Below are 57671 nucleotides of genomic sequence, written 5' to 3' on the forward strand. Positions count from 1 at the left end.
CTTTGATGATTAACGGTTTACGTGACCGCGTGGTTGTGCAAGCTGACGGGCAACTAAAAACCGGTCGTGACGTGATGATTGCTGCTCTATTGGGTGCAGAAGAGTTCGGTTTTGCAACAGCTCCACTCGTGGTGGAGGGCTGCATTATGATGCGTAAATGCCATTTGGATACCTGCCCAGTGGGGGTTGCGACACAGAACCCGACGCTTCGCGAACGGTACACCGGTAAAGCTGAGCATGTTATGAACTTCTTTAAATTTATTGCTGAAGAAGTTCGTGAATATTTAGCGCAGCTGGGGTTGAGAAGCCTTGACGAGGCTATTGGGCGTGCAGAACTTTTGGATACTTCTGCTGCTATCGAACATTGGAAAGCTGACGGTTTAGACTTATCGCCTATTCTGCGTTCAACGTTTGAAGAGTACGCGGGTCGGGGAGTGCGCCATAGCCGTGAACAAGACCATGAACTGGATGCTCATATCGATCACCATTTTATTCGTGCGGCTTCTGCCACTTTTGAGCACCGTCAGAAGACTCAAATCACTCGTGATGTGGTGAATACTGATCGTTCTATCGGCACAATGCTAGGACATTATGTGACGAAAACGTTTGGTACTGACTTATTAGAACCAGATACGATTGACCTTCATCTGAAAGGACATGCTGGTCAGTCTTTGGGTGCGTTTATTCCTCAAGGAATGACTATTCGACTAGTTGGTGACACCAACGATTACGCCGGTAAAGGCCTATCTGGTGGACGAATTATTATCCGCCCAGATGAGAACGCTCCTCTTATCGCTCATGAAAATGTTGTGGCAGGGAACGTTATCGGTTATGGAGCTACCAGCGGTGAACTGTTTATCCGCGGTGTTGTAGGTGAACGTTTCTTAGTGCGTAATTCTGGTGCTACTGCTGTTGTTGAAGGAATCGGCGACCACGGTTGTGAATATATGACAGGTGGCAGAACCCTGATTTTGGGTGAGACAGGACGTAACTTTGGTGCTGGTATGAGTGGTGGTTATGCATATGTACTAGATCTCAACATGAAGAATGTGAATAAAGATTCTCGTGAGCAGGGCGAACTATTGTTTTCCGCTTTATCTGAAACAGATTGTTCAGAGGTTCGCCAACTTTTAGAAGAGCACGTACAACACACTGGGTCATATTTGGGCCAACAGCTTTTAGCAGATGAAGAAGCCACTATGGGGCGTATCACGAAGGTTGTGCCGCGTGATTATGCGGCAGTTTTGAGTGTTCGTCAGGACGCTCAAGCTCAAGGTGAAGACCCTAACTCGATGGCTGTGTGGAAGAAGATTTTGGAGGTAACCCGTGGCTAATCCTCGTGGTTTTCTAGAAGTAACAACTCGTCAAGACCGACCTAAACGTCCTGTGCCTGTACGTATTATGGATTACCGTGAGGTGCAGGTTCGCCCAAACGAGGCTGTTATCCGTCAACAGACATCGCGTTGCATGGATTGTGGTGTGCCGTTTTGTCACGCTGGGTGTCCTTTGGGGAATCTTATTCCTGAGTGGAATGATTTGGTGTGGCGTGGTCGTACCCGTGAAGCGGTGGAGCGTATGCACGCAACAAACAATTTTCCGGAATTTACCGGACGCGTGTGCCCAGCTCCGTGTGAGTCTTCTTGTGTGCTAGGTATTAATCAGCCGGCGGTCACTATTAAACAAGCTGAGTATTCTATTGGTGAAGCTGGGTTTGCTGAGAACTTGATTGAGCCTATTCTTCCTGCACGTATGTTAGATAAGACGGTTGCTGTGGTGGGCTCTGGGCCAGCTGGGTTAGCGGCTGCTCAACAATTAACACAGGCTGGTTTTACGGTTGCTGTTTTTGAACGTGACTCTAAAATTGGTGGTTTGTTGCGCTATGGTATCCCTGATTTTAAATTAGAGAAATCTGTGGTGGAGCGTCGTCTTGCAGTGATGGAAGAAGAAGGCACTCGTTTCCGTCCCGGCATTAATATTGGTACTGATATTACGTGGGATGAGTTACGACGACGATATGACGCTGTTATTGTTGCGACAGGGGCAACAGCTCCTCGTTTACTGGATATTCCGGGCGCTGAGTTATCTGGTATTTATCCGGCAATGGATTATCTCAAGGACACGAATCGTTTTGTCTCAGGGGAGAGCTCTTCACTGAGCATTGACGTTACCGGTAAGAACGTGATTGTTTTGGGCGGTGGAGACACTGGATCTGACTGTATCGGTACGGCTGTACGCCAAGGAGCAGCATCTATTACGACTCTTGCGATTGGTGAACAGCCACCGCTTGAACGCTCTGATAGTGAACCATGGCCGATGTTTCCAAAAGTATTTGAGGTGTCTTCTTCTCATGAGGAGGGTGGAGAGCTTCGCTATTTAGCGTCAACCGTGGAGTTCGTTGGTGAGAATGGTGTTTTGACAGGTCTTAAAGTTGCTAAGACGCAGTACCTATCTGATGGTCGTCGTGTCCCTGAACCGGGTACCGAACATGTTATCCCTGCTGATGTCGTGTTTTTGGCGTTAGGTTTTACGGGGCAAGATTCTCGAACTTTAGAGGAACAAATTGGTGCGTGCTATGACAAGCGGTCAAATGTTGCACGAGATGAGAACTATATGACGAATGTTCCTGGCGTGTTTTCTTGTGGTGACGCTGGGCGCGGACAGTCTCTGGTGGTGTGGGCTATCGCTGAGGGGCGTGCAACAGCTGCCGCAGTTGAGCGGTATCTTACCGGTTCCACTTTCTTACCTGAACCGGTGTCTCCTCATGATCGCGGGTTTACGCTTCTTTAAGAGACGGTATAAATAAATCTATGTGGTGGGGTAAGAGATATCTCTTACCCCACCACATAGAGGAGAACAAATATTGTTATTGTTGAGTGGCTAATGTTTGTAGGACGTGCTCGACTAACGGTTTAACAGCTATTGGGTCAGAATAGTTTACTTTTCCCTGTTCAAAGCTTTTAAGCATTTGTTCTTGAGCCTGAGAGCGTTGAGGTTTTGCCGCTATTGCTGCACGTACCCCCATCATGAGCGTTTTATGTTTCATGCTGAGCTTGGTATGGTCTAGTCCTCCACGAAAATGGAAAATTTTAGCGTTCTCCGTTAACGTTTCGCCATAGTTCTTTATCACCATATTGTCTAACTTTTGGCGGCTACTACCTTCAAGCCCGTTAAAAGATACGGTAAAAAACACGCGTGGGAGTGGTCGCAATAGTTCAGCGTATTTTTGTGTTGTTTTTGCTCCTGTCAAAAATGTTCCATAGTCGCTAGCTCCGATAAGAACAATATCTGCTGATTGAATATTTTCTGCGCAGAGCTGTTCTGTAGCGCAAATCGTTACGTTGATAGTGTTGTTATGGTTAGTTAACGCTTCGGATATCCAGTGTGCATATTCTGTGGTGTATCCGTACTGGCTACCTGCTGAGATGAGAACACGTGCTCCCATGAGGATACGGGCCTTAGCTTTCTACGTTGGGGGAGAGATACCCTGCGACTGTTTCGACGAGGGGGAAGATGTCTTCACGGTTGGTGTAGTCTCCACCACCGTTGTCGAAAGATTCAATCATCTGTTTGTCGTATTCGTTCGCGTGAGGCTTGAGACGATATGCGGTGCGAACTCCTGCTAGAACAGTTTTGTGAGTTTTCGTCATTTGGGAGAGGTCTAGTCCTCCGCGGAAGTGGTAGGTGGGGCAGTTTCCTGCGACGTCTTCTTTGTAAGATTTCATGACGCGTTTGTCGAGGTATTCACGTGGGTATACGGCTAGACCGTTGAAACATACGGTGAAGAAGACACGGTGCGGAACTTTGAGCATTGCTTCACGGCGTTTGCGTAATGTTGGAGCACCGGTGAGGAACCCTCCAAGGTAACTTGCCCCGACGATGAGTACGTCAGCAGATTCGATGAGCTCGTCGGTGGCTTCTGCAATGGGGCTGAGGCTAATGTTGGGGGACTGGTCGAGAGCTTGGAGTTCTTCTGCAATCCAGCGGCAGTACCGTTCTGTAAATCCGTAGTTTGAGCCGAAGAGGATAACGACGTTTTGGGTGCTCATGAGTCTCACGTTTCTTTCATGCCGGTAAGGCGTGGTTTGCGGTGCTTTTATATCTCAAGAATAAAACAAGTTGAACGGCGATGGAACATTTAACGAATAAGATGTGTGTTTTTGTGGGAAATAGGCTGGTTTTATGAGTTATTTTTCTCATTTCTGGGACAAAAAGAAGGTTTATGCCCGTATAATGAGGTATGCACCCGGAGAGATGCTAAGAATATCTGTGAATGTGTGGGAATGTTATTTTTTGTGGCTCATTGAACGCACTATCGCAAGATGTTCTATCATCCCCCTTGTTGTCGCACCCCCAAACTTACTAAGGTTGTATACATGAGACGCGCAAAAATTGTTTGTACTATTGGTCCGGCAATCTCCTCTGAGGAGAAAATTAAGGCAGCTATTGAAGCTGGCATGAACGTCGCCCGCCTTAACATGAGCCACGGCGACCACGATGTTCACACAAATTCCTACAAGAACATTCGTAAACAGAGCAAAGCGCTCGGTAAAAACGTTGCCATTTTGGCAGACCTACAAGGCCCAAAGATTCGCCTTGAAACCTTCAAAAACGGTTCTGAAGTTCTAGAACCTGGTGATACTTTCAAAATTACGACCGAAGACGTTGAAGGTACCAAAGACATCTGTGGTACTACCTTCAAAGGACTCCCTGGAGACGTCGCTCCCGGAGACACCCTGCTCATCGATGACGGAAAAATTCGTCTTGAAGCCATTGAAGTAACTGACACGACGGTAACAACACGCGTTGTTGTTGGTGGGCCTATCTCCAACAATAAAGGTATTAACCTTCCCGGTGTTGCGGTATCTATCCCCGCATTGACCGAAAAAGATGAACGCGACCTTCGCTTCGCTTTGAAACTTGGTGTCGACATTATCGCTCTTTCTTTCGTGCGCTCTGGCGACGACATCGCTCGTGTTCACGAAATCATGGACGAAGAAGGATTCCGCATCCCCGTTATTGCGAAGGTTGAGAAGCCTCAGGCTGTTGACAATCTTCAAGACATCGTCGATAAGTTCGACGGTATCATGGTCGCTCGCGGTGACCTAGGCGTTGAATATCCTCTTGAAGAGGTCCCTCTCGTCCAGAAGCGAGCCATCGAACTTGCTCGCCGTTGGGCTAAGCCTGTTATCGTGGCAACGCAGGTTCTTGAATCAATGATTCATAACCCCACTCCAACTCGTGCAGAAGCATCTGACTGCGCTAACGCTATCCTTGATGGTGCAGACGCCGTCATGCTTTCTGGTGAAACGTCTGTGGGCGAGTACCCGATTATCACCATTCAGACCATGGCTCGTATCGTCAAATCCACTGAGGAACGTGGCTTGTATCGCGTGCCTGAACTAGGCACTTCTCCTAAGACTCGTGGTGGTGCGATTACTCGTGCGGCAGTGAACGTTGCTGATCAGCTCAATGTTGATTACATTACCGCGTTCACTCAGTCCGGTGATACGGCTCGCCGTCTTGCACGTTTGCGCCCGTCGAAGCCTGTGATTGCATTTACTCCTGATCCTAAGGTTCGCGCATTCCTTGCAATGCTTTGGGGTGTAGACGCGGTAGAAGCTGCGAGCGTTGCAAACACTGATGAGATGACAGGTCTGGTCGACCAGTACCTTTTGGCTCAAAAAATTGCTGAACCTAATCAACTCATCGTTATGGCGGCTGGTTCGCCTCCAAGCGTTGCCGGCTCAACCAATATGTTGAAAGTTCACCGTATTGGTGACTTGGATGACGCTGGTGCTCTTCTTCCTGAAGAGAAAGAGAAACTTGGCCCTTGGGGTGAAGATTCCTAGCATCGTCACTCTCTAAGGTTTTATCCTGATACGAGAAGAAGCCCTGTCCTATGTTCTGTTTATGAGCGAGGATGGGGCTTCTTTCTGTTGTGCTGTGAGGCATTAGATAAAGTATTTTATGATTTCGGCTCTTTCGATTTCACTTTTGCGTAGTGATGGTGTATCGTAGAGGAGTGCTCTTAGCGCAGATGCGCCCAAGTGGCGGAATTGGCAGACGCGCCGCACTCAAAATGCGGTTCTTAGGAGTGTGGGTTCGAGTCCCACCTTGGGCACAACAATAAACCCTCTTCTCTCTTGTAGAAGAGGGTTTTTTATTGGTATTAACCCCACCCGGTAAGGTGTTATTTTGTGTTAGGGGGAGAACGCTCTATTCTCGGAAAACCTGTAAAGGGTAATTTTGAAGCTTCACTTTCTCTCTATGAGATTCTCAATAGAAATATCTTTTGAGTCTACGAGAGATATTTCACCGAAGGTGTGATTCCTCTACGTTTAAACTCTGCTTGAACTTCTGGGCGAGCGTCGATTGCTTCTAATGCTTCAACTGCGCAGTGGTATCCGGCCCATGTGCTGCCGTAGACGATAGGTTGGTGTTCTCTCCAGTTAACGTATAGTTTGGGGTCTATGGAGATAGCGTATTGATATACGAGCTCAGCGACCCATAGGGCTGTTTCGCTGTCTCCTCCGCCTCCAGTGTCGCAGTCGTGTTTTAGATGTTTGGGGAGCTTTTTTCTAACGTGTTGATTGAAGTCGTATGCGACATTTTCGAGTTTATAAAGGTCCATACTCTTTTTTGTTCCGCAAGTTAATTGATGTGTTAAGTTTTTTTGAGTGATTTTATAAGTTTGAACTTAGCTAATAAGAATGGTATCAATTATCGCGATAATGGCAGCTCTTTCTGAATTTCTTTCTCAAAAGAAATACGAACATAAAAATATTTTTAAACATCTGTTCGTAATGCACCCACCAGCTGTTAAGACGACATCACAGCTACCGACCTTTGAGTTGCCTTTGCGTCAGTTTTGAGGTTGTTTTACGGTTGATGAGGTTACAGTGGTGAATATTACGGACTTTTTTCTTCACGTGCTGAACAGATAGCTAAGCAACGTGTCAAAATTATAAAGTAAAAGGGTCGGCAGAGAGCTAGGAGTTTGTATGTCAGAGAAGACATCTTCCACAGAGGAAACAACACATACCGTTATCGTCGCAGAAGATGAAGCGCTCATCCGTATGGACATCGTTGAGATTCTTCGAGGACAAGGATACGACGTCATCGCAGAAGCTGATAACGGAAAGACTGCTGTTGAACTCGCTGAGCGATACCGCCCTGACGTTGTCCTCATGGACGTAAAAATGCCCATTATGGATGGTATTACTGCTGCTGAAGAGATTACACAACGACAGATTGCTCCTGTTGTATTGTTAACCGCCTTTAGCCAAAAAGAGCTGGTAGACCGTGCCACAGAAGCTGGTGCAATGGCATACGTGGTTAAACCCTTTAGCCCAAATGAGCTCATCCCATCTATCGAAGTTGCGATGAGTCGTTATGAACAGATTAAGGCTCTTCAAGCTGAAGTTGAAAATATTAAAGAACAGTTTGAGACGCGGAAAGCTGTAGACCGTGCAAAGTCTTTGCTTATGACAAAGATGGGGGTAACAGAGCCAGAAGCGTTCCGCTGGATTCAAAAAACGTCAATGGATCGACGTATCTCTATGCGTGAAGTTGCTGAGACTATCGTTGAACAAATGTCTAAATCATAGGTTTTACTAGACATAAAAACATGGTGGGGTTAGCACTCCTAAAGGAGTGCTAACCCCACCATGATGTGTTGTGAGCAAAGATTATTTTTGTGAAGGCTTTGTTCCAATACCCCATAGTGTGACAGCACTACAGATTGCTAGACCAAGCCACCAATAGCTTCCACGTTGCATTGCCGTAACAGCAACAAGAATAGTGAGGATGAGAAAGACCATCCCAATTTTTTCTCGCATGCGTGTTATCCCTTCTGAGCAGAATGAACGATATTAGGAACAACCATATTGGTCATTCTTCCGCTACTAATTAGCTTTCCATTCTCATCGGTAATATCAATGTGGTGGACCAGCTGTGTTCTACCAAGTTTAACTGCGGTGCAGGTTCCTGTCACAAGACCACTGACGGCAGAGCGTAGGTGAGTAATATTCAGTTCAGTACCGACTGCCATGGTTTTCTCATCGACAGCCATATTTGATGCAAAAGATCCAAGAGTCTCTAAGAATGCTGCGGATGCACCACCGTGTAGCAGTCCTGCTGGTTGGGTGTTTCCTGATACTGGCATTGTTGCAACAGTTTTTTCTGCAGAGAGTTCAAGGAAGCGGATACCAAGTTTAGGGATAAGCTCTCCTAAACCTAGCGGACCGAAACGGTGTACTGAATCTTCCGGTATTCCATGCTCAATCAATGATGCGCGTACGTCGTGAGGTAATTCGTTCATAGTCTTCATTATGCTCTTTGTTTTTCTGAGGTGCTAGTGAACATAGGGGGAGTGAACGTGGTGTGAGAAAGAATAAGCGTCTAGGATAGAACTTGTGACTACACAAGAATCTGCTAAAAAAACTCAAAAACTTCTACTGATTGACGGTCATTCTTTAGCTTTTCGGTCTTTTTATGGGACTCCAGCTGATGTTTTCGTTAATGCTCAAGGACAGCACACAAATGCGGTTCATGGTTTCCTTTCAACGTTGTTGAGCCTTATTAAAAGTGAAGAACCATCGCATATTGTTGCTGCGTTTGATTTATCGGGTGGCACATTTAGAACACGTGAATATAGTGAGTATAAGGGTGGGCGTTCGGAGACTCCTCCCGAATTTTTTGGGCAGGTTGAGCTAATTCAGCGTCTTCTTGATTTGTTAAATATCCCTTGGCTAACCGTTCCTGAATATGAAGCAGACGACATTATTGCAACGTTGACAAAGACTGGTCGTGAGAGCGGATATCAAGTATCTATTGTCTCTGGTGATAGGGATTCTTTTCAGCTGATTTCTGATAACGTCACGGTACTTTATCCTGTGACGACGGGGCCGCAGAAAGGTATCCGTCCTATGGATGCGGCTGCTGTACAAGAGAAATATCTTGTACCTCCTCATTTGTACCCAGATCTTGCCGCGTTGACAGGTGAGAAAGCAGATAACCTGCCAGGTGTACCTGGTGTGGGGCCTGGTTTTGCCGCAAAATGGATTAATGAATACGGTGATTTAGAGAGTATTTTTGCCCATGCTGATGAGATTAAAGGCAAAAAGGGTGAGGCGCTTAGGGAACATATTGAGGATGTGCGTCGTAACCGTCGTTTGAATCGTCTGGTTGATGACCTCGAACTGCCGCTTGAGTTATCGGATATGAGTGAGTATGGTCCGGAAGACCATCAACGTCTTGACGATTTTTTTGATGAGTTAGCGTTTAATTCTATTCGCCGTCGTGTGGGTGAGGTTTTCCTCGCCGCAGCGGAGCAGGGTACGACTGTATCTGCACTGTCTTTTGATACGACAGTTGAGACGTGCTCTTCTGATGACGGAGATAAAGTTTTACGTCAATTCTTGGACACGGCGACTGATGTTATTGCTCAGGTGGAGCGTTCAGAATCTGTGCCGGAACGTTTGAGCTGTGCTGTGACGTTATATCCTGTTGTCGCTGAGTCTGCTCAGCAGACGGGCCTAGCTCATGAGCGTGATCTTTTAGGTGCTGTTTTAGTTGCTGGAGCTTCTAGCGTATGGCTTGACTTTACTGCGATGAGCCCAGAAGTAGAGAGTATTTTTGCTCGTTGGTTAGCAGATGAGTCTCAACCTAAAATTCTTTTCGACCTCAAACAGCACTATAAGACGTTGAACGCGCGAGGCTTTGACCTTGCTGGGGTCGTTGAAGACCCGATGCTGAGTTCTTATGTGTGCGGGTATATTCCTTCAGCTCATAAACGTGATTTTGCGACGATGATGGATGCCTTGTGCCAAGAATATTTGGGGGTTTCTCTTCCTCAGGAGCCAGTATCGGAGGAGCCTGCAGAGCTTTTTGTGTTAGAACCTTCTGTCCCCTTTGAGCATTGCGCTCTTGTTGCTCGCCATATTCAAGAGTTGGCGTACCGTTTGCATTATCGGATGGTTGATGATGAGCAGCTAACCCTTTATCAGGATATTGAGCTTCCTATGGCAGAGGTTTTAGCTCGTATGGAACAATCTGGTATCGCCGTTGACTCTGCAAAGATTTCTGAGCTTAAGGACTACTATGATTCTTTCGTACGTCAGGCAACTGACGAAGCGTATCGTTTGATTGGCCACGAAGTGAATCTGAGCTCTCCTAAACAGCTTCAAGGAGTTCTTTTTGAAGAATTAGGACTGCCCAAGACTCGCAAACTTAAGTCGGGGTATTCTACTGATGCTGAGTCTATTGCAGATTTGATGACTAAAGTGAATCCTGATACTGCCGGAGCGCAATTTTTGGCTGCGTTGCAGACCTATCGTGACTTTACCAAGCTCAAACAAACGGTTGAAGGTCTAGAAAAAGCGACGGCTGCTGATGGTCGGATTCATACGACTTTTCAGCAAAATGTTACAGCGACTGGGCGATTGTCTTCTACGGAACCAAACCTTCAGAACATTCCTATCCGGTCTGAGCAAGGACGTAAAATCCGTGGGGTCTTTATTGTTGATCCGCATTCTGTTGATGGAACATCATATGAGACTCTTCTGACTGCAGATTATTCGCAGATTGAAATGCGCATTATGGTGCATCTAGCTAAGGACGAGAAGCTAATTGAGGCTTATCAAAGTGGTGAGGATTTGCATCGCTTTGTTGGTTCAGAAGTATTTGATGTGGCTCCTGAAGAGGTGACATCACAGATGCGTGCCAAAGTTAAGGCAATGTCTTATGGGCTGGCGTATGGGTTGTCTCGTTTTGGTCTTTCAAAACAACTCGGTATTCCTGTTGATGAGGCTGGCGAGTTAACGGTGAACTATTTTAAACGTTTTGGCAATGTGGGGCGTTTCTTGCGTTCAACGGTTAAGCAGGCTCACCGTGATGGTTATACTGAGACGATGTTTGGACGCCGTCGTATTCTTCCCGACTTGGGCAGTTCAAATAAGCAACGTCGTGAGGCTGCTGAACGTGCAGCGTTGAATGCTCCTATTCAGGGTACTGCTGCGGATATTGTCAAAATTGCGATGCTTAATGTTTATCGTCGTCTTAATGATGAGAATCTTAAGAGTCGTATGCTTTTGCAGGTTCATGATGAATTGATTTTAGAAGTTGCCTCTGGTGAGCTTGAACAAGCTCGCCGTATTTTGAGTGAAGAGATGAGCAAGGCTGTGGAACTTTTGGTACCTCTTGATGTTCAGGTTGGTTCTGGTGTGTCTTGGCAAGAGGCTGGACATTAGGGGAAGCGTTCTTTGGTCATGACTTCTATAACAAATTCGATGCCTTCGCGTTCTCCTCGGGATGTTGAGGTCATTTATTTACAGATGTTTTCAGATCCGGGGGAGTTTTCGGGCTTTCCTGAAGGCGTGTATGCTCAGCGGGTGATGCATCCTCAGCCGGAGTTTATTCGTTGGCTTTATAGTGTTGTTGGTGGGCCTTATTACTGGTACGAGCGTTTAAGCTGGTCTCGAGAGCAGTGGGATGACGAACTGAGCGAAGTTGGCAGTGAACTATGGGTTCTTTATGTTGAGGGAACTCCTTGTGGCTATGCGCAGTTAGATACTCAGGTTATTCCTCGTTCTGATGATGAATTTGGCTCTGATGTGGAGCTGCTCTATTTTGGTTTGATGCAGTGGGTGCATGGTAGGGGGCTGGGTAAAGCCTTTTTGGAGTATGTTCTTACTGCTGCATGGAAGATGTCCTCTTATCACGCTATACCTGAAGTGCAACGTGTGTGGGTGCATACATGTACTTTAGACGGGCCATACGCTCTGAAGAACTATTGTCGTAGGGGGTTTGAAGAGTATCGTCGTGAGGTCTACCATGAGCTAGTTTTTGATACCCCGATGTCGTCGTGGGAGTCGATGTTTAGCCGTTGATAATGCAATGGGGAAGTAACATACCATATTTGTTGTGAAATAAACACCTGAAATAGTGTGGCTATGATTGACCATCTTGGGTGTAACCCCCTAGAATCAACGGTGTGGGCGTACTATGCGCTCACATAATTGTCCGAATAAACGCTTGGTACAGAGTGAACCACTCGTGGTGAATGCTACGTCGGAACCCGATGAGTGAGAGAATTTTTATCAGATACTCAGAAGATATGTTTTGTACGTAGCGGGCGCCTGGCTGTATCAACCTACCAAATCTATCCTATTGGAGCCCTTTACTATATGAGCACCAACACTCCTCAGGTTGCTATCAACGACATTGGAACTGAAGAAGACTTCCTCAAGGCCGTTGATGAGACCATTAAGTACTTCAACGATGGCGATCTAGTCTCCGGCGAAGTTGTTAAAGTTGACCGCGACGAGGTTCTTCTCGATATCGGTTACAAGACCGAAGGCGTTATTCCCTCACGCGAACTTTCCATCAAGCATGACGTCGATCCCGGCGAAGTTGTTTCCGTTGGTGACGAAGTTGAGGCTCTCGTCCTAACTAAGGAAGACAAAGAAGGCCGTCTCATCCTTTCTAAGAAGCGTGCACAGTACGAGCGCGCATGGGGCGACATCGAACAGGTTAAGGAAAACGACGGTGTCGTTACCGGTACTGTTATCGAGGTTGTCAAGGGTGGTCTTATCCTCGACATCGGTCTTCGTGGCTTCCTCCCTGCATCTTTGGTTGAGATGCGTCGCGTTCGTGACCTTGCACCTTATATCGGTCAGGAAATCGAAGCAAAAATTATTGAACTTGATAAGAACCGTAACAACGTTGTTCTTTCTCGCCGTGCATGGCTTGAGCAGACTCAGTCTGAGGTTCGCTCCACCTTCCTTAACCAGCTCGAAAAGGGCCAGGTTCGTAACGGTGTTGTATCCTCTATCGTCAACTTCGGTGCATTCGTTGACCTTGGTGGCGTAGACGGTCTTGTTCACGTTTCTGAGCTTTCTTGGAAGCACATCGATCATCCGTCTGAGGTCGTTGAGGTTGGCACCGAGGTTACCGTTGAGGTTCTCGAAGTTGATCTTGACCGCGAGCGTGTTTCACTCTCCCTCAAAGCAACTCAAGAAGATCCTTGGCAGGCATTTGCTCGTACCCACGCTTTGGGTCAGGTTGTTCCTGGTAAGGTCACCAAACTTGTACCATTCGGTGCATTCGTTCGTGTTGAAGATGGCATCGAAGGTCTCGTTCACATCTCCGAACTTGCTGTTCGCCACGTTGATTTGGCTGAGCAGGTTGTTTCTGTTGGTGACGAACTCTTCGTTAAGGTTATCGACATCGATCTTGACCGCCGTCGTATCTCCCTCTCCCTCAAGCAGGCTAACGAGGGCGTAGATCCTGAAGGTACTGAGTTTGATCCTGCACTTTACGGCATGGCAGCTGAGTACGACGAAGAGGGCAACTACAAGTACCCTGAGGGCTTCGACCCTGAGACCAACGAATGGCTTGAAGGCTTTGAAGCTCAGCGTGCAGCTTGGGAACAGCAGTATGCTGATGCTCAGGCTCGCTGGGAAGCTCACAAGGTACAGGTTGCAAAGGCTCTTGAAGCTGACGCAGAAGCTATTGCTAACGCACCTGCTGAGCCTGCTGCTGAGGTTGAAGCTGCTCCTTCTTCCTACTCCTCTGATAGCAAGTCAGAGTCCGGTACTCTTGCTTCTGATGAGGCTCTTGCAGAACTTCGCAAGAAGCTCACCGGCAACTAATTAAGTCTTTATGAGGGGTTTACCTCTCATAAGTCCTTGATCAAAGGTTGTTCTTCCTACCTTACTGGTAGGAAGAACAACCTTTTATTTTTTCTTGAAAAAGCTGGGAGTTCAGGAGTATAGTACACCTTGTTAGTGATGGGCGACATAAGTCGCCTCTTGCCAGCTAAATATACATAGCGAATAAATCTTTCATATCAAAGGATGATAAGTGATGGCAAAGAAACTCGAAAACAAGGTTGCTTTAATTACTGGAGCTGCTCAAGGAATGGGAGCTGCTCATGCACGTTTATTCCACGAAGAAGGCGCTCGTGTAGTAATCACTGATATTAACGCCGAAGAAGGTGAAAAATTAGCGGAGGAATTAGGTCAAAACGCTTTGTTCTTGTCCCATAACGTTACTTCTTCAGACGATTGGGAACGTGTCATTGCTGAGACCGAAAAACACTTTGGCACTTTAGATATTCTGGTCAATAACGCCGGTATTACGATGGCGAAGTCACTATTTGATGTGAGCGTTGATGAGTATACAAAGATTTTTAATATCAATCAGCTCAGCGTATTTCTTGGAGTAAAGTACGGTGCTTCATCGATGAAGAAAAATGGTGGCGGAAGCATTATCAATATTTCTTCTATCAACGGCTTAGTGGGTGGTGCAGTCGGATACACCGATACTAAATTTGCTGTGCGTGGTTTGACTAAAGCTGCTTCGTTGGAACTTGCCCATCACGGTATTCGTGTGAACTCCGTTCACCCCGGTGTTATTGCGACACCGATGATTATGCAAGAAGATACGATGGCTGCGGTTAAAGAGTTTGAGAAGACTATTCCTCTGGGGCGTATCGCTCAGCCAGAGGAAGTTTCTAAGACTGTTCTCTTTCTTGCAAGTGATGATTCTTCATACTCAACTGGCTCAGAATTTATCCTTGACGGTGGCTTAACTGCCCGATAAATCATATAGAGATAACGGATAAGGGTGCTCTTTGATGATAGCGGTCAAAGAGCACCCTTATCTCTACGCTGTCATGTTTTACGGGGTGTCTACCCATATTGAGCCGCCCCAGCTGAGGGACTCTTCGCCAGCACTGATATGGGCAATGCACTCTTTGAGATATTCTACTTTCTCTGCCGTCACACCAACGCTCATGTAGGCTTTTTCTGCGTCGTATTCGGTATCAATGATATGAAATCCTAGGTGTCGTATTTCATGATCGCGTTGTCCGACGAATGCATGTGAAACAGGAAGTTTTGCACACAGCAGTTTTTGACGCAGAAGAAATTCTGAGCTGTCAAGAACATGAGTGACAGCTTCAGAATAAGCTCGCGTAAGCCCACCGGCACCTAGTTTAATCCCGCCAAAATATCGTACGACAACAACACAAATATCTGAGATAGGGGCTTTTTGTGCCGTGTCTCGTGCAAGTATTGCTTGGAGCATCGGTATTCCTGCTGTACCTGCTGGCTCTCCATCATCAGAGGACCGTTGGATATCGCGATCTGCTCCAATCACAAACGCTGAGCAGACGTGTCGTGCATCGTGGTAGCGTTTTCTTAGAGAAGTAATGAACTCTCGTGCTTGGGTTTCGTTTTCAACGCGAAGAGCGAAACCCAAGAAATTGCTTCTTTTAATTTCAAGATCAGCACGGTATTCATGTGCGCGTTTTGCTAGAACAGTGTATCGGTGAGCACGAGTATGGTCTGTTGTCTGCATCTAAAACATTTTACTGCACACGATGAGAGCACTCGTTTTCTGTGTAATGTTTGGCTGTAGTGTTCTCAGATGTGTTTTTGGTGTGCGGATGAGGTAGAACATGAACATCACGTACTCATAGTCGTTACGATAGGTTAGAGAGTAGCTGTATGGGTGTGTTGATTGACAGGAGAAAAATGTTAAGGATTGCTTTAACGGGTGGAATTGGTGCTGGAAAATCTACTATTGCGCAGATTTTTTCCTCCTATGGTGCTCATATTGTTGACGCTGATGCTTTAGGCCGTGAGCTTATGCAGGCGGGGGAGAAGACTTTTGACGAGGTTGTTCGTCTTTTTGGTTCAGATATTCTGTGCGAAGATGGGTCGTTGAATCGTGGGCGTTTGGCTCAGAAAATTTTTTCTGATGAGCAGTTACGTGAAACTCTTGAGTGTATTATGCACCCTGCTATTCGTGAACGTGCTGTAGAGAAAATTGCGAATATTCGTCGTATTTATGGTGATGAGGCTATCGTCATTGAGGATATTCCACTTTTAGTAGAGACTGGGCAATATCATCATTTTGATAAAGTCATTGTGGTTTATGCTGATCTTCCTGTACGCCTTGAGCGTCTGAAAAAGTATCGTGGGATGTCTCGTGAGGATGCTTTGAGCAGAATGTCAGCTCAAGCTAGTGACGTTCAACGGGCAGAGGTCGCTCATTGGGTTATCGACAATTCGGGTGATATTGATGATACTAAACAGCGTGTTTTGGAGGTTTGGGAGAGTCTTTTGGCATCTTCTACCACCAAAAAATAATCAGTAGTGTTATATTTTATAGAATTGTTATAATTCCTAGTCAGATACTTTCTATTGACTCTAAATAGTCGGAATAAAAAGTCATATTTAACATTTCTTTGTAAAATATGCGTACTATTAAATACGTTGTCCTCTCTGGATGAATTTGCGGTGAGGTGGAATCAACGAGCGCCGCAAAGTACGCACATATCCACCGGGTTTTTGCTGTGTTGAGCAAAATACACAACAGACTAGGGCTTAGAACAAGCCCTCCTATTTTCTTTATGTCAGCAGCATTTATTATGCTTTTTACTCTGGCAATGGTTGTTTTCCCAAAGCCTATGGCTGAGATATTTGGTGTTGTCGCATCTTTTATTATTAAATATCTTGGTTGGTTTTATGTTTTAGGGAATGCTCTTTTCTTTATCTTCCTCATCTATATTGCGTGTAGTCGTTTTGGCCGTGTCAAACTTGGCCCCGATGATGCAGAACCAGAATATTCCGGTATTGCATGGTTCGGCATGCTATTTGCTGCCGGTGTTGGTGCTGTACTTCTCTTCTGGGGTGCAGCAGAACCTATCAGCCACTATGCTAACCCTCCATACCCTGGGATTGAACCGCAATCTGACGCTGCCGCTATTGATGCGCTATCAATAGCGAACTTCCACATCGGCTTGTTCATGTGGGTTATTCTGACTGTCCCTGGGCTTGCTTTTGGGTATTTTACGTATAAACGTAAACTTCCTCCGCGCGTATCTTCTATCTTCCAACCACTGCTCGGCGAAGGTATTCACGGCCCTATCGGAAAAGTCATCGACGCAATCTCGATTATCGCTACTGTCTTTGGTATTGCTGTTTCCGTAGGGCTTGGCGCCTTACAGATTAACTCCGGTATGAACATCATGTATGGTCTTCCGGTAGGTGGTTGGATACAGGCTGCCATTATTGCCATCATCACTGCTGCAGGTATCTGCTCCGTGATGATGGGCATGGACAAAGGTGTGAAACGCTTGTCCTACATTAACATCATGATGGCTATTGCCTTGTTGCTCTTTATTCTCATGACGGGAGCAACACGACTAGCAATTACCGGAACGATTGAATCTGCCGGACAATTTGTTCAGAAGCTTCCCGTTATGATGTTCTTCAACGACACCTTCGCCGATACTGGTTGGCTTGGTTCTTGGACTGTTTTCTATTGGGCATGGACCGTAGCTTGGGCACCTTTTGTTGGACTCTTTATTGCAAAGATTTCTCAAGGTCGTACTATCCGCCAGTTTGTGATTGGTGTTTTGGGTGCGCCGAGTGCCTTCACCTTGATTTGGATTGGTGTTTTCGGCATGAACGCCTTTAACATCGAACGTAACCATAACGGAACACTCGTTCAGAAAGTGGTAGATGAAGGTAATATCCCCGCTGCGCTCTTCGAATTTTTGGGTCATTTCCCCTTCTTCCCCGTAATTGCAGCGCTAACACTTCTGGTGATTACTATCTTCTTTATCACCTCTATCGACTCTGCGGCTTTGGTGATGGACGCTATCTCAAACGGCCATGAAGATCCCGCCCCGAAACGTCAAGGTGTGTTCTGGGCATTATGTATTGGTCTTGTGTGTGCATCTATCCTTGTATCGAGTGGAGATGACGGGCTGAACCTCTTACAACAGGTCATTATTGTGATCGGTCTACCTGTATGGGTTTTGGGCTATTTAGAGATTTGGATGATTGTTCGTGCTCTACGTGAGGACGCAGGGGAGTTACCTCCGATGCGGACTCGTCAGTGGAAGCAGGTGCTTCCGATTGAGGAATATCATCGTCGAGCTCAAGAAGACTTCTCTTCTATTGAAGATGTTGTGATGCGTCCTGAATTTGAAGTAGGAACAGAACCAGAATATGAGTCTCTTGTTCCTAATACGGGTCAGATTCCGGTCATTACTCCAGAGACAAAAGCTGAAGATTCTCAAGAATCAGCGAAAAGCTCATCAAAGAAAAAATAGTTGAGTTATAGAATAATCTAGCTTGAATATGTTCTGAACATATTGAACCAGTAAGTATTAGAGCGTTCAATAATAGGGCACATAGTTAATATATAAAATATTAACTATGTGCCCTATTGTTATCATTATTTAACGTTTTACGAGATTAAAGAATTAACTTATTGTTTAAGTATATTATTGAGGATATTGACATATCTGAAGTGATTCAATGAAATAGTTTTAGTCCAATTCCATCTTAAATATGTCATTGATAGTGCAGATTTCTTATACAACTCATCAGCTACAAAAACATTACATATGCTGAACCACTACGAATATGACGATAATATGAGTGCTGAATGCCCACCAGCCACTGAGGTGCAGTAAAATTAACAACCATGAGCCTAGCGCAAAATATCCAACGAATTGTCGCACCCTTTAACGTCATCTCTGAATACCAGCCAGCGGGGGACCAGCCCAAAGCTATCGCAGAGCTGACCGAACGCGTCAACAACGGAGAAAAAGATATCGTGCTACTGGGTGCCACCGGCACCGGAAAATCTGCAACAGCAGCATGGCTCATAGAATCAGTGCAGCGCCCAACGCTCATCATGGTACATAATAAAACTCTCGCCGCTCAACTTGCGCAAGAGCTTCGAGAACTCCTTCCACATAACGCTGTCGAATACTTTGTCTCTTACTACGACTACTACCAGCCAGAAGCGTATGTGCCTCAAACAGATACTTTTATTGAAAAAGACTCATCTATTAATGAAGAAGTAGAACGACTGCGCCACTCTGCAACCAACTCTTTGCTGACTCGACGTGATGTTGTTGTTGTCTCCACCGTATCGTGTATTTACGGACTCGGAACACCCGAAGAATACATCGAACAAATGGTCACTCTCAAACGAGGAGAAGAACTCGACCGAGATGAACTGCTACGACAATTTGTAGCCATGCAATACACCCGCAACGACATTGACTTTCACCGTGGAACCTTCCGCGTTCGTGGCGACACCGTAGAAATTATTCCCATGTACGAAGAGAACGCAATTCGTATTGAATTCTTTGGGGACGAGATAGAAACTATCTACACTCTGCATCCGCTCACCGGAGAAATTATCCGTGAGGAAGAAGAAATGTACGTTTTCCCTGCCTCACACTATGTGGCAGGTGAAGAACGCATGAAAATTGCTATGCGCAGTATCGAAGATGAACTGCAAAGCAGACTTGCAGAACTTGAAAGTCAACAAAAACTTCTTGAAGCCCAACGCCTACGCATGCGTACCCAATATGACCTCGAAATGATGGAACAAATGGGTTTCTGCACCGGAATTGAAAATTATTCTCGACACATTGACCAACGTGAAGCAGGTTCCGCACCACATTGTCTACTCGATTATTTTCCCGATGACTTCCTCCTCATTATCGACGAATCTCACGTGACGGTCCCACAAATTGGTGCCATGTACGAAGGTGACATGAGCCGAAAACGTACTCTTGTAGACTTTGGTTTCCGGCTACCGTCAGCTATGGATAACCGTCCCCTCAAATGGAACGAATTCCTTGAAAGAATCGGACAAACAGTATATCTATCGGCTACACCCGGAAAATACGAACTATCCCAAGCCGACGGATATGTTGAACAAATCATTCGCCCAACAGGACTTGTCGACCCGAAAATTATTGTTAAACCGACCCGCGGACAAATCGACGACCTCCTAGAAAATATCCGAGAACGTGTCGAACGTGACGAGCGTATCCTCGTTACCACACTCACTAAGAGAATGGCTGAAGACCTCAGCGAATACCTCGCCCAAAACGGGGTGCGCGTAGAGTACCTTCACTCCGATGTGGACACTCTCCAACGCGTTAACCTGTTACGACAACTACGCCAAGGCAGTTTTGACGTTTTGGTCGGCATTAACCTTCTTCGTGAGGGGCTAGACTTGCCAGAAGTCTCTCTTGTCGCCATCCTTGACGCAGATAAAGAAGGCTTCCTCCGTTCAACAACGTCACTAATTCAAACGATTGGTCGCGCCGCACGAAACGTCAGTGGAGAAGTTCACATGTACGCCGACAAAATTACGCCGTCCATGCAAGTAGCTATTGACGAAACCAACCGACGACGTGAAATTCAACAACGCTATAACCAAGAACACGGTATCGATCCGCAACCGCTACGTAAGAAAATCGCTGACATCACCGACCAACTTGCTCGTGAAGAAGAGGACACACAACAACTCCTGAACCAACACACCACCAAAACACCTCGAACGGCAACAACCCCGAACATACGCCAAAATCGTTTGGCGAGCGCACCGGCTGAAGACCTGACGCAGCTCATACAGGAGCTAACTGAGCAAATGATGACAGCGTCTGAAAACCTTCAATTTGAGATAGCTGCACAAATTCGTGATGAGCTGCAAGAACTTAAAAAAGAATTGCGTCAGATGCAACAAGCAGGTCACGCCTAAAGAGTACAAGTGAGCGCCTAAAATACGGTAGAGTATTCTCAGAGCAAGGGAGTATCCCATAAATCATTTTTCGTCAGCACGAGAGCCAAAGAAGTCGCTCCGGAAAATGTGCCCTCTGAGGCGGGAGAGACTTGTGGTATTTAACGTATCCAACCACAAGAAAGGCTCCCCGTGGATATTAGTGGGCTGCAATGGTCTATTACCCTTATTTTCATTGGCTTACTTCTTGCTTATGATTTTATTTTTCATGTGCGTAAAGCTCATGAGCCAACTATTCGTGAAGCTGCCATTTGGTCGGCTATCTATATTGGTGTAGCGCTACTCTTCGGTGTTTTCATTCTGATATTTGATGGTAGTACCTACGCTGCAGAGTACTACGCAGGGTATATTACAGAGAAAGCGCTAAGCGTTGATAATCTCTTTGTCTTCCTGATTATTATGGCGAGCTTTAAAGTGCCCAGAGAAGACCAGCAAAAGGTGCTACTGTTTGGCATTATTTTTGCGATGCTGGCGCGGGCCGTCTTTATCTTTGCTGGTGCAGCGCTCATCAATACATGGAGCTGGCTCTTCTACATTTTTGGTATCGTTCTCATCTACACCGCCGGTAACCTCATCAAGGATGAGATTTCTGCTGAGAATGAAGAAGACGAAGCGAATAATATTGTTATCCGTTTAGCGAAGAAGTACCTTAAAACTTCTGAGCATTATGATGGCGATAAGCTTTTTACTATCGAAAATGGTAAAAAAGTGATGACTCCGATGCTGCTGGTGATGGTTGCTATCGGTGGAACAGATTTGCTCTTTGCTCTTGATTCTATTCCCGCGATTTTTGGGTTGACCCAGTCGGCATACATTGTCTTTACTGCAACAGCTTTTTCTCTGATGGGTCTTCGACAGTTATACTTCCTCATTGATGGTTTACTTGACCGTCTCATTTATCTCTCGTGGGGCCTATCGCTGATTCTTGCGTTTATTGGCGTGAAATTGGTATTGCACGCCTTACATGAAAACACCTTGCCCTTTATCAATAACGGTGAACCTGTTCACGTAGTTGAGGTATCTATTGGTGTTTCTTTGGCAGTGATTGTTGGGGTGCTCATCGTAACGGTCTTAGCGTCGTTGTACTCGCCTAAAGGGCAAGCCCTAGCTATTATTCATAAGGTGACGGCATTGAGCGAGAGCTATCTTGCTTTACCTGAGGATGCTTCTATGGAAGAACGTGCAAAGATTAAAGATGAGCTAGAGCGTTATGCTAAGAAATCACGCGCTATCAAACAAAAATACCGTGATGAACTCATCGACTCTGAACAAGATTATCAAGACCTTGTGCATCGTGCTCGAGGTAAACACGAGGACTACATTCAAAACTAACGCAGTATCGTTAAAGGTGTGGGGTGCAACCTGTACAGGTTGCACCCCACACCTTTACTCTATCTCTGAGGAAAGATAACGCAAAAGATAATTGCTTATCGGGTTGTTGGGTCAATCAACGTTTTTTGTGCTGTCTCAAGCGCTCCCGTTTGTGACGCTCTTGTGGTGTTTGCAAAAGCAGAACCAATAATGGTTACCTGAGTATTTCCCTCGTGCGCCCAAAACCCAACGGATTGTCCAGGGTCATTTCTCGTACGGTTAAAAGACTGACAACCAATAAGCTGTGTGCCTGTTGCATTGCGTTCAACATGGAATCCATGAGCCTCAGAAGTTTGCGCTTCACCTGATATGTTCTCTGCATAACCATTCGAGTCAGCGATACAGTTCATCAGCGAATTATTCCCTAATGAAAGAACGAAGCCATGGCCACCGTTATCTTGGGCATCGCACTGGTTGAAGGAGTTTCGAGTGCCTTTAATATAGTATCCGGCACCGGCTTTCGCCGATTCTTCAAAGCTCATGGAACGTTTAGAATACCAACTTTTAACCTGTGAGAATGAACAGTTAGAGGTGTACACTTCAATCGCTGCGGCGTCAAGACGCTGCAAGTTCGCTGACGAGAAATCAAGCATATGGAACATATTATCTGCAGCTGTTGGTGAGTTTGTGTCACCGACGGTGAGTGCTGTTCGCAAAAATCGACGTCCTCGTATCTGAGACACCGTGCAACCTTGGTCGTCTGGGCCCTTGAGCTTAATGCCCATATCTAAATCCCAAAGAGTAATTCCCGAAATTCGGTGAGCAGCATCAGGATCTGGGGGATTATCCCCATTAAACGTGTTGTAAAGAATCCCGACCGTATTGGGGATAGCTTGACGATGCTTATACGAGTCTTCTCCTGGTTTGATACTGAACTGATGAAGGCCTGTCCGATAAACAGGTTCTTTAGAGGGGATGGTATCTTCGCCAATTCGAAAAACACCGGCGAGTTCTTCCCATTCACCAACTGGCATAAATTGTGTGGAATCGCCAACACCCATAATAGAGACTTGGTGTTTGAGCACAATGCCAGAAGAGTCTACGGGGTATCTTCCTGGAGGGAAGAGGATACTACCTCCACCAGATTGAGCTAACTGATCGATGAGCTCATTAATACGGTGGTTAACTGGTTCTAAAGAATCAGGGGTAATGCCTTGTTCATCGGCACGATAAAAGCGTGATGGTGCTTGAGCATACGCCGAAGACGACGAATGAAAAGCAGTTGCAAGGACACCAACGGCAGAAGCGCCAAGAAATTGAGCGCGAGAGACCACAAACCCTCCAAAAGGGAAAAATAGCGAGTGAATTACTGGAGTGTGGGTGCCATCTCGTGCTGGGGGTATTCTTAGCGCATGTCTGCGAGAAGATTTTTGAGATGTCCCAAAATTAGTGTACCGTCTGTACCCAAACCATCGTGATGATGCGTATGTGATGTCCACACTTTTGTATTTTTAACCCACTGAGCAGTCTTCATAGAATGTGCATAATCCACATAAATATCGGGAGTATATGCGGCAGCCGCTAAAGGCACCTCATTAGAGGCTAACTGTTCATGAGAATATAGCGGGCCCCAATCATCTTTTTGCGCCAAGGCATCAGCCAACTCTGCTAACGGCTTCAACGCGGTATCTTGTTCAAAAAGCCACGGGAAAATATGCTCACCGGTAAAAAGAATCTTTGAAGCATCAGGGCTAAATTCTGGACGTTTCTTTGCCATACGAGCAGCAGACCAATTTGTTGGGGCAGGAGATGGCGAACCACCCTGAGCTGGACCATCAGCATAAATTGACTCATGTAAAAGAGCGTACAAAGGGCTAGACCTAAAACTCAGAACGTGTTCTGCTTCGCTCAAGAACTGTGCTGAGAGGTGGCTTGTTCCTTCAGCAAAAGCAGATTCAAGTAAATAATGCAATCCATGCACTCGACTATTACCACCAAGATACTGCCCGAGCATTTGGAAACGAGGAACAGTCAGACGCTCTCCAGAAGGCAGATACACCTCGTTTTCTTCCACGAAGGAGGCGATACGACGAGCTAACTCTTCATCTTCGGGATACCACTGATAAAACTGTTCATTACGTTCATAAACACGGTCTAAAGTGCTCTGATACACCTGATCAATGGAAGCTCTCAATGGTGCCAGACCGGCGGTCATACGAGAATCTTTGAGAGACTCAGGAGCAAAGCTTAAATAGCTGAGGGTCAAGAATCCACCATAGCTTTGCCCCATCGTCGACCAACGCTGGTCTTTCCGACCAGCGCAGAGAAAACGACGCACCACTTCAGCATCAGCAACAATAGAATCTGCTCGAAAAAGTTCACAATAAGCAACTTGCTGTTCGATAGAGCCTCCTTGCTGAATCGTCTGAGCGGTGAGCGCCGTAGAAAGACCTGTTCCACGCTGGTCTAAAAGGACGAGCCGATGAGTTTTGCTAAGCTCCTGCACCCACCCTTGATCGCTAAGCGGACGAGGACTCTTACCACCTGGGCCGCCTTGGAGATAAACCATCAGAGGACGTTCGTCGACTGAAGTTGTCAACTCAGGAGAAATATTAATGACTTCGCGAGCAAAAATAGTCAGAGTTTGCTTGGCAAAAGGATGCTCTAACGCCGCATCCATTCCTAACGATAAGGCAAGACCGTGAGTGGCGGGAACCTCAAACCAATGATCGATGAGGTGAAAAGAACCTACCGTATGAGCTGTTCCCTGCCGATGTGAAGACGATGGTAATGAGAGAATCATAAGAACCAACCTTTAGAAAAATATAACGATAAAACATAAAATACGGTGATGAAGAGGTCATCCTCACGAATGATTAAAACCTACGTGAAGGATACGGATTACGGGTTCACCCAGCTCATTTGAGGCTGCTAAGTCTACAAGAGCACTCATACTAAAATCATGATGTTCTTCAGGATCAGAGAAAATTTGGCGAACAGTCCACGTTCCCTCTGTGCGTTCTGCACTTTTATCAACCGTGAATAAATGGGGAGAACGAGCTTGAGAATCGGTGTAAAGATCCTCATATTCTTCAAAATAATCGTCCATGGCTTCTGCCCAGCGGTCTTCATCCCATCCGTGAGCACCATCAAGTTCACCGAGGGTGCGTTCTTGCTCTTGAGCAAAAAGTTCAACCCTGCGAAAAAGAGCGTTACGGACCATCACAGTAAAGGCACGTGGATTATCTGTGAGCTGAGGGGGAGTCTCATCAATAACGTGGTTGTGAGGCTGCACAAAATCTTCTGTCGATGAAGACGCTAAACGTTCCCACTCATCAACAAGAGAAGAATCTGTTTGTCGGATGAGCTCTCCGAGCCATTCGATGATATCTGTGAGTTCTTCGGTGAGAGCTTCTTGGGGCACTGTTTGCCGTAAAGCTTTATACGCATCAGATAGATATCTGAGAAGCACACCTTCAGAGCGTTCTAGCGAATAGAACTGAACATAGGAAGAAAAGTCCATGGCCCGCTCATACATATCACGAACAATAGACTTGGGGCTAATATCGTATTCTGTCACCCACGGCGCACCAGAACGGTACGTCTCAAAAGCCTGTACAAGAATATCTTCTAAAGGTTTTGGATAGCTGATGTGATCGAGTTCGTTCATCCGCTCCTGATAATCCAAGCCGTCAGCTTTCATCTGAGCGAGAGCCACAGACTTCTCTTTCTTCTCTTGCATATGAAGAACCTGATGAGGGTTCTCTAACGTTGCTTCAAAAATAGACAGAACATCTAAGGCATAGCTCGTCGACGAACGATCCAATAATGATAATGACGCTAAAGCAAAAGGAGACAGTGGCTGATTCAACGCAAAATTATCGTGAAGGCTCATCACCAGACGAACAGTCCTACCGTATTCGTCTGGGGCATCCAATTTTTCGACGATACCTCCTGCAAGGAGTTCTCGATAGATGCCGAGAGCTTTTTTAATGAGCTGTCGTTGTCGGGTCGGAGACTCATGATTATGGCGTAGGAAATGTCGCGCCACCATAAAAGGATTCTCATTCCGTTGAAGAATGTTAAGCACCATCGAATAGGTCATATCGAAGGAACTTGTTAACGGTTCAGGTGCAGAAGCAACAAGCTGATCGAAAGTTTTTTCTGACCAGTTAATGAAACCTTGCGGTGCTTTTTTCTTTTTACCGCGTAGGGACTGCGCCATTCGTTTAGTGTCGCCGTTAAACTTCTCCGCTGCTTTAGCTTCAAGCCGTTGGTTTTCAATCTCGTGTTCAGGGCCTTGCACCACCACCGTTCCAGCCGTGTCATAACCGGCGCGTCCAGCGCGTCCTGCAATCTGATGGAACTCACGCGATTTAAGTTTCCGAGAGCGTCTACCATCAAATTTTGATAGCGCCGTCAAAAGTACGGTACGAATAGGGACGTTAATACCAACACCAAGAGTGTCCGTGCCACAGATGACTTTGAGAAGACCTTCTTGCGCTAATTGCTCAACAAGGCGACGGTATTTCGGCAACATTCCAGCATGGTGGATACCGACACCATTCTTGACTAAGCGTTGAAGTACTTTTCCAAACCCCGGAGAGAACCTAAAAGAATGGAGCCGCTCATTAATACGTTTTTTCTCATCGGCAGTAGCCACAGCAACGTTGAGTAGCCCCTGAGCTGTCTCTGCTGCTTGAATCTGCGAGAAATGCACAATATATACGGGAGCTTGATGCGTATTAATAAGCTCTTGTACCGTCTCTTGCAAAGGCTCCATCGAATAATAAAAATGCAGTGGAATTGGTCGCTCATTGCTAGTTACTAACGCAACATCACGGCCAGTACGCTCTTTAAGTTCTTTTTCAAAACGTGTAGTATCACCTAACGTTGCACTCATCAAAAGGAACTGAGCTTGTGGAGCATCAAGTAGCGGAACTTGCCAAGCCCAGCCTCGTTGAGGGTCCGAATAAAAATGGAACTCGTCCATAATGACTTGCGAGAATTGTGCTTGTGAACCTTCACGTAAAACAATATTGGCAAGAATCTCAGCGGTACAACAGATAATTGGAGCTTCAGCATTAATAGAAGAATCTCCGGTAACCATACCGACGTTTTCTGCCCCAAAAATATTGATGAGATCAAAGAACTTTTCAGATACAAGAGCTTTCAACGGCGCTGTGTAATATGACCGATACCCTGTTGCTAATGCCGTGAAATGCGCAGCAACAGCGACCGTTGATTTGCCGGAGCCTGTGGGGGTTGCCAAAATAACATGAGAACCTTGAGCGAACTCTAAAATGGCTTCATCTTGCGCGGGGTAAAGTTCCATACCGCGGGAACTAATCCACTGACAGAACGCATCATATATTTCATCAGGCGATAGAGGATTTGAACGAAAATCCGCACTTGCATAATTTTCTGGATGTTGTGCTAGCTGAGGGCTGAGATACTCAAGAATTTTTTTCATGGTTTTCCTAGTCTATACCGCAACAACACCAAAAAATATATCGATCATAGTCGAGAGCTTAACAGCAGAAAGATAAGACTCCTCACCCTCGCGTAGGAGGGAAATACTTCATCATGTTACAAAAGGAAAAGAACAATAACTTTCTCCTTTTGGCATAGAGCACCTTATGATAGTTCTACTTCATATATACGTGAATCATCGGTCCTTCTTTTTGAGAAAGTTGATAACCTCTAGTGGCATCTTCTGAGCAGCAACAGAACCGTCCGTCGACGCAGGTGTCGTTTCGTCTTCGTCCTCCGGGGGGTCGCTACAACTCATTTCGCTGGTATTTACCTTTCGTCAGTGAAACACTTGCTGGGATAGCAACAATTTTTCTTCCAGCCTTTATCGGGAATATCATCAGCGCCCACGCTCAAGGGGACAGCTCATGGGCTTGGAAACTCACCACCGGTTTGAGCATCCTCATCGTACTCTTGATCGCCAACGAATATATTGGTTGGGGCACGGCCTTTAGAAATATTGCGGCCTTAGACCGAGATTGGAAACGTTACGCTTGCTCCTATATTCCTCAGCTTAAAAACACTTCAGACCCAGGGAATATTATTACGGTCGTCAACAAAGACACCAAAACGGTTGCCTACCTTTATCAGCCTCTTATGACGACGATGAGCGGACTAAGCATCATCGTATTAGGTGCCGTTCAATTGTGGCTCATTAACCCTCTTATCGCGGTGGTCTCTTGCGCTGGTGTGCTGCTAACACTCGTCACTATTACCGTTATCTCTCGTTTTCTTGAAAAACGTGCTGCCTATGCTCGTGAAAAAGTTGGTGTGAACACCTCCTACGCTTCTGATATTTCAAGTGCGCTAAGAACTATTGTCGGACTTGGGGTACAGCAAACAATGATGAGCCGATACCGTCAAACCGCTGTAGAAGTCCGCCATTCGCAGCTTTCCTATCAACGTTTGCAAAGTTGGAGTGCTTTTAGCCGAGTCTTCCTGATTGGCATGACGACCATGGCGGCTGTTGCTCTGGCACTTCGTGGAGAAATCATCGATGCACACTGGGTAACCACTATTCCTGCTGAACAGTTAGTGACCGTCACCGGAATCATCTCGATGATGGTTTCACCTGTATGGTCAATGGAATTTTTCTTGTACATGTGGCGTCAAGCTCGCGTCTCACTTTCCCGCATCGAAGAACTTAAAGAACGCACCCAAAAAACATTTCACCATAATGGGGATAAGCCTGCGACCCAAAACTATGAGAGTAACCTATCTTCAGGAAGAGTGCATTACCTCAACCCGAAAAAATATCAGCTCAGTGCCGAACACCTTGCTGACGTTCTCACTCAAGAACTGCAACAACGCTACGGGGCGCATAACGTTCTTCTCTCTCGCTCTCAACCGATGATTTTTGCAGGAACGCTAGAAGAACATCTGCAATTGGGGCAAACAGAAGAAATGACTCAAGAACGTATGAGCCAGCTCCTCGAACTCAGCGACGCTCAAGAAATTGTTCATAGGCTAGACCCACAACGAACCGGAGATTATGCTCAATGTCTGATTAACTCTGAAGGCACTAATCTTTCAGGAGGGCAACGTCAGCGACTAGGGTTAGCTCGCGCTTTGGCACAGAATAAAACACACCTGGTTCTTTGCGAACCTATTAACTCCGTGGACGAACCGAGCCAGCGTTTCATCCTCGACCGATTAGAAGAAGAATGTTGTGAAGATGGCCTTCTAGAACATCTTCACGGCGTTTATATTGTCAGTACTACTGTTGAAACAGAAAAACGTAGAATCCTTCAAGAAAGCATGATCGATGGCTAAACTTCTTCCCATTGCTCCGGCACAAACAACATGGAAAATTGTTGCTCGATCGATTTTTGCGACACCTCAACGCGTATTCTGGATTTTTATACTGTTTACTCTTTCCTCGCTAGCTACTCTCATAACACCTTGGTATATCGGAAAACTGGTTGATGCCGTACTTAATCAGGAACTGCGCACCTACCCCTGGCAATCTTTGGCATATATCGCTATCTCTGTGGTGATATCAGCATGGTTGACGCGTCAATGGCTCTATCAAAGTCAAATTATTGGTACACGAGTTCACCAAGATTTAGGTGTTCAACTGGTTGAATCGTCGATGAACCTCGACGCTCAAACTATTGAAGACGCCGGAAGCGGAGACCTCGTATCCCGTATCACCAACGATTTAGAAGCTATTCGAGATATCATTACCAGCGGTATTCCAGAACTCACCGCCACCATTATTCGTATCTTTATTTTTTGTGGCTCTATTTTTGTGTTATCTGTGCCGCTAGGTATGGTGACCATCCCGATGCTATGCTTTCTCGCAATAAGTCTGAGGTTCTTTCTGCCCAAAATTGCTCAGGGAATGCTGAACATTGCCGGACGATCTTCAGAACTGACTACCGTCATGACAGAAAACGTTCGAGGTGCACAAACTATCCGCTCTTTAGGTGTGAGCCAACATCGTCAAACAATACTTGACCAGCGTATTGACGCTTTTTATGACGACACCTACCGTCTTGTGCAAGTGCGTGCCACGTTCTGGGCGGTAAACGCCTTCAACAACTATCTTCCGCTATTGCTCACCATGCTGTGGGGATACTATTGTGTGCAGCAGGGTTGGGCTACTTGGGGTGAAGTATCTACCGCCGCAATTTTGATGTTCTCTTTACGAATCAACGTCGAAATCATGACTTTCTGGATTACCAGAATGCGTGAAATGACCGTAAGTATGGGGCGTATTTGCGGGGTGATTGACCTATGCTCACAACAGCAACATCGTCGCCAACAGAATCACCAAAAATACTCTGAAACAGTACCTCACACAGCTACGGTACATATTGAACAGATGAGCTATGGTTACACTCCGGATAACCATGTGATTCACCATATTGACCTAGATATTCCTGAAAGACAGTCTTTAGCTCTCATTGGACGTTCTGGTTCTGGTAAAACAACTCTCGCACGGCTAATCGCTGGGTCGTTGACAGCATCTTCCGGGCAGATTGCTGTTCTGGGCGAACGAGTAGGCGACGGGCGATACCCCACCACACCGGCCGCAGACGGTCGCCCCCGACTACTAATTTGCACCCAAGAAGCTCACCTGTTCCTTGGAACTATTGCAGAAAACCTTAATATGGTCTGTACTCAGGCGTCAGAGGCTGAAATGTATCACGCCCTTGAAGCTGTTGGTGCCTCATGGATTCACCACTTCAATGACGGATTACACACCCGAGTTGGGGGAGAGCACTCCGCCGACAACGCGGTAACCCTCAGCGAACAGCAGATACAGCATATTGCTTTAGCTCGTATCGTTTTAGCTAATCCACATGCTGTGATTTTGGACGAATCAACAACTGCCTTAGAACTAGAACAAGCACGTCAGAGCCTGAACGCTATCTTTAAAGACCGAACGGTTATCATTATTAGCCACGATGCACGTATTACGAGCCTTGCCCAACGAGCAGTGCTTTTAGAAAACGGCAGTATCGCCGACATGGGTGAGACCGAAGAGATTTTGCGTCAAGCTTGAACAGTACAACGCCAAAAAGTTCTTCACGAACCATAGTGTTTTAGGTCATGTTCAACATAAGATAGGAGACGAGAAAAACTCTCAACAGAGAAGGAACACCTCATGGCACAACCATTTCCTAGCGACCTAGAAATCGCACAGCAAGCAACTCTCAAACCAATTAACGAGATTGCTCAACAAGCAGGCATCAACGAAGACCGCCTCGAAAATTATGGAAAGTACGTAGCAAAAGTTCTTCTAGACGAAACAACTAATGCGCACACCGCACAAGCCCGCAATTCCAAATATATTGTTGTTACTGCCGTAACACCGACCCCACTTGGTGAAGGGAAAACCGCAACCTCTGTCTCACTAGCTCAAGGAATGGGGCAGATTGGTAAGAGCGCAATGCTCACCCTGCGACAGCCCTCCATGGGACCTACGTTCGGTATCAAAGGAGGCGCAGCCGGTGGCGGATACTCTCAGATTGTCCCCATGGAAAAGCTAAACCTTCACCTCACCGGAGATTTCCATGCGGTAACAGCCGCACATAACATGCTCGCAGCCATGATTGATAACCACCTGCATCACGGCAATGAGCTAGGCATCGACTCCCGAAGTATCTCATGGCGTCGAGTTCTCGACATCAACGACCGCTCCTTACGCAACGTCGTAATCGGGCTTGGCGAGAGAATGGACGGAGTCCCTCGAGAAACCGGCTTCGATATTACCTCCGCCAGCGAAATCATGGTAATTCTTTCTCTCGCAAAATCTCAGCAGGACCTCCAAGAACGCCTTGGCCGTATCGTCATCGGATACACTCATGAAGGTGAGCCCGTTACCGCCAAAGACCTCAAAGCAGACGGCGCGCTCGCCGTTATTCTTTCTGACGCGATACACCCCAACCTCATGCAAACCCTTGAACATACTCCCGCACTGATTCACGCAGGCCCCTTTGGTAATATCGCCACAGGAAACTCCTCAATCCTTGCCGACTATGTTGGGCTTGAACACGCGGATTACGTGATTACAGAAGCTGGTTTCGGTGCAGACATGGGAGCAGAACGCTTCTTCAACGTCAAATGCCGTGTATCAGGTCTTAAACCTGATGCAGCAGTTCTTGTTGTGACGGTACGTTCACTCAAATCTCATTCTGGACGATACACCATCACACCGGGCAAACCTCTTCCACCAGAGCTTCTGGAAGAGAACCCACACGATGTAGAAGCTGGCGCAGCAAACCTCAAAAAACATTTAGATATCGTTCGCAGCTTCGGAGTACAACCTGTCGTTGCCATCAACGCTTTCCCTAGTGATTACCCTTCAGAGCATGAGGTGATTGCGCGTATCGCTGAAGAATCAGGTGCCCGTGTTGCTATCCACCGTGGCGTTGCTGAAGGTGGACGAGGGACTGTAGAACTTGCAGAAGCAGTCGTTCAAGCATGTGAAGAATCGCATGAGCTCACCTTCACCTACAATGACGACGACTCCCTCGCTGAAAAGCTTCAAAAAGTTGCTGTCAACGTATACGGCGCAGACGATATTGAGCTGAGTGCATCTGCTCGAAAACAATTACGTCGTTTTGAAGAGCTTGGTTACGGGAAACTTCCGGTTGTTATCGCAAAAACACACCTTTCAATATCTTCTGACCCCAAACTCAAAGGCGCACCTACAGGTTGGACTATGCCCGTACGCGAAGTGCGTCTGGCAGCGGGAGCCGGATACGTTTACGCCATTTGTGGCACCATGCGCACCATGCCTGGGCTAGCTAAATCTCCAGCAGCTGAGCGCATCGGTTTTGACGCAGAAGGAAAAATTACTGGACTGTTCTAAACCAACAGTCTGTACTCCTATCACGACATATAGCTGGTGGTGGAGAACCTTGTAAGAGGTTCTCCACCACCAGCTATATGTACAACATAGTGTGTTTGACTACCAGCCGCGCTCTTTCCACTGCTCTAGAGACGGACGCTCCTGACCTAACGTCGTGCCCTTCCCATGACCTGGAAGAACCACCGTGTCATCCGAAAAAACATCAAATAATTTTGTGGTGACATCATGAAAGAGAGAACAAAAATCTTCTGGAGAATCTGTTTTACCGACTCCACCAGGGAAGAGAGAATCGCCAGAGAAAATAACTGTCGGAAGACCCTCAGCTGTGAGAACATATGCAATAGAACCAGGGGTATGACCTACTAAAGAAATGGTTTCTAAACGATACGAAGAATACTCAAAACGCTCTTGACCATGAAGCTCGTGATGTACCCGATAATTTTCTTGGGACTCAATAGCCTGAATATCTGCTGCCCCAGCATACGTTCTTGCACCAGAGGCCTCAGCAACAGCTTCTAAAGCGCGGATATGATCCCAATGCCCGTGGGTTGTAAAAATAGTCGTAATCCTTGCCGAACCGCCACCATCTAAAACATCATGGCATGCAACGTCACGGGCAAAAGAACATAGACGTTCAGCATCCGCTGCAGCATCAATCATGATTTGCTCACCACTGCGAATATTGGTGAGTAGATAAACATTATTTTCCATCTGCGAGACGGACAATGAACGAAGCGTTATATCATCAGTCGAAAAAAGAAGAGTACCGAGAGAATCTGTCATGGTATGTAGTCTACTTGGAAAACTTGCTCTACCAGAAGCTCTATGACAGACCAAGACACTACCCGCTCCAACCTAAAACCCAGTATTCTAGACGAAAAAGAATCCCCATGAGTGAAGTTATGTGTGTCAAACTTTTGCGCCCCTTGCAACGTAGAGTAGTCAAAGCACCAGAAAACACTTAGAATATATCTTCGAACACATAGATAGTTTTAAGGCTGAGGAACACCATGGCAGAGACAACTGCACATCAACGAAACCAAGAACATATCCACGTTCAAGGTGCACGAGAAAACAACCTCAAAAATGTAGACCTCGTTATACCAAGAAACTCCATGGTCGTTTTCACCGGACTCTCCGGCTCCGGAAAATCTTCACTAGCGTTCGATACCATCTTCGCTGAAGGGCAACGCCGCTACGTAGAATCCCTCTCAGCCTATGCACGAATGTTCCTCGGACAAGTAGATAAACCTGACGTAGATTTTATTGAGGGCCTCTCACCCGCAGTTTCCATCGACCAGAAATCTACCTCAAAAAACCCTCGCTCTACCGTCGGAACTATCACCGAAATCTACGACTATATGCGCCTTCTCTGGGCACGTATCGGACACCCGCATTGCCCCGAATGTGGAGAAGAAATCTCACAACAGAGCCCTCAACAAATCGTTGACCAGCTCATGGCACTACCCGAGAAAACCCGTTTTCAAGTGTTATCTCCCGTCGTCTCAGCACGTAAAGGAGAATTCGTCGACCTCTTCCTAGAACTCTCTGCACAAGGTTTTTCTCGCGCTCGCGTCGACGGAGAAAACATTCAACTTTCTGACCCACCAAAACTCGCTAAACAATATAAACACACTATTGAGGTTGTCGTAGATCGTCTCGTCATTAAAGACAGCATCCAACAACGTCTCACAGACTCCATCGAAACCGCTCTTAAACTGAGCGAAGGAAACGTACTCATTGACTTTGTCGATGAAGATGAAAACTCACCGAAACGTACACGACGTTTTAGCGAGCATTTAGCATGCCCTCAAAATCATCCTGTGCAAATGGAAGAAATTGAACCGCGTGTATTCTCCTTCAACTCCCCATTTGGTGCGTGTTCTGCTTGTGACGGTATTGGGTTTACTCTCGAAGTTGATGAAGACCTGATTATTCCTAATCCTCAAGCAACGATTCGTGAAGGCGCAATTGCTCCGTGGTCACAAGGTAAAGCAACCTCCGAATACTGGATACGTTTGCTAGAAGGCCTTGCACAGGAACTTGACTTCAGCCTTGATACTGCATGGAATAAACTTCCCGCAAAGATTCGTCAGAGCATTCTAAAAGGTAAAGATTATAAGGTTACTGTCTCGTATCGAAATCGGTTTGGACGTGAACGACGCTATACCTCTGGTTTTGAAGGCGTCTACGCATACATTAAACGTAAACACGAAGAAACCGAATCTGAATGGTCTAAAGACCGTTACGAACAATATATGCGTAACGTTGCGTGCTCTACCTGCGGGGGAGCACGTCTCAACCGCACGATACTGGCGGTTACTGTAGGCGGAGCTTCCATCGCCGATATTACGGAGATGCCGCTACGAGAGGCTCTTGAGTTCATGCGTTCACTTTCTTTGAGCGAACGTGAAGCGCACATCGCCGACCTCGTACTCAAAGAGATTGACGCACGTCTGCAGTTCTTACTTGATGTGGGACTAGACTATCTGACATTAGGGCGTGCTGCGTCTACGCTCTCAGGCGGTGAAGCGCAGCGTATTCGTCTAGCCACTCAAATAGGCTCTGGCCTTGTTGGTGTTCTTTACGTTTTAGATGAGCCTTCTATTGGGCTTCACCAAAGAGATAATCGACGTTTGATTGAGACGTTAACAAAATTGCGGGACATGGGAAACACTCTCATCGTGGTAGAACATGATGAAGACACCATGAAAGAAGCGGACTGGATTGTGGATGTTGGTCCTGGTGCTGGTGAACATGGTGGGCGAGTCGTTCATTCTGGAACCTATGAGGAGCTGCTCAACAATACAAAATCGCTGACTGGCGACTATATGGCAAAACGTCGTGTCATTGATATTCCCAAGGATCGTCGTGCCATTGATAAAAAACGTATGCTCAAGGTATGCGGGGCACGCGAAAACAACCTCAAAAATATTGATGTTTCGTTCCCTCTCGGTGTTTTAACCGCGGTGACGGGTGTTTCTGGTTCAGGTAAATCCACCTTGGTCAATGACATTCTTTACACGGCATTAGCTCAGAAACTTAACGGAGCTAAGCAAGTGCCTGGACGTCACACAAAAATTGTTGGTTCTGAACATCTCGATAAGATTATTCACGTGGATCAGTCTCCCATTGGTCGTACGCCTCGTTCTAACCCCGCAACATATACTGGGGTGTTTGACCATATTCGTAAACTTTTTGCTGAGACTCAAGAAGCAAAAATGCGTGGTTATCTTCCTGGCCGTTTTTCGTTTAACGTCAAGGGTGGACGATGCGAGGACTGTTCTGGCGATGGAACTCTTAAAATTGAGATGAACTTCTTGCCAGATGTGTATGTTCCGTGCGAAACCTGCCACGGCAAACGATATAACCGCGAGACCTTAGCGGTCTTGTACAAAGGTAAGAGTATCGCTGACGTTCTTGAAATGCCGGTTGAAGAGGCTGCTGAATTCTTTGCCGCTTTTTCTCCCATTGCCCGCCATCTGAATACTTTGGTTGATGTGGGCTTAGGCTATATTCGGTTAGGGCAGCCTGCTACAACGTTATCGGGTGGAGAAGCTCAGCGTGTTAAACTCGCATCTGAATTGCAGAAACGTTCTAATGGGCGTTCTATCTATGTTCTTGATGAGCCAACAACGGGTCTGCACTTTGAAGACATCCGAAAGCTACTACATGTACTTCAGGGGCTTGTTGATAAAGGAAACTCTGTCATCACTATCGAGCATAATCTTGACGTTATTAAATCTGCTGACTGGGTGATTGATATGGGCCCTGAAGGTGGTAGCGGTGGCGGAACTGTGATTGCAGAAGGTACTCCCGAAAAAATTAGTACGGTTGAGGGGTCTCATACCGGCGCTTTCTTAGCAGAATTGTTGAACTGACCTTCTCGGGTGTGTTACCAAAATATCTGAGATTGATTTTCAATGGTCATGCTACGTTATGTACGCATAAGGTGAGCTTACGGTTGCTATGATTCTTCTAACTGACTATGGAAAATATGATGTCTTGGGATGTTGATAACAAATCTCTAAACATCGTGGAGGGAAGCTGATGCGACTATATCAGAACACTCAAAAGACCATTACTTTTCTTTTAAGAACTGTATTTCGCGCACGGGTGACAGGATTAGAGAACTTTCCTGAGCATGGGCCTGTGATCGTGGCTTCTAACCATTTAGCTTTTTTGGACTCCGTGATTATTTCAGCTCTCATGCCTCGAAGAGTGGCGTTTCTTGCAAAATCAGAATACGTTAACACTCCGGGGATACGCGGGAAAATCATGAAGAAGCTATTTGACGTCATTGATATTATTCCGGTGAATCGTTCTGATCGTTCAGAATCGATGAAAGCCTTAGAGCGCGCCTTAGCGGTATTAGAAGAAGATCGCGTATTTGGTATTTATCCGGAAGGTACACGTTCTTTAGACGGACGTTTATACCGTGGAAAAATTGGTGTGGCATGGTTAGCGCATATGACAGGTGCTCCGGTTATCCCTATTGGTCTAATTGGTACTAATCGCCTTCAGAAACAGGGCTCGATGATGGTTTATCCTCGACGTTTTACTGTGCGTGTCGGAAAACCGTTATATTTTCCTCGCACTGGTGAAAAAATGAGCGGGAAGATGCGTCGAGAAACAACCGATAAAATCATGGATGAAATTGCTCAGCTTTCGGGACAAGCTCGAGAAAATGTTTATAACGTTTCGCCTTCAGCGTCTCGCGATGGAGGAAAAGTTTAAGGCTATCGTAGAGAAAGGTTACGTGTGGCAGATCCAGCAAGTTATCGTCCTGCATCGGGGCAGATACCTACCTCGCCGGGGGTTTATCGTTTTCGTGATGAACACGGCAGAGTAATCTATGTTGGAAAGGCTAAAAACCTTCGCAATCGCCTGAACTCGTATTTTCAGCAGGTCTCAGCGTTAAGCCCTAAAACTTATGCGATGGTGCATGCTGCTTCTTCGGTGGAGTGGACTGTTGTTAAGAATGAGATTGATTCACTTCAATTAGAGTACACCTGGATTAAAGAATATAAGCCACGATATAACATCGTTTTTCGTGACGATAAAACATACCCGTATCTTGCGATTACGATGAAAGATGCTTTCCCTCGTGTGCAGATTATGCGCGGAGAGAAGAAGAAAGGTGTCCGATATTTTGGTCCGTATACACAGGTTTGGGCTATCCGCGAGACCTTGGAGACTCTACTAAAAGTATTTCCATTGCGTACCTGTTCTGCTGGGGTGTTTCGTCGTGCTCAAAAAACAGGACGTTCGTGTCTTCTGGGATATATCAACAAATGCTCAGCGCCGTGTATTGGTCGTATCTCTGAAGAGGAACACTATGATTTAGCGCAACAGCTATGCCGTTTTATGAGTGGTGGTTCTGAGAAGTTTATAGCTGAGCTAAAACAGCAGATGAAGGCGGCTGCCGCTGAACTAGATTTTGAGAAAGCTGCTGGTTTGCGTGATGACCTTCTAGCATTAGAGAAGGTTTTTGAACGGAATACGGTTGTTCTTGCTGATAGTACTCACGCCGATTTTTTTGCTTATGCAGGTGATGAGTTAGAGATTGCGATTCAAGTATTTTTTGTTCGTGCGGGCAAGATTCGTGCTCAGCGCGGGTGGATTGTTGAACGCTCTGGTGAAGAAGAAGACGCTGCCCTAATAGAGAAGCTCTTGATGCAAGTCTATGGAGAATATGTGTTGGGGGAATCAGGAGAGCATGATGACCAAGAACGAAATGAGTTTGAGATTCCTCCTCATATTGTTGTTCCGGTTCTTCCCGAGAATCAGAGCCGTTTAGAGCAATGGCTTTCTCAATGTCGTGGTTCGTCGGTGCGGATTACGAGCTCTCCGCGTGCAGAGCGCCGTGAGCTGTTAGAGACCGTTGAAGAAAACGCACAACAGTCTTTAGCTGTTCATAAGTTACGTCGTGCTGGAGATTTGACGACTCGTTCAGCGTCTTTGGTGGAGCTTCAAGAAGCTTTGGAATTGGACGTTCCTTTATTGCGCATCGAATGCTATGACATTTCTCATATTCAAGGTTCGCATGCGGTAGGGTCAATGGTTGTTTTTGAAGATGGGCTACCTCAAAAAAATCAGTACCGTAAATTCACAATTTCTGAAAAGAATGCTGGCGATGATGTCGGCAGTATGTATGAAGTCATTACACGACGTTTTAAAAGATATCTTCACGAAAAATCTGAAGGGACGAAGATTTCTTCTGCCTCTGACTCGGGTATAGAGCGCTCTGCACCAAAGTTTGCGTATCCTCCTAACTTGCTGTTAGTAGATGGTGCGAGCGCTCAGGTGGCTGCGGCTGAACGTGCCCTAGCAGATTTGAATATTGAGGGTGTGTATGTTGCGGGTATTGCTAAAAGACTAGAAGAAATATGGGTTGTAGATGATGAGTTTCCGATTATTTTGCCTCGTTCGTCGCAGGCTCTTTTCTTGATTCAGCGTATCCGTGATGAGGCTCATCGTTTTGCGATTACTTTTCATCGTTCTCGCCGTGCCAAGGCGATGGTTGCTTCTGTATTGTCAGGTATTGATGGTCTGGGGGAGAAGAAGCGTCAGGCATTATTGGATTATTTTGGGTCTTTAGCAGAAGTCAAAAAAGCTTCGTTGCAAGAGCTTCAACAGGTGCCAGGTGTGGGGCCTTCTCTGGCTCAAAAAATTGTTGATTATTTTGCGGCTGAACAGCAGAGTGTTAGTGCCGGAACTGCCGGTGTTGATATGTCTACGGGAGAACTTTTAGATAGCTAAGTTTTAGTTTCATCATGTACGGTAGTAGCTAGGAGTAGCATCGGTGTAAACTAATACATATTTTAGTTTTGGAGATGTTCTCAGAGCTGACGAAAGAGACAAAGCTATGGTTGATACTCATAACCTCGAAGTAGTGAGGGAAAAACGTCCTGAGATTCTCGTCGTAACGGGTATTTCTGGGGCTGGACGAAGCACCGCTGCCAATGTCCTCGAAGATGAGGGTTGGTATGTTGTTGATAATATCCCACCGCAGATGTTGCAGGCTCTAGCTGATTTGGTGATGCGTGCCCCTGATGCGATGCCGCGTCTTGCTATTGGTATTGATGTGCGGGCACGTGCGTTGTTTAATGATTTGCCGAGTGCTATTGATACCTTGCGTAAGTCTAATGTGAACTTCCGGATGTTATTCCTTGACGCTAAAGATGAGGATATTATCGCTCGATATGAGTCTCAGCGTCGTCCTCATCCGTTACAGGGTGAAGGGCGTGTTGTTGATGGTATTGCTCGTGAGCGTAAGATTTTTGAGGCTTTGAAAGAAGCCGCTGATTCTGTGATTGATACTTCTGGAAAGAATGTGCATGAGCTTGCTCATGTGATTCGTTCGATGTATTCTTCGAGCAAACCTGGTGTTTTGAATCTGACAGTTATGAGCTTTGGATTCAAGTATGGTGCCCCAACTGATGCGAACTATATGGCAGATATGCGTTTTATTCCGAATCCTCATTGGGTTCCGGAATTGCGTCCTTACACTGGTGAGGATGCTCCAGTTCGTGACTATGTGATGGAGAACCCTGGAACGATAGAGTTTCTTGAGAACTATATGAAGACTCTGAAACCTGTTCTGAAGGGGTATCGTCAAGAGGGTAAGCATTACGCCACGATTGCTATTGGTTGTACCGGCGGTAAGCATCGTTCTGTTGCTGTTTCTACAGAGATTGCTCGTCGTCTCCGTGAATTGCCTGATGTGAATGTGAATCTGCAACATCGAGATATGGGGCGAGAATAACAGTGAGCATGTATCAGTTACCTACCGCTCCTATTAAGTTACCTGAGAATCTGAGAACTTTTAAAGATCGTTCTCGTCGTCATCGTCCGGTGAAAGTTGCTGCTCTTGGTGGCGGGCATGGTTTATATGGCTCGTTATCTGCTTTGCGTCACGTGACTTCTGATTTGACGGCTATTGTGACGGTTGCTGATGACGGTGGTTCTTCTGGTCGGTTACGTCAAGATTTTGGGGTGTTACCTCCAGGAGATTTGCGTATGGCGTTGAGCGCTTTATGTGATGATACTGATTGGGGTCGGACGTGGCGTGATGTCATGCAGCGTCGTTTCCATTCGACGGTTCAGAATCCTTCTAGTGGTTTAGAAGATCATGCTTTAGGCAATCTGTTGATTGTGACCTTGTGGCAACTGCTTGAAGACACTGTCGCTGGTTTGGACTGGGCTGGGGCTTTGCTGAATGCTCGTGGTCGGGTTCTGCCGATGTCTTGTGAACCGTTGGTCATTGAAGGCGATGACGTCCGTTATGATGATGCTGGAGTGCCAGTGGTCGAGCATGTTGTCGGTCAGGTTAATGTTGCTAAGGTGGCTCGGGCTGAGAATGTGAAGCTCACTCCTGAAGGTGCTGAGGCTTGTGAAGAGTCTGTTCAATCGATTCTTGAAGCTGACTGGGTGATTCTCGGTCCTGGTTCTTGGTTTACATCGGTTCTTCCTCATTTGTTATTGCCGGGGATTCGCGATGCATTATTGCAGACTGAAGCGAAGATTTGTGTGGTGATGAATCTTGAGCTGGAGGATCGGGAAACTCTGGGAATGAGTGCTTCTGAGCATCTTCGTATTTTGCGTAAATACGTTCCAGAATTTAGGCTTAACGCGGTGATAGCGGATTGTGACGGTATGGGCTCACCTGATGAGCTTAATAAGGTTGCAGCTGAGTTGGGCGGTAAGGTTTTTTGGAGATCTGTGCGTAATAGTGTGGAAAGAAACGTGCACGACCCGCTTAAGCTTGGAGCGGCCTATCAAGAAGTGTTTAGAACTTATTTGTCGTAGCGGTATTTCACTGTTGTTTATGAAGGTGACATCGCATCTATATGTTTTTGGAGGAATTGCCGTATGGCACTAACGGCTTCGGTTAAAGAAGAACTTGCCCGCTATGAATCGACGAAGTCTTCGGTTCGTAAGGCTGAGGTCTCAACTATTTTGCGTTTTACCAGTGGTTTGCATTTGGTGTCGGGCAAGATTGTGATTGAGTCTGAGGTGGATCTTGAATCTACTGCTTTGCGTTTGCAATATAACATTGCTGAGATGTATGGGCGTGAATCTGAGATTACGTCGGTCTCTGGTGGTGGTTTACGACGAGGTGGTCGTTATATCGTTCGTGTCACTAGTGGCGGTGAAGCATTGGCTCGTCAGACTGGTCTTTTAGATAGTCGTGGTCGTCCTGTGCGTGGTTTGCCTCCTGCCGTGGTGAACGGTTCGTTAGCTGATGCTGAGGCTGTGATGCGTGGTGCGTTTTTGGCTCATGGGTCTTTGACGGAGCCTGGTCGTTCTTCAGCGTTAGAGTTTACGTGTCCCGGTCCGGAGGCGGCTCTTGCTTTGGTTGGTGCTGCTCGGCGTCTTGACGTGATTGCTAAGGCACGTGAGGTGCGTGGCGTGGATCGTGTTGTCGTGCGTGATGGTGAGACTATCGGCATGTTGTTGGAACGTATGGGTGCTAATGAGACGTTGAATAGTTGGCGTGAACGTCGTGCCCGTAAAGAAGTTCGAGCTACGGCTAATCGTTTGGCTAATTTTGATGATGCTAATTTGCGTCGTTCTGCTCAGGCTGCTGTTGCAGCTGGTGCTCGTGTGGAGCGTGCTTTGGAGATTCTTGGTGATAGGGTTCCGGAGCATTTGCGATATGCGGGGGAGTTGCGTGTTGCTCATAAGCAGGCGTCTTTGGATGAGTTAGGGCGTTTGGCTGATCCTCCTATGACCAAGGATGCTATCGCTGGTCGTATTCGTCGTTTGTTAGCTATGGCGGATAAGCGTGCTTCTGAGTTGGGAATTCCTGGTACGGATGCTGGTCATGGTGATTTGTAGCCTGTAGATATAAGCAGGGCTCATGGGTCTGAGGTTTTGCCTCAGGCCCATTGTTTTTGTGGGATAGGTACACGCATCAATGTGGGGATATGTGTGTATTGTGTATGCTGCTATTCCTCTTTGAGGGATAAAAACTGTAAAAAGCACGAAAAACAACAGTTGTTTTGGGGATAAAACGGAGTTTTCCAAAAATTCACCAAATAAAACTACAGAAACACACCCAAACTCACATATTTTGTCGTAAGATATTAACAGAACCGGACGGAAGCCCAAGGAACTTTAGGGCTAAACCACACAAGGTAAGGTTCTAAGGTCGAGAAAGTGAGACTTTCGCTTTCCGTCCTCTAATAATTCACTGAATAATGAGGAGTTTGATTCCCAGTGACTGTACGTGTAGCAATTAACGGCTTTGGCCGCATCGGTCGTACCTTCTTCCGCGCAGCAGCAAAAGATGGCGCAGGATTCGAAATTGTCGCAGTTAACGACCTAACTGACGCAAAAACTTTGGCACACCTGCTCAAGTACGATTCCATCATGGGCACCTTCGAAAGTGATGTTCAGGTCAAAGACGGCAACCTTGTTGTTGACGGCAAAGAAATCAAGATTCTTGCAGAGCGCGAGCCTGCAAACCTTCCTTGGGCAGACCTCGGCGTAGACGTTGTTCTCGAATCCACCGGTCTTTTCACCGAGGGCACCAAAGCTAAAGCTCACATCGAAGCTGGCGCAAAGAAGGTTATCCTTTCTGCACCCGGTAAGAACATCGACGGCACCTTCGTCATGGGTGTTAACGACAGCGATTACGACTCTGAGACCATGCACATCGTCTCTAACGCATCTTGCACCACCAACTGCCTTGCACCTATGGCAAAGGTTCTTAACGACAAGTTCGGTATCGAACGCGGCTTGATGACCACCATCCACGCATACACTGCTGACCAGCGTCTACTCGACGCTCCTCACCGCGACCTTCGTCGTGCACGTGCAGCAGCGTTGAACATGGTACCTACCTCCACCGGTGCAGCAGCAGCAGTTGGACTTGTTCTTCCTGAACTCAAGGGTAAACTCGATGGCTTGGCAGTTCGCGTTCCTACCCCCACCGGCTCTGTTGTTGACTTGACCTTCGAAGCTTCTAAAGAAGTTACCGTTGAAGAAGTTAACGCAGCAGTACGCGAAGCAGCTGAAAACGAATTCGCAGGCATCATCAAGTACAATGAAGACCCCATCGTTTCCAAGGACATCGAAGGTGAGCCTATCTCTACCGTATTCGACGCACCTTTGACCAAGGTTATTGGCAACCAGGTTAAGGTCTTCGCATGGTACGACAACGAATACGGTTACGTATCACGCCTTGTAATGTTCACCAACAAAGTCGTAGCAGCTCTCTAATCTAGACTGCCTTTTAGGTACTCTGTCTCAACCAACTGTATTGGAGAAGAACATCATGGCACACGCTCTCGATGAACTCATCGCTGAAGGTGTATCGGGCCGTCACGTTCTCGTTCGCTCAGACTTGAACGTGCCACTCAAAGGCACCACTGTTACTGACGACGGCCGTGTCAAAGCATCACTGCCAGTTTTGAAAAAACTAGCAGACGCTGGCGCACGCGTCATCGTTACCGCTCACCTCGGTCGCCCTAAAGGCAAAGTGGATCCACAATATTCCATCGCGCCAGCAGCCGCACGCCTTGCAGAACTAGCAGACTTCAACGTCGTTGTTGCAACTGACGTTGTCGGTGAAGATGCACAAGCTAAAGCTGCTGCTCTGAAAGATGGTGAAGTGCTCGTTGTAGAGAACGTTCGTTACGACGCACGTGAAACCTCTAAAGACGACGCAGAACGCGGTGCCTTCGCTGACGAACTCGTAGCACTTACTGGTGAAAACGGAGCATACGTTGACGACGCTTTCGGTGCTGTACACCGTAAACATGCTTCTGTCTACGACGTTGCTAAACGTCTTCCATCCTACCTTGGCGACCTCGTCAAAAAAGAAGTTGATGTTCTAGCAAAGACCCTCAACAACCCAGAGCGTCCTTTTGTTGTCGTCATGGGTGGCTCCAAAGTCTCCGATAAACTTGCAGTTATCGACAACCTCATCGGTAAAGCAGACACCCTGCTCATCGGTGGCGGTATGGGATACACTTTCGCAGCTGCACAAGGCTACAAAGTCGGCAAGTCAATTCTTGAAGAAGACCAAATCGAGAATGTTCAGCGATACTTGAAAGAAGCTCCTGAAAAGGGAACTGAAATCATTATCGCAAGCGACATCGTCTGGTCTGATGACTTCTCCAACGACGCAAACACCGAAATTCGCCCCATCGAAGACCTCGAAGGCGGAAAACTCGGCGCTGAAGCAGAAGGCCTAGACATCGGTCCTAAAACACGCGAAATCTTTGCTGAAAAGATTAAGGCAGCTAAGACCGTGTTCTGGAACGGCCCAGTTGGTGTCTTCGAAATTCCAGCATTCTCTGAAGGAACCAAGAGCGTTGCGCAAGCACTCGTCTCTTCAGAAGCATTCTCTATTATCGGTGGCGGCGACTCAGCTTCAGCTGTTCGCAACCTCGGTTTTGAGGATGCACAGTTTGGACATATTTCCACCGGTGGTGGAGCTTCCCTCGAATACATTGAAGGTAAGACTCTTCCCGGATTAGACGCACTAGGTGCCTAAAAATATCTAGACATGGCGGGTTACCTCTGGTGACCCGCCATTGTCGTATAACAGCACTACTAGATATGCTTAGATAAGTAAGTTCTAAAACCGTAGACCAACTCGGTGCACATATCTAGGCTTACAATAAAAATCGCCGCATCAGCGGAGAAAAGGACTCAACAAATATGACCCGCAAACCTTTTATTGCCGGTAACTGGAAAATGAATATGGATCACACCCAAGGTGTGACTTTGATGCAGAAGCTCGCGTGGACTCTTGACGACGCAAACTTCAACTACGACAACACCGAAGTTGTTGTGTTCCCACCCTTTACCGATATTCGCTCCGTGCAGACCCTCGTAGATGGGGACAAACTTCAGGTACGCTACGGTGCACAAGACCTATCCGATAAAGACTCTGGCGCATACACCGGAGATATCTCCGGAGCATTCCTCTCAAAACTTGGTGCACGCTATGTTCTCGTCGGACACTCAGAACGTCGTACCATCCACGCCGAAAGCGATGCTATCTGCGCAGCAAAAGTACAAGCTGCATACCGTCACGAACTCACCCCCGTCTTGTGTGTTGGTGAAGGGCTAGAAACTCGTGAAGCTGGAAACCACGTTGAATTTACTCTGGAACAGCTTCGTGGCTCCATTGAAGGACTCACCGCAGAACAAGCTGAAACACTTGTGATTGCATACGAACCAGTATGGGCAATCGGCACCGGAAAAGTAGCAACTTCTGCTGACGCACAAGAGATGTCTGCAGCAATCCGAGCTGAAATGGAGAAACTCTACAACGCTGACGTTGCTGAAAAAGTTCGTGTACTCTACGGCGGATCTGTTAAAGCGACTTCTGCACCAGAAATTTTGGCAGAAAACGACGTTGACGGTGTTCTTGTTGGTGGCGCTTCTCTCGATGCTGCTGAGTTCGCTCAGATTGCACATTTCGACGCACGCTAAAATAATCTCAAAGGGCTTAAACTTCTGGTGGTATATACAGAGCATCAATATCACCAGAAGTTTAAGTACCTATAGATGGCGAAGAAGTTCAGAATATAGAAGAACTCATTAGCCATCGGAGCAAAAATTAGCGTATAGTTTTCTTGTGCCCTTATCGGGCTTAATACACAATTGCGGACGAAAGGCTCTCGTGGAGACTCTCAAAATCACGTTGATGGTGATTATCGCTATTGCGAGCGTACTAACAATCTTGTTGGTGCTCCTGAACCGTAGCAAGGGCGGCGGCCTTTCAGATATGTTCGGAGGTGGCATGACTACCTCCCTAAACTCATCAGGGTCTGCCTCAAAGAACCTCGTGCGACTAACCATTACGGTTATCCTCATCTGGGTATTTGCTATTGTCAGCTACGGTTTGGTGCTTCGTTTCGAAAGCGCAATGGTCTAAAGAAAAGTTTTTATATAACAACATTAAAAAGTTGGGGTTCTCACTAATAGCAGTGAGAACCCCAACTCTTTTTTACTTCTTTAAAATTCTATAGGACATCTTCTCAATACCGTACCACTATTTCTGGTGAGCAGAATCTGTGATGAGAATAGTCGTTCGTTCTAATGCCCTCGCCCCACGAGCAGGTGTCTGGCGAAGCATTTGAGCCGTAATTTTCTCATACGGTAAATCTCGCGTCTCTACGAGTCGAGAAGCCGCCTGAATCTTATCTTCACCAGAGATTAAGAACCATATCCGACGAGCATAACAAATAACAGGTAGCGTTAACGAAACTCGAGTACTTGGAGGTTTAGGAGACTGATGGATAGCAACAGCAATATTCTCGGTATCGAACACTTCATCCCGCTCAGGGAACAACGAAGCAATATGCCCATCTGGACCCATTCCCAAAAGTAGAACATCAAAAAGAGGAGTCTTCTGATCTGTTGAGGAATGTTCTGCTAACTCACGAACATATGCCTTTGCGGCTTCTTCTGGGCTATCAAAAACATCACTAGCACCCATACGATGAATATTGTCAGAAGGAACAGAAACCTGCGAAAAGAAGGCATCATATGCCTGCTTTTCGTTACGGTCGTCATGCCCCGTCGGAACGAAACGTTCATCAGACCACCAAAAATGCACGTTCTCCCACGAAAAGTCCTCTAAAAACTGAATATAGTGGGGGAGAGTCTCTAACAATTTAGTGCCCATACTGCCACCGGTGAGACACACATCAGCACGGTTGCGTACACGTAAAGACTCTTGTATTACCTCAAAAAAATGCTGAGCCGTATTTTGTGCAAGTTCTTCTGGCGTTGTATAAGAAATAATTTCCGGCTTTTTAAGCATCGAAAGGCTCCGTCCATTCTACGCCTTCAGGTTTATCTTCATCGCTGCTTAGCTCAACCAAAATATTACCTTGGTGGAGAGCCTCTTGTAAGACTTCACCATAGACTTCATCAGGGTCAAGACGTCGAAGTTCCTCCGCTAAACACTCAGCAAGGGTTCGCACTGGAAGAGCAATCTGCTGATGAGGAGTACCGGGAGAGGACACTGTAGCAATATTTGTTTCAGGACGATCTATCACAATCGAACCGTCTTCACGTTCTAAAACAACTCGATACAAGCCACGTTCTAATTTAGTAGTTGCCAAATTGACCTGTGCATCGAGCCGATGACCAAGCCACGCACCAAGCAAAACAACAGAAGGCGATTGAGCAGAACCATAAACCACAACTCGTGTAACCTTTTGAGGTGGCACCTGATCTAGAATAGCTGCTAATTGTATTCTCCATAAGGTGAGTCTGCTCCATGCAAGATCAGTATCACCAGCAGAATAACTTTCAGAAAGTTTTTCCAACGTAATCATTGGATCTGCCTCACGGGCAGAGTCGGTGATACGACGCTGAGCTATCCGACCGATAGAATGGCGTGCTGGATGATCAGGAACAGAATGTGGCCACCACACAACAATAGGAGAATCTGGTAGGAGCAACCCCGAGATGAGAGATTCTGTTGCGTGAGCAGCTTGCCCCCAACCTCTCAACACAATGAGGTCAGAAGCTCCAGCTTCTCCACCAACCTCAATCTTTGCATCTAACCGGTTCTTAGCATCTGCGTCTTCGCTAATATGCATGATGATACGACAAGGATGCTCATGAGATGCTCGCTGAGCAGCTTCTAACGCGGCAGAAGAATGCCCAGGATCAGCCAAAATGACGAGGGTAAGAACTCGACCTGATGTGGTATTACCAGTCTCTTCGCGAAGACGCGAGATTTCTTTTTCAATACGAGCGGTATCTGTCTGTTCAAGATGAGAAATCATGGGCGTCTCCAAACACGATGATCGCGAGCTAATAGTAAGTGAGCAGATTCAGGCCCCCAAGAACCGGGAGCATAAGGCTCCGGCTTAACCTGGTGTTCTTGCCAATACTGTTCAAAAGGATCAAGAATTTTCCATGACAGCTCAACTTCTTCATGGCGGGGGAACAAAGGCGGTTCACCCAACAGAACGTCGAGGATAAGACGCTCATAGGCTTCAGGAGATTCTTCTGTGAAAGAATGGCTATACCCAAAGTCCATGTTCACGTCTCGAATCTCCATCTGAGTTCCAGGAACTTTAGAAGAGAACCTAATAGTGATACCTTCATCGGGTTGGACTCGAATCACGATAGCGTTCTGCCCAGCATCGTCACTATTGTTAAATAGTAGATTAGGTGACTTTTTAAGTATTAACGCAATCTCCGTTACACGTCGCCCAAGACGCTTGCCTGTCCGTAGATAGAACGGCACACCCGCCCAACGTCGAGTATTAATATTGAGCTTGATTGCGGCAAAAGTTTCTGTTCGAGAATCCGCAGGAATATCTTTTTCGTCAAAGAAACCATTTGCTTCTTCTCCACCTTGATAACCACCGGCATATTGCCCAATAGCAAAAGCCTCTGCAAGGTTCTCTGGAAGAGTCACCGCATCAAGAACTTTCTCTTTTTCTGCGCGTAGATGATGAGCATTAAAACTAATGGGCTCTTCCATGGCTGTCAAAGCTAATAGCTGTAAAAGATGATTTTGGATGACGTCTCGAGCTGCGCCGACACCATCATAATAGCCTGCACGCGAACCAATACCGATAGGCTCTGCCATCGTAATCTGTACATGGTCGATATAGTTAGCGTTCCAAAGTGGCTCAAACATCTGATTAGCAAAACGCATTGCCAAGATATTCTGTACTGTTTCTTTGCCAAGATAATGGTCGATACGGAATACCGAATCCTGAGGGAACACCGACTCAACAATAGAGTTAAGCTCTCGTGCAGACTCTAAATCGTGCCCAAAAGGCTTCTCAATAACAACACGACGCCACTCACGTGAACCTTCTTGTTGCTGTGCTAACCCGTGCTTTGCAAGCATCTGAAGGACCTGCTCAAAAGCTTTAGGAGGTATTGACAGGTAGAATGCGTGGTTCCCTTGAGTTCCACGACTCTCCTTCAGCTCGTCGAGAGTCTGTTTGAGCTGCTCAAACGCGTTGTCATCGTCAAAAGCACCTTGAACAAAACGGATACCAGAAGAGAACTGGTTCCATACATCCTCCCTAAAAGGAGTTCTAGAATGTGCTTCGACTGATTCGCGCACTTGATGACGGAAATCATCATCTGACCACTCGCGACGTCCAAAACCGACAAGACCAAAATTAGGAGGAAGTAAACCACGATTGACTAAGTCATAAACCGCGGGCAGTAGCTTTTTACGAGCAAGATCGCCGGTAACTCCAAAAAAGACCAGAGAACTCGGGCCGGCAACGCGGCTCAGTCTTTTATCGCGAGAGTCCCTCAACGGGTTAGTTTCGTGACCGTTAGGCACAGTACATATTCCTTAGAAAGATTGTTGTGTATTGGCGGCAACCTCTCCATCGTAGGGGAGGCTGCCGCCAAGAGCGAGTTCGCGCCAGTAGGGTGATGACGTCTAACGCTAGAAGATTATGCTGAAGCTAGTGCTTGACGAATAGTTTCGAGAAGCTCTTCCCACGAAATATCGAACTTCTTAAGTCCTTCGTCTTCCAAAAGCGTAATGACCTCTTGATACGAAATACCTAGAGACTCGATGGCGTTAAGGATTTTATCGGACTCATCGTAGGTAGAGGTAATGGTATCTCCCGTAACAACACCGTGATCATAAGTCGCTTCAAGAGTTTTCTCAGGAACGGTGTTAACACATTGTGGCGCAACAAGACCCGTAACGTACAAGGTGTCAGGAAGCGCTGGATCTTTAGTTCCGGTGGAAGCCCATAGCGGACGCTGAATATTCGCACCAGCTGCGGCGAGACGTTCCCAACGCTGTGAAGAGAATGCTTCTTCAAAAACCTGATAGGCCAAACGAGCGTTTGCCAAACCAGCTTTACCTTTGAGAGCTTTAGCCTCGTCTGTGCCGATAGCCTCAAGGCGAGCATCAATCTCAGAATCTACACGAGAGATAAAGAACGAAGCTACAGAATGAATCTTTGACAAATCTTTACCATTTTCTAATGCTTGCTCTAAACCAAGCATATATGCATTGATTACTGCGCGATAACGGGATAACGAGAAAATAAGCGTCACGTTAACAGAAATGCCCTCAGCTAGAGTCTGAGCGATTGGCTCAAGACCTTCTTCTGTAGCTGGAATCTTAATCATCACGTTTTCGCGATCAACACGAGAAGCTAGAGCTTTTGCCATAGCTGCAGTTTCAGCTGACTGACGAGCTAGACGTGGATCTACCTCGATAGAGACGCGACCGTCGCGTCCTTGAGATGATTCATAGACAGGAGCAAAAATGTCGCAGGCTGCACGAACATCGTCGGTGGTAATGGTGAAGACAGCTTCTTCGACGTCTACGCCTTCTTCTGCAAGTTCTTTAACCTGCTCAGCATAAGACTCTCCTTGAGAAAGTGCGCCAGCGAAGATGGTGGGGTTGGTAGTTACACCTGCAACATTGCGAGAAGAGATAAGTTCTTCAAGGTTCCCAGAGGTGATGCGCTCACGGGAGAGATCGTCAAGCCAAATAGATACACCAGCATCGGTGAGTTTTTGAGTAGGGGTAGTCATAAATTACATCCTCATGATTGTAGGGAGTGTGAAAGTGTTATCGGGTGGTAGCAGAAATAGACTCTTGAGCTGCTTGTACAACAGCTTCTGGAGTGATTCCAAATTCGCGGTAGAGAACGTCTGCACCAGCTGACGCTCCAAAATGTTCTAGAGAGACAGCGCGGCCGGCATCTCCAAGAATGTCGTACCAGCTCATTGCAGATCCTGCTTCAACCGTAACTCGAGCTTTAACTTCTGGAGGGATAACGCTGTGACGGTATTCCTCAGACTGTTCAGCAAACCATTCACGAGAAGGCATTGAAATCACTCGTGCAGCTACGCCCTGCTCTTTCAAAAGAGAACGTGCGTTGAGGGCAATTTCTACTTCTGAACCAGTCGCAATCAAAAGAACGTCAGGGGTTCCTTCTGTATCAGCAAGAACATAACCACCACGTGCAGTACCTTCTGCTGACGCAAATTTTTCACCCTCAGCTTCAGGATGAATGTCTTCTCGTGCGATATTAACAAGGTTCTGGCGTGAAAGAACCAACCCCACCGGGCGATCTTTTGTCTCGAGAACTTTCCGCCACGCAACCGATGTTTCATTACCATCTGCAGGGCGCACAACATCCAATTGAGGAATTGCTCGCAATGCTGAAAGGTGTTCTACCGGTTGATGCGTTGGACCATCTTCTCCTAAACCAATAGAGTCGTGGGTCCACACAAAAATATTAGGAACACCCATCAACGCCGCAAGACGAACTGCTGGACGTTGATAATCAGAGAACACAAAGAACGTGCCGTTGAACGGACGAGTCGGCGAAGAGAGTGCGATACCGTTGCAGATAGCCGCTGCAGCATGTTCACGGATACCAAAGTGCAAGACTCGACCATATGGGCTGGCATTCCAACTGTCAGTGCTACGAGAAACAGGATTGAAAGATGACGCGCCGTCAATAGTGGTGTTATTAGAACCAGCAAGGTCCGATGAACCGCCCCAAAGCTCAGGGAACGTATCAGCAATAGCGTTGATAACTTTTCCAGAAGCGGCACGTGTTGCAATGCTTGAGCCAGCTTCAAAAGTGGGGAAAGCCTGCTCATAGTTTTCTGGAAGCTCACCGGCACTTAGACGCTCATAGAGTTTAGCTTCTTCAGGGTGCTCTTGCTTCCACTTTTCAAAGAGAGTGTCCCACTGCTGTCGAGACTGTTCTGCACGTTGCCGAACACTACGAGTATGCTCAAGAATCTCATCATCAATATAGAATGATTTTTCAGGGTCAAACCCAAGGACTTCTTTGGTTGCAGCAACCTCATCAGCACCGAGCTTAGAACCGTGAATACCGCCGGTATTCTGCTTATTGGGAGCAGGCCAACCAATAATAGTGCGTAACTCAATAATGCTGGGCTTATCTGTAACTTTTTTAGCCCGTGCAATTGCCTCATAGAGCTCTTCAACATCTTCAACGTAGTCACCACTACGCGTCCAGTCTACACGTGCAGTATCCCAACCGTATGACTCGTACCGTTTGAGGATATCTTCTGTGAATGCGACGTCAGTGTCGTTTTCAATGGAAATATGATTGCGGTCAAAAATGACGACGAGGTTTCCAAGCTCCTGATGCCCAGCAAGCGCACAAGCTTCAGCTGTCACACCCTCTTGGACGTCTCCTTCAGAAGCAATGGTGTAAATAGTATGGTCAAAAGGTGACTGACCAGCAGGGGCTTCAGGATCGAAAAGTCCTCGCATGCGTCGTTGCGCATACGCAAAACCAACAGCAGAAGCTAGTCCTTGCCCCAACGGACCTGTCGTAATTTCAATACCGCGAGTATGACCGTATTCAGGGTGACCAGGAGTGAGTGCACCCCATGTGCGAAGAGCCTTGAGGTCGTCCATCTCAAGGCCATAACCACTCAGATACAGTTGAATATAAGCGGTAAGTGAGCTGTGACCGGGGGAGAGAATGAAACGGTCACGTCCTGCCCAACGATCATCACGGGGATCATGCTGCATGACCTTCTGATAGAGCAAATATGCAACGGGGGCTAAGCTCATTGCCGTGCCTGGGTGTCCCGAACCTACTTTTTCAACAGCATCTGCCGCTAAGATTCGGGCTGTATCAACAGCTCGTTGGTCCTTCTCTGTCCAATTGAGTTTTTGATCAAGATGTGGCACGTTGTCTCCCTTTCATAGAGATAGTGATGCGATACAGCGGTTACAGGAACGACATTAGTACAAATAGTTCAGGATGTTTAGCTGTACAACTGCACATTAAGTTAGTTCTAAGGATAATTGAAAATACGGCAGGAAGGAGGACTTTCCTCAACTTCTCGTGATGTCGGTTCTGTTCCTTAGCCTATTGCGTGCTTTATTATGATTATTCTTCTAAAAGGTATAGCATTGGTTTGACAGTCTGCTCCTTTAACATGCTCAAAATCGGTTGTAGGTATCCCCAAAGTAGAGGCAACACCACCGAAAAGAGCTGAAGAGTGAGGACTTAATCTCACCCGAGAAGATTTCACCATATGAAATACCCAACGGGAATACTAACTACACACATACAACGATTCTGGTAGGGAGCCCAACGTTAGTGAAGGGTCTAAGCACACATCGCGGCACTGAAGCTCAAACAACAGCATCAGACACGCCCAAAGGATCGCGCAAAGTGAGCCTTATGCGTAAGCTCATCGCCTATATTCACCTGACAAAACCTCAGGTGATTGAGCTTCTCCTCGTCACAACCGCCCCAACCATGATGTTTGCGGCGGGCGGAATGCCCCCCTTCTGGCTTATTATCAACACCATGGTTGGCGGAGCTATGGCAGCCGGCGCATCCGGTGCTTTCAACTGTTATATCGACAGAGAAGCAGACCGCCTCATGAAAAGAACAGAACGTCGCCCACTCGTCACCGGAGAAGTCAGCGACAAAGAAGCACTCATCTTTGCGTGGGCCCTAGGCATTATCTCGATTGTTTATCTATGGGTTCTCGTTAATCCTTTTGCAAGTGTACTCGGACTCATCGCTATCCTTCTTTACGTTGTGTTCTATTCGCTCTACCTCAAACGTCGCACCACACAAAATATTGTGTGGGGAGGCCTTGCCGGATGTATGCCCGTATTCATTGCGTGGGCCGCCGTCGAAAATACCATCAGTTGGGCAGCAGTAGTCCTTTTCACCGTCATCTTCCTCTGGACACCTCCACACTACTGGCCGTTATCGATGAAATACGCCGAAGACTACCAGCGAGCGGGAATCCCCATGCTTGGGGCTATCGCACCTGCTAAGAGCGTCTCTGTGCAAGTCGTCCTATACTCTTGGGCCATGGTAATTTGTTCTCTGCTCCTTGTCCCACTGGGCGGGGCAGGATGGGTCTATACCCTGACCGCTATTGCCAGCGGTGCTTGGTTCCTCTACCACTGCCACCGTCTGCACGCTTTAGCTATTGCTGGAGAAGCTACTAGCAGAACAGCAATGACTGTCTTCCACGGTTCCATTACCTATCTCACCGTACTCTTTATTGCTGTGGCGATTGACCCATTCGTCGGACACACACTGATTACCTTATAAAACACCACATAACAAAGCAGGGGTGCCCCAGAGTTTTTCTGGGGCACCCCTGCTTTCATATCAAAATCATATAACAGTACGCTCTTGAGCCAACTGTCGTGACGACTGAGAAGCTATAACCAATTGACGCTCTGCAGCAGAAATAGCCGCCCACGTAAATAATGCAGAGCCTAGTAAATGCATCTCGACCAACCATACCGGAAGACCATTAAAGAACTGTATGTACCCAACAATCCCCTGATAGACGACAACAGCTAGAACCCAATACCAGCTACGGCGTAGAGCCTGAGACCACTGATGTTTTCGTGCCAAATAGAGGGAACTAAGAATAACCATAAGATAGGCCCATACTGAGAAAGAATGCATCCGAGTCACTACCCACGGGTTAAAAGCATGCCGGTGTGCGCTCGGATCACCTGCGTGAGGCCCTGTACCAGTTGTTACTGTTCCCATAAAAATAAGGAAACACACCAACATCACACTGACCCAACCCAAATATTTAAGAAGAGCCACGCCCTGAGGGACGTCCTCATCCGTCATTCCCTCACACTCAAGAACGCCTGATTCAAAGTATCTACGTACACGGTTCAGATAACACGCACCTAAGGCAATCATGATGGCAGAAAGCATGTAATGCGCTGTAACCATCCACGGGTTGAGTTTAAGCAGAACAGATAAACCTCCCACAACAGCTTGAACAGGGATTCCCCAAAGCAACAAGAGAGAAAGATTAAAAAGGTCCGAATACTGGTGTTGTGAGTGAGATAAACCTGTAAAAAGTTTCTTCCACCATTGAGACAACGAGGTTGCTTCAGGCAGAGCAATTCGAAGAATTGAGAGAAACGTCAAACCAGTAACAATAATTAAGACAAAGGTCAGCATTCGGTTACCAAACTCTACAAGACCATGAATACCCATCTCTGGGGTTGTTGTCCAAGAACCAGAAGACGTGCATTTAGGCCAGGTGTCACACCCCAGCCCCGAACCGGTAAGGCGTACAATACCGCCAGAAACAATCAAGACGATATTAGCGATGACCACAGCATAGGCCATTTTCAGAACATAAAGATTTGGTGTATACGGAAGGCACACAGAAATAAAATGTGCTTTTACCTCACGGATACGTGCTATAAGCGAAGACAAATAAACCACCTTCAGAGGGGATTGCAGGGTGTGATGTATTTATGCGGACCAACGGAAAAACTTTGTAGCTAAACCGACACAAAGCACCGTCCACATCAGAAGTACAAGATGAGGGATAAGAGCAAACTCATGAGATAAAAACTCAGCTCTCAGGGCATTACCTAGAGCGCCAGAAGGGAGAAAGTCCACAAGCCTTCCCGCAACACTCGGTAAATGGTGCGTGGGCAATAACGTACCGCCAACTGCCGCAAGAATAGCCCATGCCATATTGACGATAGCTAAAGTTGCCTCAGCACGTACCGTTCCTGCAATGAGCAACCCCAAAGCTGTAAAAGACGCCGCACCTAATAATAATGTGGGAAGAGAAGATATGACCGCACCCCACTGAGGAGACCAACCAAGCGTCAACGCCACCAATACAACAAGAACGTACTGAAGGCATAAAACACCTAAAACGGCACACACCTTTCCAACAATAAGACCAGTCTTTCCAAGGGGAGTCGTCGATAGAAAACGCAAAACTCCATAACGACGGTCAAAACCCGTGGCGATACCTTGCCCCGATAACGCAGTAGAAATAACACACAACGCGAGAACACCGGGAACCGCAATGTTGATACGAGTGCTGTGTAATTCTTGAGCAAAAGAATCTAAGAAACTTGTCCAACTCATCACATAGAGTGCCATGATGGGGAACGCAATATTGAGCATCAGCTGTTCACCATTTTTCAGCATGGCAACAAGCTCATATCGCCCCTGTGCACGTAAGCGTGTGCTCAAAGAAGCTGAACGCGGTGTCGAAATCATGATGAGGACGTTTCCTTTCCTGCGATATCAAGAAAGACATCTTCGAGGGTTCGTGAAGAAAGCTCCATACGTTGTGGGAGAAGTTGACGGGCCGCTAAACTTGCCGTTAGCTCAGCCAAAATACGGGGAGTAATCTCACCGGTCAGAGTATAAGAACCAGAATATGCGGTACTCAACGATAGACCTTTAGACGAAGTCGGTAAGAGCTGAGTAATACTCAAAGAATCGTCAGAGAGTGAAAAATGAAGTGTCTTAACATCTGTTGTTGACTGCTCAACAAGTTCAGGAACAGTTCCTTCTAATACGTTCCGTCCGGCACCAATAATATAAACATAATCAGCAAGCCGTTGAGCATCATCCAGCAGATGAGTTGTCAAAACAATAGCAGTACCTCGATTTTTCTGCTCGGTAATTAAATCAAAAACTACCTGACGAGAATGTGGATCAAGACCTGCCGAAGGCTCATCGAGAAAGAGAATCTCAGGTTTCCCAATAAGAGCTGCCGCAAAAGCAACCCGCTGGCGCTCGCCACCTGAAAGCCTCCTAATATTGGTGCCGTTAAAAGTGTCAATACCTAGCCGTTGAATCAGCTCGTCAAGAGGATACGTCTGCTGATACATCGCTGCGATGTGTTCAAGCAACGGAATAGGGCGCAAAGATTGAGGTAATCCGCCATCTTGTAACATGATGCCAACTCGTGCCCGAAGCTCTGCAGAAGCACCCCACGGATTATGTCCTAGAAGATGAATTTCTCCGCTTTCGGGTTTTTGAATCCCCTGTGCACATTCTAAGGTAGTAGTTTTTCCTGCACCATTAGCACCAAGTAAAACGGTTACTTCTCCGGCAAGAGCTTCAAGGCAGAT

General features: G+C 46.7%; 44 protein-coding genes and 1 tRNA gene (2 of these 45 running past the window's edge). 27 read left to right on the forward strand and 18 right to left on the reverse strand.

What is annotated here, in order from left to right; genetic code table 11:
* Positions 1-1334: the 3' end of a glutamate synthase large subunit gene (gene gltB / locus ACN08W_RS02725; RefSeq protein WP_419108747.1), read on the forward strand. Its footprint begins 3343 nt before the window's first position; the window shows 1334 of its 4677 coding nt (coding positions 3344-4677); its start codon lies beyond the left edge, outside the window; its stop codon occupies positions 1332-1334.
* Positions 1327-2787 (forward strand): glutamate synthase subunit beta, encoded by a 1461-nt coding sequence (locus ACN08W_RS02730; RefSeq protein ID WP_419108748.1) that lies wholly within the window; start codon positions 1327-1329, stop codon positions 2785-2787. The genes gltB and ACN08W_RS02730 overlap by 8 nt, the downstream gene beginning before the upstream one ends.
* 76 nt (positions 2788-2863) lie before the next feature.
* On the opposite strand, the gene ACN08W_RS02735 is transcribed toward ACN08W_RS02730, so the two are convergent.
* Both ACN08W_RS02735 and ACN08W_RS02740 read right to left on the reverse strand, forming a co-directional pair.
* Positions 2864-3442: a flavodoxin domain-containing protein gene (locus tag ACN08W_RS02735; protein WP_419108749.1), complete on the reverse strand. Its 579-nt coding sequence runs from the start codon at positions 3440-3442 to the stop codon at positions 2864-2866.
* A gap of 13 nt (positions 3443-3455) precedes the next feature.
* The gene (locus ACN08W_RS02740) at positions 3456-4046 is read right to left on the reverse strand and encodes a flavodoxin domain-containing protein (protein ID WP_419103510.1); all 591 of its coding nucleotides are present in this window, start codon (positions 4044-4046) and stop codon (positions 3456-3458) included.
* Between the two features lie 327 nt (positions 4047-4373).
* Here ACN08W_RS02740 and pyk point away from each other — a divergent pair, with 327 nt between their 5' ends.
* Positions 4374-5849: a pyruvate kinase gene (gene pyk, locus ACN08W_RS02745; RefSeq protein ID WP_419101798.1), complete on the forward strand. Its 1476-nt coding sequence runs from the start codon at positions 4374-4376 to the stop codon at positions 5847-5849.
* A 192-nt stretch (positions 5850-6041) separates the two neighbouring features.
* A tRNA-Leu gene (locus ACN08W_RS02750) sits at positions 6042-6121 on the forward strand.
* Positions 6122-6298: 177 nt separating this feature from the next.
* Here the strand turns inward: ACN08W_RS02750 and ACN08W_RS02755 are convergent.
* Positions 6299-6631, reverse strand: coding sequence for a hypothetical protein (locus ACN08W_RS02755; RefSeq protein WP_419108750.1), 333 nt, complete (start codon positions 6629-6631; stop codon positions 6299-6301).
* Positions 6632-7001: 370 nt separating this feature from the next.
* Here ACN08W_RS02755 and ACN08W_RS02760 point away from each other — a divergent pair, with 370 nt between their 5' ends.
* Positions 7002-7607 carry an ANTAR domain-containing response regulator gene (locus ACN08W_RS02760; RefSeq protein ID WP_419103506.1) on the forward strand — a complete coding sequence of 202 codons (606 nt, stop codon included), beginning with the start codon at positions 7002-7004 and terminating at the stop codon, positions 7605-7607.
* An 81-nt stretch (positions 7608-7688) separates the two neighbouring features.
* Here the strand turns inward: ACN08W_RS02760 and ACN08W_RS02765 are convergent, their stop codons facing one another.
* On the reverse strand, positions 7689-7838 hold the full coding sequence (locus tag ACN08W_RS02765) for a hypothetical protein (RefSeq protein WP_419103505.1): 150 nt from the start codon (positions 7836-7838) through the stop codon (positions 7689-7691).
* A 5-nt stretch (positions 7839-7843) separates the two neighbouring features.
* Complete coding sequence (locus tag ACN08W_RS02770) at positions 7844-8320, reverse strand: PaaI family thioesterase (protein ID WP_419101793.1); 477 nt, start codon at positions 8318-8320, stop codon at positions 7844-7846.
* A 94-nt stretch (positions 8321-8414) separates the two neighbouring features.
* Here ACN08W_RS02770 and polA point away from each other — a divergent pair, with 94 nt between their 5' ends.
* From polA to ACN08W_RS02790, 4 genes are all read left to right on the forward strand, one after another.
* Positions 8415-11249, forward strand: coding sequence for a DNA polymerase I (gene polA / locus ACN08W_RS02775; RefSeq protein ID WP_419108751.1), 2835 nt, complete (start codon positions 8415-8417; stop codon positions 11247-11249).
* Positions 11250-11267: 18 nt separating this feature from the next.
* Positions 11268-11888 (forward strand): GNAT family N-acetyltransferase, encoded by a 621-nt coding sequence (locus tag ACN08W_RS02780; RefSeq protein ID WP_419103502.1) that lies wholly within the window; start codon positions 11268-11270, stop codon positions 11886-11888.
* A gap of 297 nt (positions 11889-12185) precedes the next feature.
* Complete coding sequence (gene rpsA, locus ACN08W_RS02785; RefSeq protein WP_419101790.1) at positions 12186-13652, forward strand: 30S ribosomal protein S1; 1467 nt, start codon at positions 12186-12188, stop codon at positions 13650-13652.
* A 214-nt stretch (positions 13653-13866) separates the two neighbouring features.
* On the forward strand, positions 13867-14604 hold the full coding sequence (locus ACN08W_RS02790; protein ID WP_419103501.1) for an SDR family NAD(P)-dependent oxidoreductase: 738 nt from the start codon (positions 13867-13869) through the stop codon (positions 14602-14604).
* 78 nt (positions 14605-14682) lie between these two features.
* Here the strand turns inward: ACN08W_RS02790 and ACN08W_RS02795 are convergent, their stop codons facing one another.
* Complete coding sequence (locus ACN08W_RS02795) at positions 14683-15363, reverse strand: IMPACT family protein (RefSeq protein WP_419108752.1); 681 nt, start codon at positions 15361-15363, stop codon at positions 14683-14685.
* Positions 15364-15512: 149 nt separating this feature from the next.
* Between ACN08W_RS02795 and coaE the strand changes: the two genes are divergently transcribed.
* The 4 genes from coaE to ACN08W_RS02815 all read left to right on the forward strand — a co-directional run bounded on the left by coaE (position 15513) and on the right by ACN08W_RS02815 (position 21960).
* Entirely contained in the window at positions 15513-16157 is a 645-nt protein-coding gene (gene coaE, locus ACN08W_RS02800; RefSeq protein ID WP_419108753.1) for a dephospho-CoA kinase, read from the forward strand.
* A gap of 263 nt (positions 16158-16420) precedes the next feature.
* Positions 16421-18130 (forward strand): BCCT family transporter, encoded by a 1710-nt coding sequence (locus tag ACN08W_RS02805; RefSeq protein WP_419103499.1) that lies wholly within the window; start codon positions 16421-16423, stop codon positions 18128-18130.
* Positions 18131-18507: 377 nt separating this feature from the next.
* Positions 18508-20589: an excinuclease ABC subunit UvrB gene (gene uvrB / locus ACN08W_RS02810; RefSeq protein ID WP_419103498.1), complete on the forward strand. Its 2082-nt coding sequence runs from the start codon at positions 18508-18510 to the stop codon at positions 20587-20589.
* 171 nt (positions 20590-20760) lie between these two features.
* Complete coding sequence (locus tag ACN08W_RS02815) at positions 20761-21960, forward strand: TerC family protein (protein ID WP_419108754.1); 1200 nt, start codon at positions 20761-20763, stop codon at positions 21958-21960.
* A gap of 95 nt (positions 21961-22055) precedes the next feature.
* Here the strand turns inward: ACN08W_RS02815 and ACN08W_RS02820 are convergent, their stop codons facing one another.
* The 3 genes from ACN08W_RS02820 to ACN08W_RS02830 all read right to left on the reverse strand — a co-directional run bounded on the left by ACN08W_RS02820 (position 22056) and on the right by ACN08W_RS02830 (position 27412).
* A complete protein-coding gene (locus ACN08W_RS02820) occupies positions 22056-23438 on the reverse strand; it encodes a hypothetical protein (RefSeq protein ID WP_419108790.1) in 1383 nt (460 codons plus the stop codon).
* Positions 23345-24742, reverse strand: coding sequence for an alpha/beta fold hydrolase (locus tag ACN08W_RS02825; protein WP_419108755.1), 1398 nt, complete (start codon positions 24740-24742; stop codon positions 23345-23347). The genes ACN08W_RS02820 and ACN08W_RS02825 overlap by 94 nt, the downstream gene beginning before the upstream one ends.
* Before the next feature lie 63 nt (positions 24743-24805).
* Positions 24806-27412: a DEAD/DEAH box helicase gene (locus ACN08W_RS02830; protein WP_419108756.1), complete on the reverse strand. Its 2607-nt coding sequence runs from the start codon at positions 27410-27412 to the stop codon at positions 24806-24808.
* 233 nt (positions 27413-27645) lie between these two features.
* Between ACN08W_RS02830 and ACN08W_RS02835 the strand changes: the two genes are divergently transcribed.
* The 3 genes from ACN08W_RS02835 to ACN08W_RS02845 all read left to right on the forward strand — a co-directional run bounded on the left by ACN08W_RS02835 (position 27646) and on the right by ACN08W_RS02845 (position 32794).
* Positions 27646-29244 carry an ABC transporter transmembrane domain-containing protein gene (locus tag ACN08W_RS02835; RefSeq protein ID WP_419108757.1) on the forward strand — a complete coding sequence of 533 codons (1599 nt, stop codon included), beginning with the start codon at positions 27646-27648 and terminating at the stop codon, positions 29242-29244.
* Positions 29237-30982 (forward strand): ABC transporter ATP-binding protein, encoded by a 1746-nt coding sequence (locus ACN08W_RS02840; RefSeq protein WP_419103492.1) that lies wholly within the window; start codon positions 29237-29239, stop codon positions 30980-30982. The genes ACN08W_RS02835 and ACN08W_RS02840 overlap by 8 nt, the downstream gene beginning before the upstream one ends.
* Before the next feature lie 102 nt (positions 30983-31084).
* On the forward strand, positions 31085-32794 hold the full coding sequence (locus ACN08W_RS02845; RefSeq protein WP_419108758.1) for a formate--tetrahydrofolate ligase: 1710 nt from the start codon (positions 31085-31087) through the stop codon (positions 32792-32794).
* Between the two features lie 99 nt (positions 32795-32893).
* On the opposite strand, the gene ACN08W_RS02850 is transcribed toward ACN08W_RS02845, so the two are convergent.
* Entirely contained in the window at positions 32894-33577 is a 684-nt protein-coding gene (locus ACN08W_RS02850) for an MBL fold metallo-hydrolase (RefSeq protein WP_419103490.1), read from the reverse strand.
* Positions 33578-33804: 227 nt separating this feature from the next.
* Here ACN08W_RS02850 and uvrA point away from each other — a divergent pair, with 227 nt between their 5' ends.
* The 10 genes from uvrA to secG all read left to right on the forward strand — a co-directional run bounded on the left by uvrA (position 33805) and on the right by secG (position 46694).
* A complete protein-coding gene (uvrA, locus tag ACN08W_RS02855) occupies positions 33805-36675 on the forward strand; it encodes an excinuclease ABC subunit UvrA (RefSeq protein WP_419108759.1) in 2871 nt (956 codons plus the stop codon).
* A gap of 169 nt (positions 36676-36844) precedes the next feature.
* Positions 36845-37531: a lysophospholipid acyltransferase family protein gene (locus tag ACN08W_RS02860; protein ID WP_419108760.1), complete on the forward strand. Its 687-nt coding sequence runs from the start codon at positions 36845-36847 to the stop codon at positions 37529-37531.
* Positions 37532-37555: 24 nt separating this feature from the next.
* Positions 37556-39556 (forward strand): excinuclease ABC subunit UvrC, encoded by a 2001-nt coding sequence (gene uvrC, locus ACN08W_RS02865; RefSeq protein ID WP_419107382.1) that lies wholly within the window; start codon positions 37556-37558, stop codon positions 39554-39556.
* 106 nt (positions 39557-39662) lie between these two features.
* Positions 39663-40562 carry an RNase adapter RapZ gene (gene rapZ / locus ACN08W_RS02870; RefSeq protein ID WP_419101773.1) on the forward strand — a complete coding sequence of 300 codons (900 nt, stop codon included), beginning with the start codon at positions 39663-39665 and terminating at the stop codon, positions 40560-40562.
* An 8-nt stretch (positions 40563-40570) separates the two neighbouring features.
* Entirely contained in the window at positions 40571-41605 is a 1035-nt protein-coding gene (locus ACN08W_RS02875; protein WP_419103486.1) for a gluconeogenesis factor YvcK family protein, read from the forward strand.
* Positions 41606-41668: 63 nt separating this feature from the next.
* Positions 41669-42637: a DNA-binding protein WhiA gene (gene whiA / locus ACN08W_RS02880; RefSeq protein WP_419101771.1), complete on the forward strand. Its 969-nt coding sequence runs from the start codon at positions 41669-41671 to the stop codon at positions 42635-42637.
* 381 nt (positions 42638-43018) lie between these two features.
* The gene (gap, locus tag ACN08W_RS02885; RefSeq protein ID WP_419103485.1) at positions 43019-44023 is read left to right on the forward strand and encodes a type I glyceraldehyde-3-phosphate dehydrogenase; all 1005 of its coding nucleotides are present in this window, start codon (positions 43019-43021) and stop codon (positions 44021-44023) included.
* Positions 44024-44078: 55 nt separating this feature from the next.
* Positions 44079-45302, forward strand: a complete 1224-nt coding sequence (locus ACN08W_RS02890; protein ID WP_419107381.1) for a phosphoglycerate kinase — start codon at positions 44079-44081, stop codon at positions 45300-45302.
* A gap of 167 nt (positions 45303-45469) precedes the next feature.
* A complete protein-coding gene (gene tpiA / locus ACN08W_RS02895) occupies positions 45470-46249 on the forward strand; it encodes a triose-phosphate isomerase (protein ID WP_419103483.1) in 780 nt (259 codons plus the stop codon).
* Between the two features lie 190 nt (positions 46250-46439).
* Positions 46440-46694: a preprotein translocase subunit SecG gene (secG, locus tag ACN08W_RS02900; RefSeq protein WP_419101767.1), complete on the forward strand. Its 255-nt coding sequence runs from the start codon at positions 46440-46442 to the stop codon at positions 46692-46694.
* A 117-nt stretch (positions 46695-46811) separates the two neighbouring features.
* Here secG and pgl read toward each other — a convergent pair whose 3' ends face one another.
* The 5 genes from pgl to tkt form a co-directional block, all read right to left on the reverse strand.
* Positions 46812-47585: a 6-phosphogluconolactonase gene (gene pgl / locus ACN08W_RS02905; protein WP_419103482.1), complete on the reverse strand. Its 774-nt coding sequence runs from the start codon at positions 47583-47585 to the stop codon at positions 46812-46814.
* Complete coding sequence (locus tag ACN08W_RS02910) at positions 47578-48561, reverse strand: glucose-6-phosphate dehydrogenase assembly protein OpcA (protein ID WP_419103481.1); 984 nt, start codon at positions 48559-48561, stop codon at positions 47578-47580. The genes pgl and ACN08W_RS02910 overlap by 8 nt, the downstream gene beginning before the upstream one ends.
* Positions 48558-50093: a glucose-6-phosphate dehydrogenase gene (gene zwf, locus ACN08W_RS02915; RefSeq protein ID WP_419107379.1), complete on the reverse strand. Its 1536-nt coding sequence runs from the start codon at positions 50091-50093 to the stop codon at positions 48558-48560. The genes ACN08W_RS02910 and zwf overlap by 4 nt, the downstream gene beginning before the upstream one ends.
* Before the next feature lie 116 nt (positions 50094-50209).
* Entirely contained in the window at positions 50210-51313 is a 1104-nt protein-coding gene (gene tal, locus ACN08W_RS02920; RefSeq protein WP_419108761.1) for a transaldolase, read from the reverse strand.
* A gap of 37 nt (positions 51314-51350) precedes the next feature.
* On the reverse strand, positions 51351-53465 hold the full coding sequence (gene tkt / locus ACN08W_RS02925; RefSeq protein WP_419108762.1) for a transketolase: 2115 nt from the start codon (positions 53463-53465) through the stop codon (positions 51351-51353).
* 415 nt (positions 53466-53880) lie between these two features.
* Between tkt and ACN08W_RS02930 the strand changes: the two genes are divergently transcribed.
* Positions 53881-54858, forward strand: coding sequence for a heme o synthase (locus ACN08W_RS02930; protein ID WP_419108763.1), 978 nt, complete (start codon positions 53881-53883; stop codon positions 54856-54858).
* Positions 54859-54924: 66 nt separating this feature from the next.
* Here ACN08W_RS02930 and ACN08W_RS02935 read toward each other — a convergent pair whose 3' ends face one another.
* The 3 genes in view from ACN08W_RS02935 to ACN08W_RS02945 are tightly spaced (at most 39 nt apart) and all read right to left on the reverse strand, a layout consistent with a single transcriptional unit that may run on beyond the window.
* A complete protein-coding gene (locus ACN08W_RS02935; protein WP_419108764.1) occupies positions 54925-56001 on the reverse strand; it encodes a COX15/CtaA family protein in 1077 nt (358 codons plus the stop codon).
* A gap of 39 nt (positions 56002-56040) precedes the next feature.
* The gene (locus tag ACN08W_RS02940; protein WP_419103475.1) at positions 56041-56808 is read right to left on the reverse strand and encodes an ABC transporter permease; all 768 of its coding nucleotides are present in this window, start codon (positions 56806-56808) and stop codon (positions 56041-56043) included.
* On the reverse strand, positions 56805-57671 hold the 3' portion of the coding sequence (locus tag ACN08W_RS02945) for an ABC transporter ATP-binding protein (protein WP_419108765.1). Its footprint extends 159 nt past the window's final position; 867 of the gene's 1026 nt are visible here — the last part of the coding sequence; the start codon falls outside the window, past its right edge; its stop codon occupies positions 56805-56807. Before ACN08W_RS02945 ends, ACN08W_RS02940 begins: the two co-directional genes overlap by 4 nt.

It is taken from the genome of Rothia sp. CCM 9419 (assembly GCF_048512815.1).
Taxonomy (GTDB): domain Bacteria; phylum Actinomycetota; class Actinomycetes; order Actinomycetales; family Micrococcaceae; genus Rothia.

Coding starts and splice junctions, on each gene's coding strand:
- ACN08W_RS02755 (WP_419108750.1), bottom strand. CDS start 6,631: ATGGACCTTTATAAACTCGAAAATGTCGCATACGACTTCAATCAACAC.
- tpiA (WP_419103483.1), top strand. CDS start 45,470: ATGACCCGCAAACCTTTTATTGCCGGTAACTGGAAAATGAATATGGAT.
- uvrB (WP_419103498.1), top strand. CDS start 18,508: ATGAGCCTAGCGCAAAATATCCAACGAATTGTCGCACCCTTTAACGTC.
- ACN08W_RS02825 (WP_419108755.1), bottom strand. CDS start 24,742: ATGATTCTCTCATTACCATCGTCTTCACATCGGCAGGGAACAGCTCAT.
- rapZ (WP_419101773.1), top strand. CDS start 39,663: ATGGTTGATACTCATAACCTCGAAGTAGTGAGGGAAAAACGTCCTGAG.
- pyk (WP_419101798.1), top strand. CDS start 4,374: ATGAGACGCGCAAAAATTGTTTGTACTATTGGTCCGGCAATCTCCTCT.
- ACN08W_RS02765 (WP_419103505.1), bottom strand. CDS start 7,838: ATGCGAGAAAAAATTGGGATGGTCTTTCTCATCCTCACTATTCTTGTT.
- ACN08W_RS02760 (WP_419103506.1), top strand. CDS start 7,002: ATGTCAGAGAAGACATCTTCCACAGAGGAAACAACACATACCGTTATC.
- ACN08W_RS02845 (WP_419108758.1), top strand. CDS start 31,085: ATGGCACAACCATTTCCTAGCGACCTAGAAATCGCACAGCAAGCAACT.
- ACN08W_RS02830 (WP_419108756.1), bottom strand. CDS start 27,412: ATGAAAAAAATTCTTGAGTATCTCAGCCCTCAGCTAGCACAACATCCA.
- ACN08W_RS02780 (WP_419103502.1), top strand. CDS start 11,268: ATGACTTCTATAACAAATTCGATGCCTTCGCGTTCTCCTCGGGATGTT.
- ACN08W_RS02940 (WP_419103475.1), bottom strand. CDS start 56,808: ATGATTTCGACACCGCGTTCAGCTTCTTTGAGCACACGCTTACGTGCA.
- uvrA (WP_419108759.1), top strand. CDS start 33,805: ATGGCAGAGACAACTGCACATCAACGAAACCAAGAACATATCCACGTT.
- ACN08W_RS02910 (WP_419103481.1), bottom strand. CDS start 48,561: ATGATTTCTCATCTTGAACAGACAGATACCGCTCGTATTGAAAAAGAA.
- ACN08W_RS02770 (WP_419101793.1), bottom strand. CDS start 8,320: ATGAACGAATTACCTCACGACGTACGCGCATCATTGATTGAGCATGGA.
- ACN08W_RS02890 (WP_419107381.1), top strand. CDS start 44,079: ATGGCACACGCTCTCGATGAACTCATCGCTGAAGGTGTATCGGGCCGT.
- ACN08W_RS02805 (WP_419103499.1), top strand. CDS start 16,421: ATGTCAGCAGCATTTATTATGCTTTTTACTCTGGCAATGGTTGTTTTC.
- ACN08W_RS02740 (WP_419103510.1), bottom strand. CDS start 4,046: ATGAGCACCCAAAACGTCGTTATCCTCTTCGGCTCAAACTACGGATTT.
- ACN08W_RS02735 (WP_419108749.1), bottom strand. CDS start 3,442: ATGGGAGCACGTGTTCTCATCTCAGCAGGTAGCCAGTACGGATACACC.
- ACN08W_RS02840 (WP_419103492.1), top strand. CDS start 29,237: ATGGCTAAACTTCTTCCCATTGCTCCGGCACAAACAACATGGAAAATT.
- coaE (WP_419108753.1), top strand. CDS start 15,513: ATGGGTGTGTTGATTGACAGGAGAAAAATGTTAAGGATTGCTTTAACG.
- ACN08W_RS02860 (WP_419108760.1), top strand. CDS start 36,845: ATGCGACTATATCAGAACACTCAAAAGACCATTACTTTTCTTTTAAGA.
- pgl (WP_419103482.1), bottom strand. CDS start 47,585: ATGCTTAAAAAGCCGGAAATTATTTCTTATACAACGCCAGAAGAACTT.
- rpsA (WP_419101790.1), top strand. CDS start 12,186: ATGAGCACCAACACTCCTCAGGTTGCTATCAACGACATTGGAACTGAA.
- ACN08W_RS02850 (WP_419103490.1), bottom strand. CDS start 33,577: ATGACAGATTCTCTCGGTACTCTTCTTTTTTCGACTGATGATATAACG.
- tal (WP_419108761.1), bottom strand. CDS start 51,313: ATGACTACCCCTACTCAAAAACTCACCGATGCTGGTGTATCTATTTGG.
- whiA (WP_419101771.1), top strand. CDS start 41,669: ATGGCACTAACGGCTTCGGTTAAAGAAGAACTTGCCCGCTATGAATCG.
- ACN08W_RS02795 (WP_419108752.1), bottom strand. CDS start 15,363: ATGCAGACAACAGACCATACTCGTGCTCACCGATACACTGTTCTAGCA.
- ACN08W_RS02875 (WP_419103486.1), top strand. CDS start 40,571: ATGTATCAGTTACCTACCGCTCCTATTAAGTTACCTGAGAATCTGAGA.
- ACN08W_RS02790 (WP_419103501.1), top strand. CDS start 13,867: ATGGCAAAGAAACTCGAAAACAAGGTTGCTTTAATTACTGGAGCTGCT.